This is a genomic window from Rosenbergiella nectarea (assembly GCF_900111105.1).
Lineage (GTDB): Bacteria > Pseudomonadota > Gammaproteobacteria > Enterobacterales > Enterobacteriaceae > Rosenbergiella > Rosenbergiella nectarea.
In genome coordinates, this window is record NZ_FOGC01000010.1 from 113,573 (window position 1) to 159,197 (window position 45,625).

Sequence of the window (45,625 nt, forward strand, 5' to 3'; positions counted from 1 at the left end):
AGAGCGGCGATAACCTTTAAATGCCGTCACTAACACGACGAGTACCACACTGACTGATACGAGTAACCCCAAGACCCCACCGGCGAACCAGCTAGATAAGAAGAAATTATGTGGCCCAACAGGTTCACGGAAAAACCATTGCGGGTATTGCGGTAAGTTATTCGCATAGGCTTTAAGGTAGACTTTGTCACCAATACCCGAACCTTTAACAGGATGCTGCATAATCATATCCCAAGCCGCACCTTGCGTACCATTTCCAAAGCGATGGCTACTAGAGGTCTGTTCCAATTTATACGTTAGCACTGATAAGCGGTCATGGAATTTCATAAAGATCCCTACACTACTCACCGCAACGATAAGCGTAACCAATAGGGGAAGCTTCCATTCTCGATTAAACAGACACCAAAGGAGTGAGAAAACTAATATCGCCAGCCATGCCCCACGTTGTAACAGGCCGAGCATAAGAAAACCGTATAGGCCAGCCACCACGATAAAACAAACTTTGGCTTTTAAACCTTTAGTTTTCCATAGTAATAAAATACAAGGTAAGGAGAATATAAGCGCTTCAGCAATAAACCGATGATTATAATTTGAAAAAGGATAGATCCCTTGGCGATACTCTACATAATAAGAATAAAACTCCTTACCGCCTGAAACTAAAAACATTAGCCCCAAACCGATCAGTAATGACTGACAAATTTGACGATGCGGGAGTTGGCTGATAACGAGTGCGAAGGCAATGGGGGCAAGAACCGTCTTTTCTGCAATAGTATTGAAAAAATACTTAAAGCTCATAGAGTTATCGATTGATATCGATGAAGAATAGACTCCAACGATAAAGAGTAGAACCAAGAATCTGAATATATTATTCTTTATAAGTTCTTTTACTATCTGCTTTTCATTGTAAATGATAAATAGAGACGTAATGATTGCACAATAAAAAACGAGGTGCTTATATCGGGTAATACCATCTACGAAAAAAAGCCCAACGAACATAATAAATAGAAATGAGCACCATTTTTTCATTCCCACATATCGGCTACAACTAGCCTTTAACTCATTAATCATATCGTTACCTAACTCAATCTTAGCCTAATTATCTACTGATTATTATGACTGTTAGCGACCACGCTGACGGATTGCTCTGCGTAAGCTTGTCTTGCTGTTCTGGCCGCTTACTATAGAGCAAAAATTACGGGGATTCAAAAGATGGTAAAGCCACCCATAGATGGCGTTATTTTACCTCTTCACCCGTATGTTCGATGAGGGGAATAATGTCGTAAGGAATCACTGTCGTAGTAGAAAGTGTAAAAATCGGCGGGTTAATTTTCTCTCTCATAAAGCGTAACACCGCGATAATCTTCTGAGTATCCTGGCTTATCTCTGAGGGCATTGCCGCCTCACCTGGACGCTCATAAAAACGTTGCCCACCCGACGTCAAATCGAAACCAGCGCAAATAATTTTACCATAACTCAGAGAGTAAGCTAACTGGATAGCCGCGTAAGCGACAGTCTTACAGTTGCAATAGCCGACCGTGATATCCTTAGAAAACCCCTTCATTCTTTTCTTTCTTGAGAAGGGGACATCCATCATGACACTCGGGTGTCGGGCGCAAAAAAACGCATACTTGAGTTTTTTTAACGGGCCTGACTTCTCTCTTTTGTAGAGCTCTTTTATGATAAAGCAGCGTTCAGCGAGCCAGCGTTGTAAGTCAGCGGGCGCTGCGTCAAAGACTTCTTGATTGATAAACGTAAAGGCACTCTCGGTCACGTGCCGCTGAAATTCTTCAAGACGCTGTCTCGCAAACCGACCATCCGTCACCAAATAGATAAACGGTTTAATGTCCTGATCGAGTAAGTAGCGCGCCGATCCGTTGACCGCGATGATATCCATGGCGCGTAATTGTGAAGTAGAGACCTCTGAGGCCGAAGGCCCGGAGAGGAAAATTAGGCACGCCGAGTGCCTCCGTTGTTCACGTAGATGAACAAGTTGCGCTGGGGAGAAAAATGAGATCATGGCCGCTTACACTGAGCGCCCAATCAAGCGCCCTTTAAAGACCTTGAATTTTTTTCGAAATTGCGACTTACGCTTTACCCATTGGTATGAGAAACCACGATGAAAATTACTGATCCCAAAGTGTCTTTCTAGGTCGATAAAATCCTTGGCGGCACGAAAACGAGAGTAGTTTTTACCTGATAAATCAATGACTCTTACTCGTCCATCCGACAGCATAAAGTTCTGCTTGTGCGCATCATCAAAAATAACGTGATGCTGATGTAAAACTTTGACGCTTTCCAACACTTCCGATTTAATTTTATCGGTCAGTTCGCCTTTCGCCGCCAAAATATCCATTTCTACGCCAGGGATATATTCGATGATCATGATGAATCGACTCGCGAAATTGAAGATTTTGGTCTCCGCAAGAAGATGAAAATCGTTGGGAAAGGTCACATTCCGTTCACGAAGCATCGCTGTCTGTTTGAACAGAGTTAAGTAATAATCGCCACGGAAGAAGGACTTTAAAAAACGCTCATTACGCTTTTCCTTGGGCGTAAACACTTTCAAGACGTAAAGTTTGCCGTCTTTTTCTACCAAGCTCACTTTGGTATCAGGGATACTGCGAAATACTTTCAGCGTCGTTAAACGAGAATGAAGAAAATCATCCAACATATTGATGAAAAATTGATCATCACCGTTCGTATAAACGGTGTAGCCTGCCAGTTTGGATTGAGTAACCATAGCTATCTATTTATCGCCGAGAAAGTAGTTTACGAAGTAAATACCTAAAAAAATATCCGTATCCTTTTAGTGTTTTTTTCTGATGAATCATATGTTTGTAACAATAACGATATTGATACGTTGACCGAGGTAACTGTAATGGCTCCCCCTTCCATGGAGAGTGTGCCTTCGCCAGTTGAAATGCCTGCGCACTCGGATACTGTGCCCACAGATGCCAAGGCTTGGTCGGCCCAATGAAATGCATAAAAATGCAGGTAGAAGTGAAGCTTTTGCGCTTCGCTTCATTGAGCTCATAGTTAAGACTATATTGAGTATTATATACGCTATTCAAAAACATTTTTTTGTCTACTAGCGCTAAATTCAAAAGATCTTGATCATAAAACGTAAGTTTAGCTTGTTGTTGTGGGTCGGCAGCTAAACGTAGGATATGCTCATATACAGCTTCAGACCGCCATGCATCGAGATTGATCAGCATCACTCCAGAATTAAAATACCCCTGTGCGAGCGCATTACACTCCAGTACTTCTGCTTGGTGCGCCCACCATGCCGCATCGCGTTCAGGAACTGCTGCAACCACATTATTAGCGAAATCCACGTCGAGTAATGCGCGGATATCCCCTTGGCAGACTACATCGGCATCAAGATAGAGCATGGTAGACGTAGTCTGAGCCAGTATCTCGGCCATGATAAAACGATAGTAGATCGCCGATGACCATAATCGATTGGTAGGCAGTTGGGCGAAGTAGTCGTTATCCAGAGTATAAAGCGTAATCTTTAAAGCATGCTGCTCAGCAAGCTCGACCATTTTTTTCTGATCGAGATGGAGAATATCATTACTGAACAGATGAAAGTGAAATCGGATAGACGGGTTATTACTGGCGACCGAAGCCATCGAAATCTCACTTCCCAACAAAAAGTCACCGTCTGCCCCCCATCCAATATGAAGCTGAACGTCATCGTCCTTCACTGCACAAGGGTCAATGGTAATTTGTTGTTTGATCGCCTTTTCACATGCCAGTAACGACATGATCGCCAACGTTTTTTCAGCGGTCATAGAGCCCCCTTGTTCCGTTAAAGATTTTTTCTTAGCGTGCGCTGTTTAATTTTTTCCGCTTTTTGCTGGGCCTGCCGTATCAAGCGGCCCTCTCGTCGGAAAACCTCTCGTACCGGACAAGAAAAATACTCGGCCAAAAAGTAGCAGTAGTCTCGTAGAGAAAGCCCTAACGGAAAACTTGAGTAGTAGAGCGCGATAAGGTCTTTGTCACGCCAACGTACGGGCATTTTTTTCCATATTTGCGCGCGATGCAGATCAATCACCGACAGTGTTGGATCTGTTTGCTCGGCATCGTAAGGCAACGCCAAGAGAAAATGGCAGATATAACAATCTCGGTGATTAAGACCCGAGCGGTGCATGGTGGCAACAGTGCGCGCTAATTGCTTAATCAGCGCCCTTTTTACGTGATAGGGTGGTGGTTGAATCGCCCAGTTTGCACAATAGTCTTCAAGACTAATCGCCGGGTTTAAATCCTTTGTGACGATAAAGGATTCACGTTGTAATGGGTTCCAATGACGCTGACCATATCCATAACACGTCATTGTTGGAACCTTAACGCTTTGTAGATGCTGAACAGCCAGCCATTCATTTTTCGCGCCCAGTACAGGCAAGCGTAGCGTAATCAGATTTTTCAGTACCTCTTTTAACGCCGTACCACGGTGATATTTTACAAAGTAGCTTTCTCCAGCGAAGTCAAAACGCATTGTTCTTCTGGCTTCTACTTGCCGAAAGGTTTCACCTTGCAGCGCCAAAATCTCTGCATAAGGGTCGCTGTGCGCCCACGCCTGCTTAAAAGGCTGTTCGAGTTGCAGCATCTTTTACTCTCTTTTCAATAATATCTGCCGCCTGCTCTGGCAAACGATAAACGTCGTGTTGTTCACAGTACTCCAACGCTGCCTGTGACCACAATGCTAACTGTTTAGGATCTTGAAGGGAGGCGGACAGAGCTTGATTCAATGTTTCTTGACGAAAAGGCTCGCTGATCACTCTGCCGTTTCCGGCAGCGGAGAGATAAGGCGCATTCCCACAGACTTCCGTACAGATAACCGGCAGGCCTGAGGCTAAAGCTTCAATAAGGACGATACCCGCAGCTTCCTGATGAGCCGGATGGAGGAGTAGATCAGCAGCGGCCATTAATTGGGGGATATCTTCTCTGCCTTGATGGAAGTGAACTTGAGCAGCTATGCCTAATTTTTCTGCATAATGACGACAACTCGCCGCATTATCTGCACCGACCACCCAAAAGGTTATTTTTTCTTTAATAGATAAAGGTAACGCGGCAATCGCTTCAAGACTCCGTTTTACTCCCTTACGTCGGAAGTCGGATCCTACCTGCAGTAGGAAAAAATCGTCGCCCGTTAGGCCAAGTCGCTGACGCGTTTCCCCTCGATAATTATCCCGTTGCTGCGACGAGTATAATTGCGGATCGATACCCGGTGACAGCAAATGGAAACGTTCACTCGGAGTATGGTAAAACTGAATAAAGTCAGTTTGCTGCTGAGGCGTTAACACTAATATTTCAGTAGCCGAATGAGTGGAAAAAACGGCATTTTCGGCCTGACAATAACTGCGATAGCGGGGGGTAAGTTTATAAAAGAACCCTTTTTCTTTCGCCGTTTTCGCTGCATAACAAACATCTGCGGCGAAATAGATATCCAAGCCCGCCATTTTGTTAAATCCAACTAATGCATCATCAGGGTGTGTCATCCGATAATCCGCAATCCAACGGCTAAAAAATTGATTACGGGCATGGTTAGACGCTCCTTGTTTCGGGACAATAACCACTTCAAATCCTGGACATTTTTCTCCTTGCCATTCAAACGTATACACAACAACTTGATGCCCGCGTTGCTGGCAAGCTAAGGCAATACGCTTAAAATCCCGTTGCTGCCCACCGTAAGGGAAATATTTATGTAAACAAAAGGCTATTTTCACGTAAACGTCCTCACTAAGGGGCTTTGATAGCAGGCGATTTCATACTTGAAGCGCTGACCCTTATTATTAATTTGGATACTAGGCGGCGATACCGTGCAATATCACCTCTCTTTCAATTCTCCTATTGATCATGAGAAAAGAACGATAATCGATAAGAAAGCCCAGTCAATACAGCCGAGTTTACACTAAATAGGGCGATGAGTGAGGGCTATTCGAGCGATGAAACGGTATAAGTACCGGGAGTCAGCTGACTATGCTAAGCAGTAAACAGATAAGTCTGAAGGTGTGGGGATAATGTGAGAACCCTTTTTTTCTGGTAATATCGATACCTTCATTTTATCTTTTCAGGCCAACCGATAACACAATGCTGACTGCCGTTTATACCCTTTTACTCTATCTCATCCAACCATTGATTTGGATTAGACTTTGGCACCGTGGTAAAAAACTGCCAGGGTACCGCTTACGCTGGAAAGAGCGTTATGGCTATTGCAAAGGTAAAGTGGTGCCTGGGGGTATTGTTCTACATTCCGTATCGGTCGGGGAAACACTGGCAGCCATTCCCTTAGTCAGGGCTCTGCAATATCAATACCCAACCATTCCGATTACCGTAACGACGATGACTCCAACAGGCTCAGAGCGAGCGCAATCGGCTTTTGGTAAGAATGTTTCTCATGTTTATCTTCCTTACGATCTCCCGACGGCCATTAATCGCTTCTTAGACACTGCCGCGCCGCGTTTAGTCATCATTATGGAAACTGAGCTTTGGCCAAATATTATCCATACCTTACATCGCCGCCAGATCCCTTTAATCATTGCCAATGCACGTTTGTCCGAACGATCGGCTAAACGTTACCAAAAACTAGGCAGTGAACTCGCAGAACTATTACAAAAAATTAGCTGTATTGCGGCACAAAATAGTGAAGATGGTGAGCGATTCATTGCTTTAGGAGCAAAACCTGAACAAGTCACGGTGACGGGAAGTTTGAAATTTGATATTTCAGTAACTCCTGAACTGGCTGCTAGGGCGGTAGCGCTACGGCGACAATGGGCGCCGTATCGTCCAGTGTGGATTGCCGCGAGTACCCATGAGGGCGAAGAACGTATCATTTTAGAGACACATCGTCAGTTGCTCACTCAATTCCCTACTCTGTTATTGATTTTAGTTCCTCGTCATCCAGAGCGTTTTCAGTCGGTAAAAGAACTCGCAGAAAAGTTAGCATTTGAACCGTTAATGCGCAGTGATAATCAGGTTCCCAACGCCACGACGCATGTATTGATCGGCGATACGATGGGCGAACTGATGTTACTTTATGGAATTGCTGATGTGGCCTTTGTCGGGGGCAGCTTAGTGGAACGCGGCGGTCATAATCCTTTGGAACCTTCCGCCCACGCTATTCCGGTAATTATGGGGCCGCATATCTGGAATTTTAAGGATATTTGCGGGCGACTTGCACAAGCACAAGGGTTAATTACTGTCGCCGATCACGCGGCATTATTCCAAGAGATGACGCAGCTTCTCGCAGACAATGATTTACGTAAATATTATGGCTTGCATGCGGTAGATGTTTTGCATCAAAACCAAGGTGCGCTTCAACAATTACTGCATATTGTCGAGCCCTATCTTAACGCTCAATCCCATTAGGAGTGTGTATGTCAGTTATAGCCATTTATCCCGGAACCTTTGATCCACTCACTCTTGGCCATTTGGATATCATTCAACGCAGCGCAGTGCTCTTTGAACGGCTGATTGTTGCCATTGCTTCAAATCCGAGTAAGAAGCCGTTATTCAGTCTTGAGGAACGCGTGGCAATGGCGAAACAGGCTACGGCTAGCCTACCTAATGTTGACGTTATCGGGTTTAATAGCCTCTTAGCCCAGCTGGCAGAGCAACATCGTGCCACTGTCTTAATTCGCGGCGTTCGCTCGGTATCCGATTTTGATTACGAACGCCAATTAGCCCAGGCTAACCAACAGCTTAACCCACAACTCGATACTATTTTCATGGCGCCAAACGAGCAGTACGCTTTCCTCTCTTCCACTATCGTTAAAGAAGTGGCGCGCCATCAAGGGAACATTGGATGCTTTGTTACCACAGAGATCCAACACGCGGTAGTCGCTAAATTTCCCGCAAGCTAGTGCTGGCAGCTCGGACACCAATAGGTGCTACGTTGAGCATGTCGGCCAGACATAATGGGGGTGCCGCAGTGTAGACACGGCTCGCCCGCACGCCCATAAACATTGAGCTGTTGGGCAAAATAACCCGGTTTACCATCACTCTGTAAAAAGTCACGCAAGGTGGTTCCACCTTGTTCAATCGAACGCTGTAATACCGCCTTAATCGAAGCGACTAACCTTTCACTTTCGAGATGACTTAATCCATTTGCGGGGCGATCAGGATGGATACCGGCCTGGAAGAGCGACTCACTGGCATAGATATTGCCGACCCCCACCACTAATTTGTTATCCATCAACCAAGGCTTAATCGCAATTTTTTTGGTGACCGATTTTTGTATTAACCACTCTGCATTAAACGCCTCGCTAAGCGGTTCCGGTCCGAGATGGCGTAAAACCCGGCTCTGAGTGAGGTCGGTTTCCCATAACCACGCCCCGAAACGACGAGGATCGGTATAACGTAATGTTTTACCATTACTGAACACTAAATCAACATGGTCGTGTTTTTCAGGGGGGGTGTCTTCACTCAGAATACGCAAGCGGCCTGACATGCCGAGATGGATGATAATCCAGCCATGCTTCAGTTCGAGTAGCAGGTATTTCGCCCGCCGCTCTAAGCTTAAGACGGTCTCATCACTTAGCTGATAGATTTCCTCAGACACCGGCCAACGAAGCTGTGGGTGTCTTACGACAGCATGCAACAAGGTTTCACCCACGATATGCGGTGCAATACCCCGTCTACTGGTTTCGACTTCAGGTAATTCAGGCATCAACTTTTTCCCCCTTAAAAACAAAAAACCCGACCATAGGGCCGGGTTTTTATAAGAATACTAAAATTATTTGATTTTAGCTTCTTTATACAGCACGTGCTCGCGAACAACTGGATCAAACTTCTTAAGTTCCAGTTTTTCTGGCTTAGTGCGCTTGTTCTTCGTAGTGGTATAGAAGTGACCTGTACCAGCAGAGGAAACTAGCTTGATCTTCTCACGAATACCTTTAGCCATGATTCAGTTCCTTAGTACTTCTCACCGCGGGTACGCATGTCTGCTAACACAGCATCAATACCCTTTTTATCGATTACACGCATACCTTTAGCAGATACACGCAAAGTAACAAAACGCTTCTCACTCTCAACCCAGAAACGGTGTGAGTGTAAGTTCGGAAGAAAACGGCGTTTCGTCGCGTTCATTGCGTGGGAACGGTTATTACCCGTTACCGGACGCTTGCCAGTTACTTGGCAGACTCGTGACATGTCATATCTCCAAAAATCAAAATCAGCTCGAGCTTTTCACTTAGGTTTTGGCCGCCTCGTCAGGCTTTTAACCTATCCAGGCGAGTTCAATGTGAACCCGCTGAGCAGGCCTAAACGCCAAACCCGAGATTCTCAAAGGTGGCGTAGTATACGCCCTGTCGGCCTAGTGCTCAAGACCCGAACAGATAAAGATCTCCCAGGATCGATGAAAAAGTACACTTTTTCGATTAGTTGTCTTTTTTTTGACCTGTTTTTCAAGGTTATAGCCATCCATGCTGAGCAAATGAAAAAAATTCACCTCGCCCAATGACAAAGTGGTCGAGGACCGAAATATTAAATAGTCGACAGGCTTTTTGGATTTGCTGAGTAATTTTTTTGTCGGCCTCACTCGGTTTCGCCACTCCGGAAGGATGATTATGGGCCAAGATTATTGCCGCTGCGTTATAGCGTAATGCCTCTTTGACCACTTCTCGAGGATGAACCTCAACACTATTAATGGTTCCTTGAAACATAGTCTGAGCCTCAAGAACGCGATGGCGGTTATCCAGAAAAATCACTTGAAACACTTCACGTTCTAAATGAGCGAGCTGGCTCACCAAATAGCAATAAGCCTCGCTGGGATCTGAGATACTGTCTTGGCAGAAAAGCTGCTCTTGGTAAAACCGTTTACCAAGTTCTGCGATGGCATATATCTGACTTAATTTCGACTGTCCTATCCCTTTTATGGCAGCATATTGGTCTTGGCTAGCAGTCATCACGGCTTGTAAGCTGCCAAAATGCGACAATAGGTAATGTGCAAAATCCAGCACAGGCATTCCTGAGCCGCCCGTACGCAAGAATATCGCCAATAACTCACTATTGGTTAACGTTGCTGCGCCGCTTGTTAAGAGTTTTTCCCTCGGTTTCTCGGTCATGATTCGTCCTCCGCTCACCCAATAGTCGATAATTTAGGTAATTACTGTTTATATTCACAGTGGTAGAATCGTGATTTTCGAGCCATACCCCAGTTTTTGATAACGACTGGGGTATTTTATAATAAATTGATTATTATCAATAAGATAAGTTGAAACATTGGGATAGGCTTGCTTTGTGGTACCATACAAACCCTTTCTCTTTAGACCGTTTGACCTTATACGATGGGACACCCTATGAGTAACCTAACGAATAAACGTATCCTTGTTGGTGTAAGTGGAGGGATTGCCGCCTACAAAACACCGGACCTAGTACGTCGGTTACGTGATCAAGGTGCTGAGGTACGGGTGATGATGACCCATGCGGCCGAAGCGTTTATTACCGCGTTAAGCCTACAAGCAGTCAGTGGTTATCCGGTCTCGACTGATTTACTCGACCCTCATGCTGAAGCCGCAATGGGGCATATTGAGCTGGCTAAATGGGCAGATTTAGTCATCATCGCTCCTGCCTCCGCGGACCTTATCGCGCGGATTGCACAAGGGATGGCGAATGATATTGTCACCACAACCTGTTTAGCCACCGCGGCACCCATCGCTATTGTCCCCGCAATGAACCAGCAAATGTATCGCTCAACATTGACCTCCAGTAATTTGGCCAAACTCCACGAACATCATTTTATGGTATGGGGACCTGACCATGGTCATCAAGCCTGTGGCGATGTTGGTCCAGGTCGCATGCTAGATCCCTTGGTCATTGTTGAGCACGCGATTGCATGGCACCACACTCAACATGATCTTGCGCATCTTAATATTATGATTACTGCCGGTCCGACTCGAGAAGCGTTGGACCCCGTCCGATATATCAGTAATAAAAGCTCTGGGAAAATGGGATTTGCTATCGCCCGAGCTGCCGCTTCACGGGGCGCAAAAGTTACCCTTATTAGTGGGCCTGTTGAATTAGCTACCCCTCCGGGCACGGTTCGTCGAGACGTTGTCTCCGCTGAAGAGATGCATAATGCCGTGATGGCAGAGATAACCGAGCAACATATTTTTATCGGATGTGCGGCGGTCGCCGATTACCGTGCGGTGAATATTGCAGTAGAAAAAATAAAAAAAACCGCTGATAACGGTGAAATTACTCTGCAACTTATTAAAAATCCTGACATTGTTGCAGGGGTTGCTGCACTCCCCGCCCCTAAACCTTTTGTAGTGGGATTTGCGGCGGAAACCCAGAATGTGGAAGAATACGCCCAACAAAAAAGAGAACGTAAAAACCTCGACTTGATTTGTGCCAATAATGTCTCAGGCACGACTCAAGGTTTCGATAGTGATAATAATGCCCTTCACCTTTTCTGGCAGGAGGGAGAGAAATCGTTACCGTTGTGTAACAAGCAACTCCTTGGCCAGCAATTATTAGACGAGATAGTCAACCTCTATGAAAAAGATCGACATTAAAATTCTTGACCCACGTGTAGGTAAAGAATTTCCTTTACCTACCTACGCGACCCCTGGCTCAGCCGGCCTCGACTTACGTGCCTGCACTGATGGACCGATAACCCTTGATGCTGGCAGTACCACACTCATCCCTACCGGTCTGGCAATACATGTTGCCGACCCACAGTTGGCGGCCGTCATTCTGCCTCGCTCTGGTTTAGGGCATAAGCACGGTATCGTTTTGGGGAATCTCGTTGGTTTGATCGATTCTGATTACCAAGGTCAATTAATGGTGTCTGTGTGGAATCGTAGTGAACAGCCTTTCGTTATTGAAGCCGGTGATCGCATTGCACAATTAGTTTTTGTGCCAGTGGTTCAAGCAGAATTTACTCTTGTTGAAGAATTCACGCAGACTGAACGTGGTGAAGGCGGATTCGGGCACTCTGGTCGTCAGTAATATCGCCCCTTTAGGTAACTTATCTCTGAGATAACCCCACCCTTGGGGTTAATCATTAGGATTTTTAGGACGGTTAAAGGTATGGCAGAGAAAAAAAGCACGCGGGGCAACCGACGTGAAGAGATCTTACAAGCATTGGCTCATATGTTGGAGTCAGGTGATGGCAGTCAACGCATCACGACCGCGAAATTAGCCGCGAATGTAGGGGTATCAGAAGCTGCACTTTATCGACACTTTCCTAGTAAAACAAAGATGTTCGATAGCTTAATCGAGTTTATTGAAGATAGTCTTATCACCCGAATCAACCTGATTCTTAATGATGAAAAAGAAACGTTGCTTCGACTCAAACTCATCGTGCAGCTTATTTTGGGATTTGGTGAAAAAAATCCTGGCCTGACGCGTATCATGACTGGCCATGCATTGATGTTCGAACAAGACCGTCTACAAGGTAGGATCAATCAGCTTTTTGAACGTATTGAAGTCCAATTGCGCCAAGTAATGAAAGAGAAGAAAATGCGCGATGGCGAAGGTTTTCAGATTGATGAAACGCTACTCGCCAGCCAGCTCATTGCTTTCTGTGAAGGGCTGCTTTCACGTTATGTACGCTCGGAATTTCGCTTTAAACCTACCGCGAACTTCGAACAGCGTTGGCCGTTAGTGGCTGCACAGCTTTACTAGTTCAGCAAGAATAGCGGGGGAGTATCCCCCCGCTATCGCTATTAAATCCCGTACTGCTCGCGATAGGCTTTTACCGCGTCTAAGGCTTCCACCATCGAGGGTTGCTCCTCAAGATAGCTAATCAAATCTTTCAGCGTAATGATTGAAATGACTTGGCACTGGTAATCACGCTCCACTTCTTGAATTGCCGAAATGGCTTCACGCCCGCGTTCTTGGCGATCTAATGAGATCAAGACTCCCGCCAACGTAGCATGGTGTGCCGTGATGATTTCCATCGACTCACGAATCGCCGTCCCTGCCGTAATCACATCGTCCACTAACATGACTCGGCCTTCGAGTGGGCTACCCACCAGTAACCCCCCTTCGCCATGATCTTTCGCTTCCTTACGATTGAAACAATAAGGAAGGTCGCGTTGGTGATGGTCAGCCAGCGCCACCGCGGTGGTCGTGGCAATCGGTATCCCTTTATAGGCCGGTCCGAACAGTAAATCGAAATTAATTCCTGAATCGACTAATGCTTGTGCGTAGAAGCGTCCAAGCTGCGCTAAATCACGCCCCGTATTAAAGAGACCGGCATTAAAAAAGTACGGGCTTTTACGTCCGGATTTTAGAGTAAACTCGCCGAACTTCAGTACTTGCTTACTGATAGCAAACTCGATGAATTCACGTTGCCACGCTTTCATTATCTTTTCCCCATAAAAAAGCGACCTCATGGGTCGCTTGATTGATGTTATTGAGCCAATGCGGCTTTCTGTGCAGTGATTAACTCATTAATGCCTTCTTTGGCCAGCGCTAATAATGCAAGCAGTTCTTCATGACTAAAGGGTTCACCCTCTGCCGTCCCTTGAACTTCGATCATTCGACCGTCTTCAAGCATGACGACATTCATATCCGTATCCGCTGCGGAATCCTCAACATATTCAAGGTCGCAGCGAGCTTCACCGTCTACCACGCCAACAGAAATGGCCGCGACCATCCCTTTCATTGGGTTTTTAGCCAGTTTACCTTTCGCCACTAAGGCATTTAAGGCATCCGCTAAGGCCACACAGGCACCCGTGATAGAAGCGGTACGGGTACCGCCATCCGCTTGGATGACATCACAATCGAGGGTAATGGTATATTCGCCCAACGCTTTTAAATCTACAGCGGCACGAAGCGATCGCGCAATAAGACGTTGAATTTCTAGGGTTCGACCACCTTGTTTACCTTTGGCAGCTTCACGCGGCATACGGCTATGAGTAGAACGCGGTAACATTCCGTACTCCGCTGTTACCCACCCTTGGCCTTGTCCTTTTAAGAAACGCGGTACGCCTTCTTCGACAGTAGCGTTGCAGAGAACTTTCGTTTCTCCGAACTCGACTAATACCGACCCTTCGGCATGTTTAGTGTAATGACGCGTAAGGGTGACGGGACGGACTTGCTGTGCACTACGGCCTGCTGGACGCATAAATTCTCTCCGACTACGGTGGATAACGCTGCACAGTATACGGATTTCGCCATTCAGTGTCTTGTTAGTGGGAAGAATTGCCGAGATTACAGATGAAAAAATTTACTCACTATGGCTAAATATTACTCTTTCGCCAATGAAACCTTGCTATGTCGACCTTATTACATTTTATCCTCGCCCTTGCCGTCATTGGGCTACTAGCGTTTCTCGTCAGCCATGATCGTCAACACATTCGATTACGCTTCCTATTACAACTACTAATTATTGAGGGAGCTATTGGCTGGTTTTGCTTACATTCATCGGCGGGATTAGCATTAGTCAGTGGCGTGAGTGGGTTTTTTGAGGCCTTACTCGGCTTTGCTGCCCAAGGTACGGACTTTGTCTTTGGCGGACTCCATCAACAAGGGCTAGCGTTCGTTTTTCTCGGCGTACTTTGTCCGATTATTTTTATTTCAGCGTTGATAGGTATTTTACAGCATTGGAAGATTTTACCGCTGTTAATTCGGATTGTCGGTACCTTGCTGTCTAAAGTGAATGGGATGGGAAAACTCGAATCCTTTAACGCTGTCAGTACCCTAATTTTGGGGCAGTCTGAGAATTTCATCGCCTATAAAGGTATTCTGGCCGATATTCCTCCGAAACGGCTGTACACCATGGCGGCGACCGCCATGTCGACGGTATCGCTATCAATTGTCGGCGCTTATATGTCGATGATCGATGCACGCTATGTCGTCACCGCATTACTCCTGAATATGTTCAGTACCTTTGTCATCTTGTCGATTATTAACCCGACACGCCACCAAGACGATGCACCGATTTCACTGGATAAGCTTCATGAAAAGCAGAGCTTTTTTGAGATGCTGGGGGAATATATCCTTGCCGGTTTCAAAGTCGCCATGATCATTCTGGCGATGCTCATTGGGTTTATCGCCCTAATTAGTGCCATCAACGCCTTATTCTCCGCGCTATTCGGCTACAGTTTTCAACAGCTACTTGGCTACGTGTTTTCCCCTCTTGCTTGGTTAGTCGGTATTCCCAAACAAGACGCATTAAAAGCGGGAAGCATCATGGCGACCAAACTGGTCTCGAATGAATTTGTGGCGATGATTGATTTACAGAAGATGGCCGGGCAATTCACCGCAAAGGGCCTTGGTATTCTGTCGATCTTCTTAGTCTCGTTTGCCAACTTTGCTTCCATCGGTATCGTTGCAGGAGCGGTAAAAGGGCTTAATGAAAAACAGGGCAATATCGTTTCTCGTTATGGTTGGAAACTGGTGTATGGCTCGACGTTAGTGAGCCTTTTGTCAGCAGCCTTCGCAAGCCTGTTCCTTTAACCTGTAGGGGGCGCACTCGTTGCGCCCACAATCTAGAAAGCGACACAAACCGGTCGATCGATGCGCATGACCGCCTCCTGAGCAAAGAGCTGCCGATAACGGGTTCGGATCAGGTCAATCGCTTGCGACTTTTCTTTGCTTGCCGGATAAATCAGTAACAATCCACGACTATTCTCGCTAAGACGCTCACCATTATTTCCTAGCCACTGCCCTTTCGCTTCCACTATCGATAACCCATTTGGAAAGACCGGTGTGATCACTTGGTCAACAAAGTGTCGCCACTGTTGGGTCGAAATGGACGGTCCATCCGGTCGGCTGAGTCCAAACCAGGGCTGGGTTTGTTGCATTGCGTTGCCCATCTGACAAGAGGCTATATCAGGCTGCCGCGGCTGACAGCCAGTAGTAATCCACTGGTCAATAACAATAAATAGACTGAGACTTTCATCTTTGTTCCTTATCGCGCGCGCGAGCCCCTATCCTAAGGGGGAATAAGCCAGGTAGCTATCGTCTTACAGACTACTCTGTTTTCACAGCGCCTCGAAGGCTATACTCACCGTTAACTTGACCAAAAAGAGTAATCACTATGATCCGCAGTATGACCGCTTTTGCACGCCACGATATGAAAGGAGAATGGGGTAACGCCAGTTGGGAGCTACGCTCTGTTAACCAACGTTATCTTGAAACCTATATCCGTCTTCCTGAGCAATTTCGTAGTTTAGAACCGGTTATTCGCGATCGTATCCGTCAGCGTTTAACCCGGGGTAAGGTCGAATGCCAACTTCGTTTCGAACCGAACCCCGGTGCTCAAGGCGAATTATCGCTGAACAAGACATTAGCGCAGCAAGTGATTAACGCCGCAAACTGGGTGAAGTGTCAAACTGATGAGGGATCGATTGACCCTGTCGATATTCTCCGCTGGCCGGGTGTGATGAGCGCTGGCGAGCAAGATTTAGACGCCATCAATCAACAGCTCATGACAGGACTTGACCAAGCATTGAATGCCTTTGTTGAGGCAAGAGAAACGGAAGGCGCAGCACTAAAGCAATTGATCGAGCAGCGCCTCGCGGCAGTCAGTCAAGAAGTCGCTACCGTCAGAACAGAGATGCCTGCTGTACTCATTTGGCAGCGTGAGCGACTGGTCAGTAAACTGGACGATGCCGCGATTCAGGTCGATACGCAAAGACTTGAACAAGAGCTGATCATGTTGGCACAGCGAATTGATGTGGCCGAGGAGCTGGACCGACTCGATGCGCATATTAAGGAAACCTACAATATTCTGAAGAAAAAAGAAGCCGTAGGCCGCCGCTTGGATTTTATGATGCAAGAGTTTAACCGTGAATCGAATACGCTTGCGTCCAAATCGATCAATGCGACCATTACCACTTCGGCGATTGAGTTAAAAGTGCTGATCGAACAGATGCGTGAGCAGATTCAGAATATCGAGTAGTTTCCACTCCTATCCATTAATATCCATAAGCCCATGTTAAATGGGCTTTTTTATTGAATTTACTTTCCAGAAATGAACATAATCCCCCATCAAAATCCACAATTTTGTGGAGAGTGGATTGGTGAGTAATTTCCGTTTAATAGTCAAAGTGCATGAGTTATAAGTAACCACTCACCACTGCAAATGGTAACTCTTTTTACACTAAGGGCTATCTCAATTAGAAGGTTTCATTCATGGGTTCGCTAACCGTAAAAACGGTCCAGGCTCTCGTTAAAACGAGACAGCCCGGAAGATACAGTGACGGCGAAAGTTTGTATTTTGAGGCCCAGCACATGGGAAAAGACACGCTCAATAGAGCGACAGCAAAGCTATTTGGTATCGAACCTGGTAAGAAGAAGCAATCGCAAAATGTTATGGGTGATATTGAATGTTTTACTGTTCATGACTTGAGAGGAACGAGTAGGAGCTTACTTGCTTCACCTTCAGTTCAACCTCATGTTGCTGGGAGATGCCTGAATCACAAGTTAAAAGGTGTTGAAGGCATTTATGAAAGATATGATTACTATAGTGAAAGGAGTAACGCTCTGGAGAAGCTTTGCAATATGGCAGAAAAAGAAATTATTGTTAATAGGTTAATAAGAAAATGAGTTAATCATAAAATAATCGATACAATTAAAACCACTAAATTTGAAGGAAACAAAATAAAAAACTTCTCTTCAAAACACAACAGCGAATATTCTTGTTAATGCAAGATATTATTCTAATAAAAATACCACATTGTATATTTTATATTACTAGATAAAAACTGTACATTTTCATATAAAAGGATAAAATTAAGGAAATTGTTCTTTTATGGGAAACAAGGATAATGGCGGACTATCGATTTTATTTGCAAAATCCAGCAAGTAAAGAGGGTAATTATTTAGTTGATGAGATACTTTTCCAATCAAAAGGTGCAAAAAAAGGTGGAGCACATTTTGCATTCATGAGTTCAAGTGGTATAGACTTGCTTTTTAAAGACGAAAGATTCATATCTTTCATCAAAGACAATCATTTTTTTCTTACCGTTGGAGTTGATGCAATAACTGATGAAAAAGCTTTAAATGAAATTCTGAAATTCAATGAAAAATATGCAAATTTGGTTATTAAATTTTTCATTACCGAAGCTAAAAATTCAATTTTTCATCCTAAATTTATCTGGTTTCAAAAAGAAAAGCATTATGTGCATATTGTGGGTTCGGGTAATTTAACAGCGGGCGGTCTTCGCTGGAATGTAGAAGCATATAGCACTTATATATGTTCAGTTGAAAAACAAAATGAAATATACAATTGGGAAAAATTCTTAACCGAAAACACAGATTTTTTATTCGACCACGATAATGAAAGAGTTAAATTAGCTTTAAAAAGGAACACAGAAAACAGAAAGATTTTGGCCAAAATTGCCAAAGATAAAAGTATCCTACTGGATGAAGATACAGTCAAAGATGAAATACCTGAGCCACATCCAGATAATACCATTCTAATCGCCGAAATTTCTAAAAACGGTGATAGATTACAACAGGTTAATTTCGATAAAGATAATTTCTTTAATTTTTTTGATGCAACAACCGTTCAAGATGAGGCCACATATAATTTATTTTTCCAAGTTAATAAAGATGGCTTAATGCAGGAAAAAGAGATTAGGCCTGCAGTTGTAGTAAAAAGTCATAACTATCGCTTTGAACTTAATGCTGTTAAAGGCATGAAATATCCTGAAGAAGGCAAGCCTATAGGCGTTTTCCTTAAAATAGCCGCTAAATCATTCTTATACATGGTTGTTTTGCCAACAGAAAATGCACACTCCGTTTTAGATGAATTTCTAACAGAAAAGTTAGGAATATCTTCAAATAGAATGCGCAGAATTCGAATAAAAGCAGAAGAGATCAGAACAAGAACACCTGATCTACCGATATGGGTAAAAACTACTTTGGCCGATCACATTTGATCAATATTTCTGCAGTATGTCTTTTATCAAGTTCAAGTTCTCTTTTATTGAACTTATTATGTGTGATCCCGTCCACAGGAATAACAGTAATATCATTGAAATAAGCTGAAGCTGATTCAATAATGTTTTTTGTTGAAACCACACGAGGATGTGTGCCATCTCCTTCTTCGTGTGGTGAATATGATAAAACTAAAGGTAAACCATTATCACTACATGCACAAAACAAATCCTCAAAAGCAGGTATAGCTTTTGAACGAATACAAAATGGAGACTGATGTCTTATTTCTCTGTATATGCCTCTACTCAATGAAACTTTTCCAGCGCGAGTGGTAACAGAAATTTGAGGTTCGTCTCTTAAAGCCATTGTTTCCAATACATGATAAAACCGGCTATAATGATCTCTTGTATATGGTGGATCAGCATATACTACTGAGAATTGATCCCCGTAATTCTTAATTGCTGAAAGATAATCCATTCTTAAAGCTTTTGAATTGGAATTCATACCACTTAAAGTATATGAACGATATTTATTTAGCCAATTAATTGCAATCTTTATTGGGTCTAAAATACGATCTTTGGATACAAGTGTATGAATATTTTTTTTAACAGACCCATCTTTATTTCTGGGTCTTAAAGGCTGAGCAAACTGTTTCCCAATAGTATTCACTAATGTGCTGGCACTGCATAATGCTAAAGAAACGACAAAATCCTTTTCGTTATCATTAACTTTTTCCGATAGTCCCAGAATCATATCTAGAATCAAAGATTGATAATATGAAAAATATATACCACCGAAATAACGAAGAGTAGTTGTGTGTTTGGCCAGATCAATCCCAGAACTCAATAACCCAAATTGACAATCTGTTTTTAACAAATTATAAACAGTATGGAGATCAGATCCCTCTTCATTGGCAATTAAAGGAACACCTTCAATTATTTTGAGCAAATCTTCGAAATCACCAAATTTAGATTTTTCTATAGCTTTTATTTCATATTGAATAAGAGCATTTAAATATTTATACAAATGGTTGAATAATTCGCTTGATAAAATTGACTCAAGCATAAGCTCAATTTTATCAAAGTCTACAAAGCTCAGATTGAAGTAAGCAGAACTCAATACTCGTGAATATTCTTGTATATCCACTGTTGTAACCGGATTAGTTCTACTTAAATAATGACCGACAACTCCAGACCCTGAAAATAAATCGCAAATACGGCCATTTTTTTTGATAGTAATTTCATCAATAACTTTTTTTATCTCAGAAGTAAAAGCACCTTTACCACCAAGATAATAAATCGATTTTGTTTTTTCTTGCATATTTATTTATCTACACTGAAAAATTCAAAGCCACCACCACCAGTCCAATTCACATCTTTTGAAATCCCACCTTGCTCACCATCGACCACTTTCTTCATGCGGGAAAAGCAATGTGTTCTGATATGATTGCCGATTTCAATACCAATATACTTACGATTCATTTTATGAGCAACAGCACAAGTTGTTCCAGACCCTAAAAAAGCATCTAATACAAGGTCCCCAGGATTTGTGCTTATTTTTAAAATTCTTGCAATTAGTTCTTCTGGCTTAGGTGTGTCGAAAAGAGCTGTATCAGTAAACAACTGAAGAAGATGTTTTTTTGCATCGCTTGTAGTCCCAACAATTTCCGCTTTCCAAATGGTTTCTGGAACAAGTCCTGCCTTTCTATCAGATAAAAATTTTTTTATTCTTGGAACTCCCTCTCCATTCCTTCCAAACCAAATGTTATTTTTTTTAATCTCCTCCATCATTTTTGATTCAGAATACACCCAACATCTTCCTTTAGGTGGGTAATGTGAAACTCCACTTGGTGATACAATAGTGTAGAACTGATTAAGAGTAGCATGTCCAGCCTGAACATTTGCAGAGACTGACTGCCAAGGTCCTCTTGGGTCGTGGTCGGGATTCTTGTATCTATCACTTGCTTCAGCAGTCAACGGTAAAGTATTTCTTATTTTACTCCACTTTAAAGCATTTTTAGCATAAACTAATACATACTCGTGATTTCTGGAGAACGCCTTCCTATTTTCTCTCGTCGTTCTTTTCTCCCATATAATAGTCGAGACAAAATTTTCACGACCAAAAACACTGTCAGCCATGACTTTAAGATAATGCATCTCGGAATCGTCGATTGATAACCACAAGCTACCATCCTCGGAGAGAAGGCTTTTAATTATTCTTAATCTTTCAGATAAATTAGATAGCCATTTCTCATGCTCCATATTATCCAAGTAATGCAAATAACTTTCACCGTTATTATATGGAGGATCCAAATATACGCATTTGAATGCATTAGAAAAATCTTCTTGCAGTAGTTTTAGAACATCGAGGTTTTCACCATGAATAATTTTGTTAGATACAGTGTCATCGCCATAAGATAGAATCTTGTCGTGCAACAAACCATTTTTCTTTAAACTTGACCTGTTGGTTCTCTTTTTATTATCTAATTGAGAAATTTCATATTCTTTTTCATCATTTTCAATATACATAGAAATATCCCGTAGAATCTCAGTTTACCTACCTTTTAAAATACGATCCTTAATTATACCTTTTTCCCATTAATTAATCCATACTTATATGAATTAAACTATCTTGATAATTCTGATTATAAGCAAGAGCTAACTGAGCGATGCTCAGTTGCCTTGCTTTTTCCGCCCTTCGGTTAAAAAATAAATAACAACATCAAAATCAAAACTTAAGTCATTGACACACACCCATATAGTGATAATCACTTATGCATAGCATATGGACTTGCTGTAAACCATATAATCAAAAGGAGTTGAAATGGAAAATTTTAATAATATATCTGATGACGAGTTTCCTTCGTCATTCACCAACAATACTGAATCAAAGAAGCCTCCCCCGAATCGCATTCGCAGACATACAGTTACTGTTCGTTTAAATGACATAGAACTTGCGAGAGTAAATAATTTGAGAAATCAGCTCAGCAGAAGCTGTTGGCTGAGAAGCTCAACTCTTCAGCAACTCCCTCCATCTGTTCCTGAGGTGAACAAAAATGCCTGGCAAGATCTCACTCACTACAGAAACTGAACGGTCTTGGTTCATTCCTGCTTCGTAGAGGCGAAGAAGCTAAGCCACTATCGCAGGAAATGAATGCACTGAAGTTGAAGCTGTCGCATGTAAGAGATGCTCTGCTTACACTCGAAAAATAGTTATCCCAGATGAAAGGTATTAATAAAATCAAAAGGGGTAAGAACTTCCGGGGTGTCGTCTCGTATACTCTTTCCCCTACTCCTCATCACTCAACCGTTCCCCTTGTGATAGGAGGAAACTAGGTAGGCATTTCAGTGGAGGAGTTGACAGCAGAGTTTACCAAAACTCAGCAACTGAGAGAAGATGTTGAGAAACCTGTATGGCATAACTCGCTACAATTAGCAAAGGCGATTCATTGACTAATGAGTACTGGAAGCACATTGCCGACGATTACATGAAGCGGATGGGTTTCTCAGACACTAATCTTCGCTGTTATACTCTTCATGACGACGAAGTAGGACAACACATACACATCATTGCTTCTCGCATAAACGTTTTAGAAAATGGCCAGCTTTACCTAGGTAGGAACGAAAACCTAAAGAGCACTCGTATCATTCAGGAGCTTGAAAAAGATCATCAGCTCACCAGAACGAAAGGGTAATCCATCCAATTAGTTGAAGTTATGTATAATAAGTCTTATGAGGTTTTATCATGGCCAGCGTTACTGTTCATTGTCCTCGATGTCAATCTGCTCAAGTCTACCGTCATGGTCAAAACCCTAAAGGCCAAGACCGATTTCGTTGCCGTGACTGTCATCGGGTATTTCTACTGCACTACACCTATGAAGCTCGTAAGCCAGGCGTCAAAGAGCAGATTACCGAAATAGCATTTGATGGTGCGGGAGCCCGTGATACTGCAAAAACGCTTAAAGTCGGTATTAATACCGTTATCCGCACTTTAAAAAACTCTCACCAAGGCGAATAACTTCCTCTCCGGTTGCGCATGCTGATATTGCTCTTATCTGTGAACTTGATGAGCAATGGGGATTTGTTGGCAGTAAAGCGCGAGCACACTGACTCTGGTATGCTACAACACCAAAAACGGTGGTGTGCTGGCCTATACATTCGGACCAAGAACAGACGAGACCTGTCGTGAATGACTTTCTTTGCTTACACCATTTACTATTGGGATGATAACCAGCGATAACTGGGGGAGCTATGCCAGAGAAGTACCACAAGATAGGCATCTGACGGGAAAACTTTTTACCCAACGTATTGAGCGAAACACCCTCACTCTCAGGACTCGAATTAAGCGCCTAGCTCGGAAAAAAATTTGCTTCTCACGCTCTGTTGAGTTGTATGAAAAAGTCATCAGTGCCTTCATTGAGAAATATATGTTCTACTAATTGGATGCACTACCAAAAAATGGCCAGATAGCTATATTATATGCTCAGCACTATCTCCAAAAATAATCTAGCCAGAAACTCATCATCAAAGAAAAGGACCGGCAAACCCGGAGCTGCCTAAGCCTGTTAGAACCCGCTTATTGGAAAGTGGTCGTCGGCTATTCGATACCGTACTTTTTCTCAGTCACGAAAACCGGAACTTTCCAGTTGGGGCCTTTAAGCGTATGGCCTTTATCATCTTTAGTCAACTTACCTTCTTCAACCAACCGATGATAAGTTGACAGTAATTCGCCATTTTCTATTACCTGGAATTTATAATTAACATACATCCGATCAATTCCGGGATAGGACGTTCTAGGTGCGAAGTGTAGCAGAACGTCTTCAACGCTCTCATTCTTAATGATATTTTCTATTTGTGACATTATTGGCCTCCTTGTAATTTCTTTAACTCTGCTGTTTCATAGGCTTCTTTAGCCTCTGGAGTATATAGTGGCTCTTTTTTTCATTAACTTTATAATCCTCAAGTGTTGCTGTATGCGCATCATTCCAGACTGATTCGTCTTCTACACCATCAGGAACACCCAACGCATGATAGCGCTCTAGCTCACGGAGCTCGTGGCTATAATAGCGTTTATCAATATCTGTAGGCTGCAACTCTCCCTTCAGGATGCTCTCCAGACGGTCTATCATTACCTTATTATCAGGAGAGTCGCCAAAACGGCTGGTATGGAGTTTTACTTTGTCCACTCCTATCTGGTCAATACTGATGCCCTTCCAATCAAGATTTTTAGTTGGTCCACCAGCTTTATCAGGGTTATAAGGACGATTACTGTATTTACCTTTGGCGTTTGTCTCCCCGTAGGGCTTGTTAAACACAGCGTAGACGGGCTTAAGCTCGGAGTCAGCCGGGAACACGATAATGGTATCTCGGATAACCTCCTCCGGTTTCGGGTAGATCGTCACCGTCGTGCGGTCAGGAATCTGCACCGGTCCCCCGGTATGCGCCACAGTGGTACTGGCCCTGTAAGAATGGTCGGGCCTTCAGCACTAGGCGCTTCAGCAGGGCTGGTTAGGATGGTACGCGCTGGCACACCTGCCTCTTCCGGGGTTGTGAAGCCATAATAGCCGGTAGCTGAGTCGAATATCGCATTCACCCCCCTTACTGGGGTGGGTGCCGGTGTTCTGACCAGCTGGGTGACAATAGCTCCATCCTGAATACGCAGCACACCGCGCACTTGAAGAGTAATATTTTTTCCCGTATTTGCTGCATTACGGAGGGTATCTTCATCCGGTAGGGACAGCGTGTCTGCCGGCATTACAGCTGAAAAAATATTATTTACCGTGCGGCCTGGTACGTTGCCACTGCCTTCACCAGCGTTTCAGAATGGAATAGCAAACTGATACCAAGCCCAATTGCACCACCGGCGTTCGACATAAGAAGACGTCCCTGTTCAGATAACGTTTTTTCAATAGTATTACGAACCTGGCCCGCTACTGGTTGATCCAGTGTGATACTGCCTATGCCGGCTACGGAATATCGTACTGGAGCAAGACTGACAACGTATGTTGCCGGGAAACCGCGTATCGGCATAACAGTAGAAGAACGCAGTTTCTGCTCAGCATCTGCGCGCACTTCGGCATGCTTACGAGCCTCTTCTTCCGCTTTCCTGCCTGCTTCTTCCGCCGCTTTTTTCTCCGCATCAGCTCTCTTCTTGGCTTCATCCGCAACCTGTTGTTGCGCTATCAATCCCGCTACCCGCTCAGCCGCACCAGGTACGGACAGAAACTGTTTTGCAGCCTGCTGGCCGGCTTGCTGCTGACGTTCCGGTTCTCCCCGGTTGAAATCCAGCTCAGGGAACATTTCACCGGGTTCTTTATGTTTAGCTTTTGCCACGGCAACCTGAAGGTTCTCTTCCTGTGTATATGACCTGGGAGAGGCCTGCTGTACTTCAATGGATTTACCTGAAGTATCCAAGATAACCCTATACTGGAAGCCATCGATGACGGTGTCAAAAGTACCGTCAGGATTAAAAACCGGTGTTGCGGGTTTAACTACGTTACCGCCGCGGCCTCCCGGTGGAGCTCCGGTATTTCCACCATTGTTCCCTGAAGGTCCCCAGGTTTTACTCCACCCCCCAGTTATATTGATAGCTATGCTACCGTCAGGAAGGGTCGTTGTGACCGGCCCTTTTCCCGGATTATAGCTCCATCCCCAGCCTCCGGTTACCGAATTGCCCGGCCCTCCTGGGGCCGATGTTCCCTTTATGCCTCCGGTTGGTCCGCGGTCACGGCCGCCAAATTGATTGTTATGGGCATTTTCGCCCCCGTTTCCACTCATGGATACCTCCTGTAGCCTCAAAGTTAAACGCTGCACATAAAAATATTTTAATATGTACGGCAGTTAAACTACTCTAGCTAACGGGGAATTCCTTGACTCTTGTCAATTTTAAGAAATATTGCTTGGTGAGTATTAAGGTAGCCATAGTGGTTGAACTAGTTAGAAAATGGCTATTTGAATTGGTCGCCTAACAACACCTATTGTTCCGCTGCTCGATAAACCTCAAATAGGCAGTACAGGGAATATTTAGCTGGCGGCTCTCCATAATATTATCGGTGTGAAATGACACCAGACCATATTCCGTTAGTTCTCGTAGATACACCTCCAGCGCCCTTTGTAAGACGGTAACCGATAACAGTATTCTGATATTTTTTAAAAATATAAGTTTAGAATAGACTATATTTATTCTTGTGTTATCGATACTAATAAAAATTATAAAAAGCCTTTTTTTAAATATTATTCAATGGTTAATTTATTCTTTAAAGAACGGAAAAGGTGAAAGCTTCTTATTTCAATGAATGATTTAATTTAAGGGACTTTCCTTGAAGGAAAGTAAGGAAGCATGACGTGAGGCGTTGAAAATACTTTTCCTTTAAGGAGTATATCTTCTCTGAAAAAGATTAATTAAACTTTTAACCTCTACTTTTAAAAGTACCAATTAAGTAAAAAGGATAAATATTTTTTGAATTAATTTCATAGTGAAAATTTAACAAACCTCTACTTATTTATATCGATCTTCCCCCCGCAGCAAAATACCCCTGCGGGAGGCTATCTTTTATCAGGAATATTTCTTAATAAATGCACTCATTATCGCCACGAGCTTCTCTGTTGCCTCAAGCGGCAGTAAATGGCCGCAGCCGTCAATAATCTGATACTCGTGAGGTGAGAACTGGTGAAGCGTCGAGGACAGCTGCTGCTCCAGCCGTGGAACATTATCGTCTTCTTCCCCTAACAATAATAACGCTGGAAGCGTTATATCTTCAAAGCGTTGAGTAAAATCCTCTTGGCTCGCGGTTTTCGCCCAATAAGGGAAGGCTGCGGGGTTGGCCCTTAATACATCGTCAAGGGTACGTTGCTCAAGTTCTGGTGATAAAGGTTTATGGTGAGAACCTGCCACAAATTGGCTGGCATGTTCGCGTGTTGCCTGCCACTCATATTGCATCGCAAATTGCTGATCGGTCATGGGTTGCGGGCATAGAGGTGAAGGCGCCGTTAAGATAATCCCCGCCACCTCTGTCGGGGCTTCAAGCGCCATCGCGGCAACCAGCTTTCCGGTCATGGAGTGGCCGATGAGCCATGGCTGACTCACCCCTAATTCTTTTAAGGTTGCCCTAACAGCCTCGGCTTGCGTTGCGATGGATGCCGGTGAAAGGTGGGCAGAGTCACCGAAACCCGGCATATCGAGTGAGATACAATAAAAGTGCTGTGAGAGGGCTTCGATGACAGGCAGCCAAGTCTGTGCGGAGCCGCCAAGATAATGCATAAAGACTAAGGGGGGCTGGTGTGGGTCGCCTTTTTGAATTGATGTTAATATCATCCTAACCTCTGAGTAGTGAGTTTTCTTACTCTTAAGCGTAATCCCTCTTTCTGGCTCTACCTGAGGTTTCTACAACAAAATGTGTCGTTTCTTCTCATCTTCCTAGAAATCGTTAAGATTGACATGCTTTGTCATACTCTTTGTAGCAATCCTATCAGTTTTACTAAATCGCCTGACATGACATCCCGTACACTAGGCAGCATCAATTGACGTTCGGCATCATTGACGTTATCAATCCGCTTAGGATTACTTTGGAGTCATTATGAAATTATTCGCTAACTGGAAAACACTTTCTCTGCTATCACTTTCAGCATTAATGGTGAGCCAGTCTGTCTTGGCAGACGGCCCAGGCAGAGGAGGGGATGATCGCCATGACGGAGGCCCTTCTCATGGAGAGTATCGCCGTCACGATGATGGCCCACGTCATTTCTCATATCGTGGCCATGATTTTGATCGGGGTCGCCCAGTACCCAATGATTTTCGCGGCCCCGACTATCGCGTCGATGATTGGCGCGACCGCGGGCTACCCTCCCCGCCACATGGCCAACATTGGGCTTATGTCGACGGGAATTATCTTTTAGTGGCGGCGACCACGGGGATCATTACCTCAATTATCCTTAACGGTATGCATCCGTAATCCCCCGCCCCTCAGGTACTCTGCCTGAGGGGCTTTAGCTAATTTCAGTCTTTCTAAATGCCTAATATGTAGTTTGGCACCTTCCCTTATTCGATTAGATTTCTAAAAAACGAATAAGGAATATCTATGAAACGTCTACTCGTCAGTTTACTTATCGCTGCAACCTTCCCCTTTACCACGATCGCCGCCCCCATCGTTATTGGCTACCAAACTGGTGTAGATCCGTCAAAAGGCGCTCAAGCGGACGGTGTGTTTGATGAAACGATCGGCCAACCACTCGATTGGCGACGCTTCAATAGCGGCCCCGAGGTTGTCGCCGCATTAGCCTCAGGTTCTATTCAGATCGGTAATTTAGGCTCTAGCCCCTTTGCTGCCGCTACTTCGCGGAAACTCCCTATTGTCGCCTTCCTAGTCTCGACTCAAATCCACGGTGCTGAAGCCTTGGTCGTACGCAATGCTAGCCATATCAATAGTTATCAGGATTTGAAAGGTAAGACCTTGGCGACACCTTTTGTCTCGACGTCTCACTACAGTTTACTGGCGGCATTGAAGCACTGGGGCTACAAACCCGGTGACGTGAAAATTGTTAACCTTAATCCTCCTGAGATTGCCGCGGCATGGAAAAGAGGGGATATAGATGGCGCCTTTGTCTGGTCACCCGCCCTTAGCCTAATCGAAAAAGATGGCAAAGTGCTGACTGATGCTAAACAGGTGGGTGAATGGGGAAATCCTACTTTCGAGGTGTGGGTCGCGCGTAAAGACTTTGCTGAACAACACCCAGAAGTCTTAGCAAAGACTGCGCAGGTTGTGCTGGAGAGTTTCGACCATTATGCCCAACATCCTGAGAATTACGGCGCCACCAGCGAAAACGCTAAGAAGATCGCTAAATTAGTGGGGGTATCCGCACCCGACATTCCCGGGCTACTGTCTGGAAGCGTTTATCCGACCTATAGCCAACAACTTAGCCCGACATTTCTGGGAGGAGGCACCGCAACCGCCACCAAAGCGACTGCCGAGTTTTTGGTTGAACAACATCGCATTCCTGCCGTGTTACCTGACTATAGCCCGTTTATCAGCGACAAATTCGTCAAGTTGAGTCGTCAACCATGAGTCAGCTACAGATCATCAAGGGGCAATTAACCTTCACTCATGGCGACGTGCAGCGACCTATCTTCGATAAGATGACGATGTCGATTAACAAAGGGGGAAGCGTGGTACTACTCGGCCCTTCTGGATGCGGTAAATCTACCCTACTGAACGTGTTTGCCGGCTTTCAACCCTTGGATCAAGGGCAGGTTACGCTAAACAATCAATGTCTTAGTGGACCTTCGGGACAGCGTGCGGTGGTTTTTCAAGATGATGCCTTATTACCTTGGTTAAATGCCGAACACAATGTCGAGATCGGCCTTAAAATCCAAGGTGTTCCCAAGGCACAGCGTCAAAAAATTACCAATGACTATCTCGAGTTGGTCGGATTAGCCGCCCATGCTAAGCAGCCGATTCAACGACTCTCCGGGGGGCAACGGCAACGTCTGGGTCTCGCTCGCGCCCTCGCGATTAACCCTGACTTTCTGCTATTGGATGAACCCTTTGGGGCACTGGATGCGCTGACACGGGAAAAAATGCAAGCGCTTCTACTGACTATTTGGAAAGAGACGGGCGTGGGCTTTCTGTTAATCACCCATAGTGTTGATGAAGCCCTATTATTGGCCACTGATTTATATCTGCTACAAGGGCCGCCTACGCAAATTATGACACACCAGCAGCCCCCCTTTGCCCGTCGTTTTCTAGACGGTGAAACGGTCAGATCGCTCAAGTCTGATAGCCGCTTCACTCATGACCGGCAATCCTTACTGGATCAATTACTGGAGGTCGCATGAAGTCGCTACGTAGCGCCTCCTATTCTCGACTTAAGCAAGGTTCATCTAGCCGTTATTTATCGCTGATCGCCAGTTTAACGGTTCTGGTGATGGTGGGGGCATGGTTTACGGCTTCTCACTACGGTTGGATAAATACCCTATTCTTTCCATCACCCGAGGCGTTGTTTCTGGCCTTTAAGCAATTGTGGCAACAAGGTTACCTCGACATTAGCTTAGGCCAGCATGTTACCGCCAGTCTGCTTCGGGTGTTAGTCGCCTTAGCGATCGCCTTAGTGACCGCAATACCTCTGGGTATCCTTATGGGGCTTACTCCGGTGGTGCGGGCTATTTTCACCCCTATCTTGGATTTTTATCGGCCTATCCCGCCACTGGCTTATCTACCCCTAATCGTTATTTGGTTAGGGATCGGGGAAGTTTCCAAAATCCTACTCATCTTCTTGGCGATTTTCGCACCCTTGACTATCAGTACAGCGGAAGCGGTACGACGTATCGACCCCCACCGGGTGCAAGCCGTGCGCTGCTTAGGCGCATCGTCTTGGCAAGTGATGAAGTGGGTGATTCTACCCAGCATCCTCCCTGAATTACTGACTGGAATAAGGATCGCCTTAGGCGTTGGTTGGTCGACCTTGGTGGCCGCAGAGCTGATTGCCGCTAACCGTGGGTTAGGCTTTATGGTGCAATCCGCCGCACAGTTTTTATCAACCGATGTGGTGGTGGCCGGGATCTTACTCATTGCAGCGGTGGCGCTCGTCATCGAACTCCTTCTTAGACAGTTACAGAAAAGATTCGCCCGTTGGAGCCTCTATGACTATTAATGCAACCCCTCTTACTCCTGCGCTTGGCGCTAAAGTCGAGGGCATTGACTTGACCCGACTAACCGCCGAAGACCCGCACACGGTATATTCATTATTACTTCAATACCAAGTGCTATTCTTTCGTGGCCAACATCTTACCCCCGCCGATCAGGCTCACCTTGCCGGACGATTCGGTGATCTTCATATCCACCCTATCTATCCGAAAATTGAGCATCAGCCAGAAATTTTAATTCTCGATACGGCGCTAAATGATTTACGGGATAATGCCCTGTGGCATACCGATGTGACCTTTATCGAGACGCCCCCCTTAGGCTCAATTCTGAATGCTGTACAAGTCCCTGAATATGGTGGCGATACGTTATGGGCCAGTAGCAGTGCAGCCTATGAGGCGCTCTCCCCTCCAATTCAACAGCTGATAGACGGTCTTTATGCCGAACATGATATTCAGCTTTCGTTTCCCGATGAGCGTTTTAGTACGACCGCTGAAGCACAACAGCAAGTCGCTAAGGCGCGTCAAGATCATCCGCCGGTGATACATCCAGTAATTCGAGTACATCCCGATACGGGTAAAAAAGGGCTGTTTGTGACCCCAGGATTTACTCGGCGGATTATTGGGGTAAGTGCTTTGGAAAGTCGCGCATTACTGGACCTGCTCTTTACTCACAGCACTCGTCCCGAGTTTTCTGTACGTTGGCATTGGCAGGCGAATGACGTGGTTTTTTGGGATAATCGTATTACTCAACATTACGCGTGTGATGACTATCCTCCACAACGACGGATAATGCATCGAGCAACGATTTTAGGGGATAAGCCGAAAGGGCCATAAAGAGAAGCCCCTTCATCCTAAGTATGACGGGCTGGCGAGGTATTAGAAGTCGTAGCGTAAGCGTACGAGGTTCAGATCCCCTTCTTTGTCGGTCGTTGACGCAAAGACATGCTCATAGTCGACGCGGAAACCGTATTCAGCAAATAACGTAACCCCTACGCCATTGTCGATACGCTTGTAATTACGGCCATTAACGTATTCAAGACGGTCACCCATAACATAAAGCATCACCGCTTTCACACCCATCTGCTGAATCGGGAACTTATAACCCGCGAAGTATTCCACGCCCCATGCATCACCGGCAAAGTAGTGATTCGCATTTTTAAGCTTGGTCTTCAGGAAGTTTTGGTAGTAACCACCGCCTGCGGCAATCGTCCAGTTACCTGGTGTCCAGCCAAGGGAGGTTCCCACGATATTTTGATTATAATCTTTGCTTTGCCCACGGGCATGATCATAGACGGTCGCTTTGGTATAGTTCCAAGCCGTTCCCCACGAGAGATCTTTGGTAATGTGGTAATCGACACCTACTGAGCCGCCACCCTTACGTTTGTAGCGCATCTTTTCGCTGGTCAATAGAGGATCGTCGCCAAATAGGTATGATGCATAAACATCAAAATCGCCCACTCGACCTTTATACTTCAGCATCTTACGAGAACGGTATGATCCATCATAATCACCGTTAACCCCGTTACCCGGTGCTTGAGCTAACATGTCGTCATCCCAAATATCGGTTTTTGCCCCAACCGCATCGTAATAGACGCTGTTCTGTTGCCCGAAGGTCAGTTGGCCATATTGTTGGCTCTTTAAACCCGTAAACCATTGGCGACGGGTGGTATTCGTCGCGCCGGAGGCATAGTGGTTATCCCAGTTAAACACCTTGGGAATATTAACACCGAGTTCGTAGTAGTTAACCCAGTTGATATCTTGGGTCAGTGCATAATCGACGCTGAAACGAAAACGTGTACCGCCATCGAAACCGTTGCGTTTGAACGATTTATCTTTGCCACCGGTCTGGTGATTAAACTGAGGACGGATACTTCCCCCCACTTTAACATTTAAGCGGCTGAGTGGGTCACTTGCCTGTGGATCTTGTTTTAAAAGAGTAATTTCTGCTTGGCTGACAGCGGGAAGTCCCAGTAAACATAACGCCAAGATCGAGGGCGAAAATAAACGTGTTTTCATTAATATCATTATCCTGTAATTAAACACTGCAATAACCGAGCAAGGTGATTATCCTTACGCTTTATGACAATAATATGAATTTCTTGGAAAAGCCTTAAAATTTAAGCACCAAAATGGTGCGTATTGACCTAATAAGTCTCAAAAAGTAATAAACTGAATCAAAAATTACTTACTGAAAAGTGTTCTTATCCTCGCGATGAGCCTCAACGCCCTGTTTGCCCTTATTCCGCACCAATTTAATAAGTGGAATAGTTTTTGCTGAGATAAGTAAAAAACAGTGGATGCGAGCCAATGCAAAAAACAAATGATGAACCGCTACTTTATGGTCTAAACGATCGTTTACCTTTCATACCTGCAGTGTGTACTGCCGTCCAGCATATGTTGGCGAGTATTGTTGGGATTGTGACGCCGCCCTTAATTATTGGCAGTTCTCTTGGACTAACGCAGTGGCTCCCCTATTTAATCAGCATGTCATTATTTGCTTCGGGTATTGGAACGGTGATCCAAGCAGTACGTTTTCGCAATATCGGGGCGGGGATGATTTGCCTGCAAGGCACTAGCTTTGCCTTCTTGGGCGTTATTATTGCTGGGGGGTTACTGCTAAAGCAGCAGGGGGCTACACCGGAACAGATTCTGGCGATGATTTTTGGCTGTACCTTAGTGTCGGCCATTATTCCGCTGATTGTCAGCCAGTTTATCCATACCTTTTCGCGACTCCTGACGCCACTGGTCACCGGTATCGTTATTGTCTTGATCGGTATCAGTTTAATAAAGGTCAGCATTACCGATTGGGGCGGCGGATTTGGGGCAACAGATTTTGCGGCCCCACATAATCTCGGCTTAGGACTGTTTACTCTCTTAATCATTGTGCTGATGAACTGTAGCCGCCGTCCTTGGTGTAAGCTCTCTAGCATTATTGTCGGGATTGTTGCAGGGTCTGTTCTTGCTGCAGTATTGGGTAAGTTCCATCCGCAGTTTAGTTCAGGCCTCCTTCCGTCTCTCCCTATCCCCTTTCGTTTTGGCTTGAACTTTTCATGGTCGGTCTTTATTCCAATCGCTTTGGTGTCGTTAATCTCAATTATCGAAACAGTGGGCGACCTTACCGCCAACTGTATGCTGTCAAAACAACTACTGGTTGGGCCAGATTTTCAAAACCGAATTCGTGGTGGGATCTTAGGGGATGGCGTAAGCTGCTTAGTCGCCGCAATATTTTCCTCATTCCCCAATACCACTTTTGCCCAAAACAATGGCGTCATTCAGATGACGCAAGTTGCCAGCCGCTATGCAGGGATCTGGATTGGCGCGTTGTTTATTCTATTGGGACTATTCCCTCAATTTAGTCAGTTACTTGAGCAACTGCCTAAACCTGTACTTGGCGGTGCCACCTTAGTGATGTTTGGGAGTGTCGTGGCAGCGGGAATTCGTATCATGACACGAGAAAGCTTAGATAGCCGCAGCATGCTAATTATCGCATTAGCTTTCGGTGTCGGGCTAGGGATTGAATCGCAACCCGATATCCTTAACGCGACGCCACAGTTCTTCCAAACCCTCTTCCAAAATGCCGTAACCAGCGGTGGAACATTGGCCATCTTACTCAATTTACTCTTGCCTGCATCGAAGGAAAAAAGTGATGTCTAAGCGTTTATGGATTAAACAACCCCTAGCCTGCTTTGATGGAACCCAGCAAATTGAGACCAATGGCCTCGTGATTGAAAACGGTAAAATCGTTGAGCTTCTCGCGGTTGGGCAGCAGCCATCCCATCCCTGCGAGACGATTTTCGATGCGCGTCAGCATGTGATCTTACCGGGGCTGATTAATACCCACCACCATTTCTACCAGACGTTAACCCGAGCTTGGGGGCCAGTGATCAATCAGCCGCTATTCCCGTGGTTGAAAACGCTTTACCCGGTCTGGGCCAAATTAACACCACAAGCGTTACGTCTGGGGAGTGAGGTCGCCTTAGCCGAACTGCTGCTCTCTGGGTGCACCACCACCAGCGATCATCACTATCTTTTCCCCGTCGGGATGGAAGAGGCCATTGATATCCAAGTCGCCGCGGTCAACCATCTTGGGATGCGCGCGACGTTAAGCCGCGGCTCGATGAGTTTAGGCGAGAAGTCAGGGGGATTACCCCCCGAACATACTGTGCAAGCGGCCGAGATCATTTTAGAAGATAGTCAGCGGCTGATTGAGCGTTACCACGATACGCGAGACGGGGCGATGATTAATATCGCCCTTGCGCCCTGCTCACCTTTTTCAGTGACGCCTGACATCATGAAGCAGAGCGCCAAACTGGCTGAAGAGAAAAATGTTCGCTTACATACCCATTTGGCAGAAACATTGGATGAAGAAGCATTTTGTCTAAAGCTTTTTGGCTTACGTACCGTTGACTATTTAGATTCGGTGGGATGGCTAAGCTCTCGTACTTGGTTGGCGCATGGAATTCACTTCAATGATGAAGAAATTTACCGTTTAGGGAAAGAAGGCGTTGCCATTAGTCATTGTCCAGTTTCTAATATGCGGCTCGCTTCGGGCATCTGCCGGACGCAGGAGCTACTGCAAGCGGGAGCCACTATTAGTTTAGGGGTGGATGGATCGGCATCGAACGATGCCTCAAATATGATGTATGAAGCACGACAAGCTCTTTACCTGCAACGATTGCGATACGGGACGCAAACGATTACGCCAGAATTGGTATTAGGTTGGGCAACTCGAGGAGGCGCAAAAACGTTAGGCCGGGACGATATAGGCGAAATTAACGTCGGAAAACAGGCCGATTTAGCATTATTTACATTAGAAGATATCCGTTTTAGCGGTAGCCACGATCCGCTTGCTGCTTTGCTACTGTGTGGCGCCGAGCGCGCCGATCGCGTCATGGTCGCAGGAAATTGGCGAGTCATCGACGGGGAAATCGTCGATGTAGACCTCCCGAGACTCCTTAACCATCACCGTAAAGCCGCAAAACATTTGATCGATTTATAACAATAATTTTTATTCAGGTAGGGAATAACATGCAGACACACTCATCATCAGCTCATCGCACACGCGGTCTTACCCGCTATTGGGTATTAACGGCGTTAGTACCCATGTTTAGTTATGCCGCGACCGCTGATACAAACTCAGCGTCGACGCTGGAAGAGGCGATTACCCAAGGTAAAGTCAGCGGTAGTCTACGTTCAATGTACTATTCGACCCATAATGCCTATTTTGCTCAGGGTCTGAACCAAGACACCATTAGTTACGGTGGTTTCCTAAAATATGAGACGGCGCCGCTCGACGGTTTTAACCTTGGTGTCAGTGGCATATTTGTGCGGGGGATTAATCATGGATCAGCCAGTCAAACCGTGAGTGAACTTGGCGATAACCAAACCAATATCGGCGAAGCATGGTTGCAGTGGCGCAATGATGATTTTCGGATCACCGCAGGGAATCAACAACTCGATATTCCCTTCTTAGGGAATTACGACTGGCGTATAACGCCGATGATTTATCAAGCGATTGATGCCGAATATGGACAAGGTGAAGATTTTATCCGGGCGACCAAAGTCTTCCGCTACAAATCTTGGGGGTCGGATCGTCAACAACGTTATACCGCTTATGGTTCTGACGAGAAAACCAATGGTATGTGGTCGTTGGGGGCAGGTCATCATTGGGATATTAATAATGTTCACTTAAACGGCGTCGCGTGGTACGAAAATTACAACGATTACAGTGATATTTTCTATACCGAAGGCCATGCCCAATGGAACCAAGCGCCGTTACAGCCAGATTTTGGCATCCAGTATCTTCGTGGCACCGGCAACGGTAAAGATTTAGCGGGTCCAGTGAATAGCCAAAGCATTGGCTGGCAGCTCTCTGTCAACCTGCTGAGTAATCTAAACTGGAAAGTCGGCTACGACTATCTAGCGAATAATGCCAGCGGCCGCCAATACCCTCTTGTGACCCCTTATGCACATAATGCCTCTTCCGGTCCTTATTTTGCCCAACCGTTCTTCACCAGTACTCAAGACTTAGGCAATGGAAACGCTTGGGCCACCAGCTTGAATTACAGCGCGACAGAGCAAATCACCGTGGGGACCCGCTACTCTTGGATGGATCTTAAACCGTCCAAGAGTAATGGAAGCTTACGTCAGTCTGAGTACCTCGTTTATGGTATTTATAGCTTTGGTGGCGCACTCAAAGGCCTAAGCTTGACCGATTTTGTCGGCGTTCAGACATCACCTCTTTATAAGAAAGATTTCTGGCAAAACCGCGTTGCCTTGCAATACGATTTCTAACCCTTTCGGGTGCCTACTCTGGCACCCGTCTTCGAGCCTTTTGTTAAGGCTGCCTTAATTTTGAACAATTTATTTGAATAGAGAGAACAAAACTATTAACTATCAGTTATGGGGTAAATGGGCCATGCTTAATTAACTCACCTTACACAGGATAGAAAAATAATGAAAAAAATCAGTGCTCTTCTCTTACCTATTATCGCAGCAGGAACGCTATATAGTGCGGCCTCTCAAGCCGCGGCAGTGGACTATCAATTAGACGCTGCCCATACGTCTATCGTCGTCAGCTGGGACCACTTTGGTTTTTCACATCCTACCGCTGATATCCCAGGGGCAACAGGGGTGATTAAATTCGATCCACAACATCCTGCTGCGTCATCGGTACAAGTGTCTATTCCGGTGAGTAATATTGATACTCATGTGCCAGCCTTAACTAAAGAGTTCCAAGGCAGCGATTACTTCGATACCACAAAATATGCTACGGCAACCTTCACCAGTACTAAAGTGATTCCGCGCGGTGAGCACAAGTACGACGTTCAAGGGAATTTAACGCTGAAAGGGGTCACCAAGCCGGTCACATTGCATGCCACACTGAATAAGATTGGTGAGCACGCGATGGTGAAGAAGCAAGCGGTTGGCTTTAATGCCAGCGGCACCTTACAACGTTCAGCATTCGGCGTTGATAAATACGTTCCCGCGGTGAGCGATACCATCAATCTTAGTATTTCGACGGAAGCCTACGCCAAATAATCTTCTTTTCGTTCCCAATAATGCTTTTTATTGGGAACAATTTCCCTCTATCCCTTCTCTGGCTACGAATTTGTATTATCCTTAGAGTCATTCATTGATTAAATTAGTAAGGATAATTTGTGGGGTATTACGAATTTACTTTCCTCAAATTACTGATTGGCTTCTGCGTTCTTATTGCTCACCTCAATCTTACCGGTAAAACCCAACTGTCACAGATGACGCCGATCGATTTTATCGGCAACTTCGTGCTGGGGGGAATTATCGGAGGGGTGATCTACAGCGACACCATTCCTCTGCAACAGTACGTAATTTTACTCCTACTAGGTGTAATTCTTATTAGTGTGTTGAACTTCGCGAGTAAGCATATCTCGGCGATACGCACCATTACGATTGGCGACCCAATTCCCATCATGAAGAACGGTAATTTCATCCTTGAGAACGTACTCAAAAGTCGAAATAAGCTTGATATCGTCAGCCTTACCTCACAACTTCACTCCTTGGGGATTAATTCCTTCGAAGAGGTACGTTACGCACAAGTGGAGCCAGGCGGACAACTGAGCGTGATCACTAAAGAAGCGATAATGTTTTCGGTATTGGTGATTAAGACCGGAGAAATTCGTCAACATGGCTTAGAAATTATCGAAAAAGATGAGGAATGGCTAACGTCGAAGCTCAAGGAGAAATCGTTGGCCGTAGAAGATGTTTTTCTCGGCGAGTTTTGGAAAAGCGAGTTGGTCCTGCATCTTTATAACGGGACTAAAGAGATACTTTAACGACAAGGAAATAAGGCAATAAAGATGAGATATAAACTGCTGTTACCCCTTATCGGCCTGGGTTCTCTCGCATTATTATCGGCCTGTCAAAATTTGACGCCTCCTGCAGGCGTCAAACCCGTTACCCCGTTTAATGTCGAGAAATACCAAGGTAAGTGGTATGAGGTCGCAAGGCTTGAAAATCGGTTTGAAAAAGGCTTAACCCACGTCACGGCGACATACCGTTTGCAAGACGATGGTACTGTCACCGTGATTAACCGTGGATTCAACCCTCAAAAAGGCCAGTGGTCTGAGAGTATCGGAAAGGCACGCTTTACTGGAAGTCATGATCGTGCGGCATTAAAAGTTTCCTTTTTCGGGCCCTTCTATGCCAGCTATAACGTGATTGCTCTGGATGATGATTATCAAACCGCTTTAGTCTGCGGACCCGACAGAAGTTATCTCTGGATACTCTCCCGCCAGCCTCACTTAACCGCTAAATCGCGTCAAACGCTATTAGCGAAAGCTAAGCAGGCGGGGTTCGCTATCGACCAACTACTGTGGACGGATCAAGAATAAGCGAAGAGTGCCGGGGCCCCTCCAGTGTGGATAAATAACAGTGGGCCAGTGCTTGTAAAACGTTGGCTGTTAATACCCGACAACATTCCTGCCATCGCTTTCGCCGTATAAACGGGGTCAAGGAAGATCCCTTCCAGCTGGGCCACTAAGTTCAGTGCATCATTACCGCTGTCATTGGTATATCCATAGCCGGGTGCGTAGAAGTCATCCCACAATTCGAGCGGCTGTTTCACGTTTACCTTCAGTGTTTCGGCCAAAGATTGGCGAAGAGCCTCGACAATCGGCTGTTGCTGCACGCTACTACGCGAAACCGTCACACCCACTAAAGCGACCTGTGGGAGATAATGTTCAAGACCCACCGACAGGCCGGCGTGTGTCCCACCGCTACCCGATGCGACGACAACTGCAGCGAGGTCAGGGATATCAGCCACTTGATGCATAATTTCTTGCGCACAGCCAACATATCCCAGACTTCCCAGTGTATTCGAGCCACCCACCGGGACAACATAGGGACGAAATCCCTGTGCTTGCAGTAATTCTGCTTGCGTAATCAGCTGCTCAGCGAGAGAAGGCCCGACTTGCGCAGGCAAAACATTAACCCCCAACAAGTCGAGTAATAAGCGATTACCATTATGCTGATAACTATCAGTCGCCCCCTCTAGAGGATTCTCTAAAATCGCCATGCACTTCAGGCCAAGCTTCGCCGCTACTGCCGCCGTTTGCCTAACATGATTAGACTGGATAGCCCCTGCGGTGAGGAGAACATCCGCGCCTTCTTGTAAGGCTTGTGCGGCGAGAAACTCGAGTTTACGCAATTTATTTCCCCCCAAACCAAGAGGGGTCAGGTCATCACGTTTAATGTAGATATCACGTTCGGCATAGTCTGATAGACGTGGTAAGTACTCAATGGGTGTCGGCGCGCCAACTAGCTCAATTTTCGGGTAATTATCGATTAACATTATTTCACCTTATCGCTTAATGCGCCTGATCCCAGTTGTCACCCAGACCCGTATCAACTTGTAAAGGAACGGCTAGCGTGACGCAATTTTCCATAATTTCACGCACTTTTTGCGTCGCACTGTCGACTAAGTCTTCATGCACTTCAAACACCAATTCATCGTGTACTTGCATGATCATTTTAATGCGATCCGGATCTTGCGTTGCTAACCAGTGATCAACCCCGATCATCGCACGCTTGATAATATCGGCTGCAGTCCCCTGCATGGGCGCATTGATGGCTGCCCGTTCCGCGGCTTTACGTCGAATCGCGTTACTCGATTTAATATCGGGTAAATAAAGTCGGCGACCTTCGAGGGTTTCAACGTACCCTTTTTCCGCGGCACTTTGGCGTGTGGTCTCCATATAGGTCAATACACCGGGGTAGCGCTCAAAGTAGAGATCCATATACTTCTTCGCTTCACCAGGAGCTATCCCTAATTGACGCGATAGTCCAAATGAGCTCATCCCATAAATCAGTCCAAAGTTAATGGCTTTAGCGCTACGACGTTGCTCGCCCGTCACCTTGTCTAGTGGGACACCGAAGACTTCTGAAGCAGTGGCTCGGTGGATATCTTCGCCTTGCGCAAAGGCTTCTAACAAGCCTTTATCTTGTGAAAGGTGCGCCATAATCCGCAGTTCAATTTGCGAATAGTCGGCCGCTAAAATTTTATGGTCAGGTGCGGCAATAAACGCCTGGCGGATACGACGACCTTCGTCGTTACGTACCGGGATATTCTGTAGGTTTGGATCAGTCGACGAGAGACGTCCTGTCGCGGTAACCGCCTGGTGATAAGAGGTATGCAACCTGCCAGTAACCGGGCTAATCATTAACGGCAGCTTGTCGGTGTAGGTCGACTTTAATTTCGACAGGCCACGATGCTCAAGAATCACTTTAGGTAACGGGTGATCAAGCGCTAACTCTGCCAGGACTTCTTCACTGGTTGATGGCGCACCGCCCGGAGTTTTCTTCGTCGGCTTAATGCCTTGTTTTTCAAACAGGATCGTTTGTAGCTGTTTCGGCGATGAAAGGTTAAAGCTTTCCCCTGCCAGCTCGTGGGCTTTCTTCTCTAACTCTTCGAGGCGTTGTGCCAATTCTTGAGAGTGTGCCGAAAGAATAAGTGGTTCAATCAGTACACCATTGCGTTCGATTTTCGAGATAACGGGGACAAGTGGCATTTCAATCTCGTCGAAGACTTTTTTAGGCCCCGCTTCGTTTTCTAACAAAGGCCAAATCTTTTGATGCAGCTGTAACGTTACATCGGCATCTTCTGCTGCGTACTGCGCAGCTTGCTCGAGTGATATCTGGTTGAAGGTTAACTGTTTTTTGCCTTTTCCGGCAATCTCTTCAAATGTAATAGTCTTATGACCTAACCAACGTTGTGAGAGGCTATCCATATCGTGTTTACCCGCCACGCTGTTATAAAGATAAGACTCCAGCATGGTATCAAAACGGATACCTTTTAACTCTATTCCGTAGTTAAGCAGTACTCCCCGGTCATACTTCAGGTTCTGACCGACTTTTGCCAGATTTTCGTCTTCGAGTAATGGCGTAAACTGAGCGAGCACTTCATCACGGTTCAATTGCTCAGGCGCATCTAAATAGTCATGGGCCAGCGGTAAATAGGCCGCCTCACCTGCAGCCGTAGCGAAAGAGAGGCCCACTATCTCTGCAGAATAGGAATCAAGAGAGGTCGTTTCTAAATCAAATGAAAACAGCTCACTATTTTTTAGCTTTGCGAGCCACTCATCAAGCTGAGTCTGTTCAAAAATTGTTTGGTAGTTTTCAGAAGATAAACTGATTTCTGGTACTGAGGCCACTTCCTCCGGTGCGTTATTTTTTGCACTTGAGGTCGACTTGCCACTTAGCCAGCGGTTATTTTCCACATCCCCTAGCCAACGCTTAAATTCATAGCGGGAAAATAGATCGAGAAGGAGTGCTTGATCTAACGGGCCGACCTTGAGTTGTTCACAGGTAAGATCTAACTCAACATCGGTTTTAATCGTGGCGAGTTGATAAGAGAGCATGGCCATCTCTTGATTTTCAGCCAATTTTTTACCCATCGTTTTCGCCCCGCGAAAACTTAAGCTAGCGACTTTATCCAGATCGGCATAGAGCGTGTTTAAACTTCCCAACCCTTGCAATAACGCCTGAGCGGTTTTTTCACCCACACCGGGTACACCCGGAATATTATCGGACGAATCACCCATTAGCGCTAAGTAATCAATAATCAGTTCAGGGGGAATACCGTATTTCTCTTTAACCTCTTCAGGCCCGAGAACGGTATTATTCATCGTATTGATAAGAGTGATATGGGCACTTACCAGCTGTGCCATGTCTTTATCACCGGTACTAATCAGCACATCACGTCCTTCTTGCTCCGCTTGACGAGCGAGCGTACCGATAACGTCATCGGCTTCAACACCTGATACGGCGAGTAACGGTAAGCCTATCGCTTTAACCATCTGATGCAAGGGTTCTATTTGCGAACGTAGATCATCCGGCATAGGAGGGCGATGCGATTTATATTCAGCGAATAGCTCATCACGAAAGGTTTTTCCTTTAGCATCAAACACGACAGCAACATGGCTGGGCTGATATTGCAGCAATAAGCTGCGCAACATGTTTAGCACGCCATACATCGCCCCTGTCGGTTCTCCAGCAGCATTGGTGAGCGGCGGGAAAGCATGGAACGCTCGGTAGAGATAAGAAGAACCATCTATTAGGATCAGCGGATTTTGTGCGATTTGAGCCATAGGTATTAATTTCTGAGTTGAGCCGTGGGTAAGCGTTAGCATGCCACAGAATAGAATAAATGTTGAACATGTCAGTGACTGGCATGATCACATAGAAGAAAACCAGGTCTAAGATCCTGTGGATAACTCTGTGGATCTATTTATTACGTTAATTACATATTGACCGAAACATACAATTGATCTGTATAAAAATCTTTTAAAACAATATCTTAAATTAGATCCTTGATGATTCCTTACATTATTGCTGCGCTATACCTCTGTGAATAAAAGGATCGCGTTTTTTTATTCCGAATAGGGTAAACCCCTGAACACCTGAGTATTCAGAGGTATTACGCTTATTTATTCAGCAAAAACTTCGTGACGTTGACATAATCCGCTGAGAAATTAGGTAATGAACTCGTATCAAGCCCCGCGTTATTGATCTGGTATTTCCCATTGATGAACAGCGCAGGTACACCATTGATATTAAAATCAGTCGCCGCTTTTTGTTGCTGGCTGACTAGCGCTTTTACTGCAAAACTGTTCCATGCAGAGTCATAGGCTTCAGGAGTAATGCCTGCCGCTTTAATAAAGACATCTTTCAAGCTCTGTTGATCTTTGATGGTTTGAGACTTTTGTAGGCCCTCAAAGATAGGATCCATGACTTTATCTTCAACACCCAAGGCCATCGCGACTGCCCAAGCATGAGTCAGGATTGGACCGTAGTCACCACCTAAGAAATCAACATGATAACGTGTTAATTTCACATTTGCTGGGAGACCTTGTTCAACCGCTTGGTTGATTTTATAAGTGCGTTCGAAATCGTAGCAGTGTGGGCAGAAGAACGAGAAAAATTCGACAACTTTTGGTGCGCCATTAACTGGCTTTTCTATCGCTTGGTACTGCTTACCTTCAGTAAAGGTTGCTGCAGAAGCGCCAAAGGCAAGCATTGCCCCAAAGAGAGCAAATAATACTTTTTTCATTTTTTACTTATCTCCAAATTATCATTCAAAATTGAGGCATCATCAGTGATGGAGGCGATTGTAGCAACACAGTCTGCGCGTTAATTTCAGCAATCTGTCGCATCCAAAAGTCAGCCTCTTCAAACCAAGGAAAAGCTTTAGGAAAAGCAGGATCTCGCCAACGTCTGACTACCCACGCTAGATAATAAACCATGCGCATCGCACGTAAAGGCTCAATCAGTGACAATTCGTTAATGTTAAATTCAGTTAGCTCTGTATAACATTCTAGCAGAATATCCCATTGAACTCGTTGTTCATTCAGGTCACCACTGACTAACATCCAAAGGTCTTGGACGGCGGGGCCGTCACGCGCATCGTCTAAATCGACAAAGAGCGGTCCATCACGCCAGAGAATATTACCGGGATGGCAATCACCGTGTAAGCGTAAAGCTTCCCAGTCTGTATGCCACATACAAGTTAGCTGAGCCCCTAATTTAGTCAGAGCGGTAATGAAATCAACTTTTAATGCCGCAGGAATCAGTGATGTTTCCTGTAATAAGGCAAGAGGTTGATGAAAATATTCATCAAGACCAAACGTCGGTCGGTGATGGAATAGATGTTGCCGTCCAACCTGATGGATACGCGCTAAGGTTTGGGCCGCTTGTTCAAGATGGTCGTAGTTATCAATTTCATATTGCCGCCCTCCCAAACTGGGGAAGATCGCGAATGAAATACCTTCTGCTTGCTGTACCGTCGTACCATGAAAACTCAGTGGAGCGGCGACAGCAATATTAGCCTCGGCGAGTTGTTGCGTGAACTGATGTTCTTCATACAATTGCTCAAGCGACCAACGCTGAGGGCGGTAGAATTTAGCAACGTAACGCTTTCGGTCTTCGTCGCTAAATTGCCAAACACGATTTTCATAGCTGTTGAGTGGGGTTAACCCCGAGTCAACGCGTATTCCCGTATTCCATAATGAGTCTAATACGGTTTCAGGATCGAGAGTTTGGAAATCAAAGCTCGGTTGGATCATAATCTCTGCAATAATATAAAAAACTGAGCTGCAGGATAACATCAACACTGCTCGGCAGCCCGATTATTTGAGCGATTAATTGAGAAGGACTAACTGTGATCAGTGGCATTATCTTGGCGGGCGGTGCGGGAGAACGCATGAATGGGAAAGATAAAGGACTCGTGCAATGGCACGGAAAAGCGCTAATTGACCATGTCATCGTATATTTAGCGCCACAGGTCAGCCACTTAGCCATTAATGCTAATAGAAATATTACTCTTTACCAAGAGAGGGGGCTTCCTGTGATCCAAGATAAGGTTCAGTCCCTGCTTGGACCCTTAGCGGGTATCGAGGTGGGTTTAGAGGCGATAAAAACAGAATGGCTTGCCGTAGCCCCGTGTGACAGTCCATTGTTTCCCAATGATTATGTCCAACGGCTCTACGAATTCACGCAGCACAATACGTTGGCACTCTCTTGGGTACGCCAAAATGGCCAAGATCATCCACTCTTTTGTCTTATTCATCGGGAGTTACGCAATGATCTGCATGATTTTCTTCACCTACAGGGAAGACGAAAAGTATTAGATTTCTTCGAGAGTCACGGAAGCGCTATGGAGTTTAGCGAGGAACTTCCTCTGTTTGCCAACTTTAATGATGAAGAGTCGTTAAAATAAAAATGACACAACGCAAAAAGGCCATCCGTTAGGATGGCCTTTCCGACTTATTGGATGCCTGGCAGTTCCCTACTCTCGCATGGGGAGACCCCACACTACCATCGGCGCTACGGCGTTTCACTTCTGAGTTCGGCATGGGGTCAGGTGGGACCACCGCGCTAGTGCCGCCAGGCAAATTCTTGCTGCTAAAAACGTTCCTTTTTGACGTACTCGGCGTTAACTTCCCTCGTGCTGCTCTGTCACATACCTCTGTATGCTCCTTCACATCCCTTGGTCGTCGCCTTGATTACGATAAAAATTAATCGTTTCTTTACTTCGCAATGCTTTAAATAAACGAACGTGTTCGCTTACCTTTCTATTCGTTAATCTGTCAACGCGCTGATAAATCTCTCA

Annotated in this window: 44 protein-coding genes, 1 rRNA gene and 3 pseudogenes (1 of these 48 only partly in view); 23 read left to right on the top strand and 25 right to left on the bottom strand. The window is 45.3% G+C overall.

Annotation, left to right across the window (positions count from 1 at the left end; all coding sequences use genetic code 11):
• The 6 genes from rfaL to BMX14_RS12630 form a co-directional block, all read right to left on the bottom strand.
• A protein-coding gene (gene rfaL / locus BMX14_RS12605; protein WP_092677324.1) for an O-antigen ligase RfaL crosses the window boundary here: on the bottom strand, positions 1-1,068 show its 5' portion. It extends 168 nt beyond the left edge of the window; only the first 1,068 of its 1,236 coding nucleotides appear in the window; the start codon lies at positions 1,066-1,068; its stop codon lies beyond the left edge, outside the window.
• A 166-nt stretch (positions 1,069-1,234) separates the two neighbouring features.
• Positions 1,235-2,017 carry a 3-deoxy-D-manno-oct-2-ulosonate III transferase WaaZ gene (waaZ, locus tag BMX14_RS12610; protein WP_092677326.1) on the bottom strand — a complete coding sequence of 261 codons (783 nt, stop codon included), beginning with the start codon at positions 2,015-2,017 and terminating at the stop codon, positions 1,235-1,237.
• 6 nt (positions 2,018-2,023) lie between these two features.
• Positions 2,024-2,740 carry a lipopolysaccharide core heptose(II) kinase RfaY gene (locus BMX14_RS12615; RefSeq protein ID WP_092677328.1) on the bottom strand — a complete coding sequence of 239 codons (717 nt, stop codon included), beginning with the start codon at positions 2,738-2,740 and terminating at the stop codon, positions 2,024-2,026.
• 10 nt (positions 2,741-2,750) lie between these two features.
• Positions 2,751-3,794, bottom strand: coding sequence for a glycosyltransferase (locus tag BMX14_RS12620; RefSeq protein ID WP_092677330.1), 1,044 nt, complete (start codon positions 3,792-3,794; stop codon positions 2,751-2,753).
• Between the two features lie 17 nt (positions 3,795-3,811).
• A complete protein-coding gene (gene rfaP, locus BMX14_RS12625; protein WP_092677332.1) occupies positions 3,812-4,609 on the bottom strand; it encodes a lipopolysaccharide core heptose(I) kinase RfaP in 798 nt (265 codons plus the stop codon).
• Positions 4,584-5,729, bottom strand: a complete 1,146-nt coding sequence (locus BMX14_RS12630; protein WP_092677334.1) for a glycosyltransferase family 4 protein — start codon at positions 5,727-5,729, stop codon at positions 4,584-4,586. The genes rfaP and BMX14_RS12630 overlap by 26 nt, the downstream gene beginning before the upstream one ends.
• A gap of 364 nt (positions 5,730-6,093) precedes the next feature.
• On the opposite strand from BMX14_RS12630, the gene waaA reads away from it, so the two are divergent.
• Together waaA and coaD are read left to right on the top strand one after the other, a co-directional pair.
• Positions 6,094-7,371: a lipid IV(A) 3-deoxy-D-manno-octulosonic acid transferase gene (waaA, locus tag BMX14_RS12635; RefSeq protein WP_092677336.1), complete on the top strand. Its 1,278-nt coding sequence runs from the start codon at positions 6,094-6,096 to the stop codon at positions 7,369-7,371.
• Positions 7,372-7,379: 8 nt separating this feature from the next.
• A complete protein-coding gene (coaD, locus tag BMX14_RS12640; RefSeq protein WP_092677338.1) occupies positions 7,380-7,865 on the top strand; it encodes a pantetheine-phosphate adenylyltransferase in 486 nt (161 codons plus the stop codon).
• On the opposite strand, the gene mutM is transcribed toward coaD, so the two are convergent.
• From mutM to radC, 4 genes are all read right to left on the bottom strand, one after another.
• Positions 7,862-8,671, bottom strand: a complete 810-nt coding sequence (gene mutM, locus BMX14_RS12645; protein WP_092677340.1) for a bifunctional DNA-formamidopyrimidine glycosylase/DNA-(apurinic or apyrimidinic site) lyase — start codon at positions 8,669-8,671, stop codon at positions 7,862-7,864. The genes coaD and mutM overlap by 4 nt on opposite strands.
• Positions 8,672-8,737: 66 nt before the next feature.
• Positions 8,738-8,905: a 50S ribosomal protein L33 gene (rpmG, locus tag BMX14_RS12650; RefSeq protein WP_048913020.1), complete on the bottom strand. Its 168-nt coding sequence runs from the start codon at positions 8,903-8,905 to the stop codon at positions 8,738-8,740.
• Positions 8,906-8,916: 11 nt separating this feature from the next.
• Positions 8,917-9,153 carry a 50S ribosomal protein L28 gene (gene rpmB / locus BMX14_RS12655; protein ID WP_048913021.1) on the bottom strand — a complete coding sequence of 79 codons (237 nt, stop codon included), beginning with the start codon at positions 9,151-9,153 and terminating at the stop codon, positions 8,917-8,919.
• Positions 9,154-9,413: 260 nt separating this feature from the next.
• Complete coding sequence (radC, locus tag BMX14_RS12660) at positions 9,414-10,067, bottom strand: RadC family protein (protein ID WP_092677342.1); 654 nt, start codon at positions 10,065-10,067, stop codon at positions 9,414-9,416.
• 234 nt (positions 10,068-10,301) lie between these two features.
• On the opposite strand from radC, the gene coaBC reads away from it, so the two are divergent.
• The 3 genes from coaBC (at position 10,302) to slmA (ending at position 12,633) form a co-directional block, all read left to right on the top strand.
• Entirely contained in the window at positions 10,302-11,519 is a 1,218-nt protein-coding gene (coaBC, locus tag BMX14_RS12665; protein ID WP_092677344.1) for a bifunctional phosphopantothenoylcysteine decarboxylase/phosphopantothenate--cysteine ligase CoaBC, read from the top strand.
• A complete protein-coding gene (dut, locus tag BMX14_RS12670) occupies positions 11,500-11,955 on the top strand; it encodes a dUTP diphosphatase (protein ID WP_092677346.1) in 456 nt (151 codons plus the stop codon). Before coaBC ends, dut begins: the two co-directional genes overlap by 20 nt.
• A gap of 81 nt (positions 11,956-12,036) precedes the next feature.
• Positions 12,037-12,633, top strand: a complete 597-nt coding sequence (gene slmA / locus BMX14_RS12675; RefSeq protein WP_092677348.1) for a nucleoid occlusion factor SlmA — start codon at positions 12,037-12,039, stop codon at positions 12,631-12,633.
• Between the two features lie 41 nt (positions 12,634-12,674).
• On the opposite strand, the gene pyrE is transcribed toward slmA, so the two are convergent.
• Both pyrE and rph read right to left on the bottom strand, forming a co-directional pair.
• Complete coding sequence (gene pyrE / locus BMX14_RS12680) at positions 12,675-13,316, bottom strand: orotate phosphoribosyltransferase (RefSeq protein ID WP_092677350.1); 642 nt, start codon at positions 13,314-13,316, stop codon at positions 12,675-12,677.
• A gap of 47 nt (positions 13,317-13,363) precedes the next feature.
• Positions 13,364-14,080 carry a ribonuclease PH gene (rph, locus tag BMX14_RS12685; protein WP_092677352.1) on the bottom strand — a complete coding sequence of 239 codons (717 nt, stop codon included), beginning with the start codon at positions 14,078-14,080 and terminating at the stop codon, positions 13,364-13,366.
• Between the two features lie 149 nt (positions 14,081-14,229).
• Between rph and BMX14_RS12690 the strand changes: the two genes are divergently transcribed.
• A complete protein-coding gene (locus BMX14_RS12690) occupies positions 14,230-15,414 on the top strand; it encodes a NupC/NupG family nucleoside CNT transporter (RefSeq protein ID WP_092677354.1) in 1,185 nt (394 codons plus the stop codon).
• Positions 15,415-15,446: 32 nt separating this feature from the next.
• Here BMX14_RS12690 and BMX14_RS12695 read toward each other — a convergent pair whose 3' ends face one another.
• Positions 15,447-15,761 (bottom strand): DUF3574 domain-containing protein, encoded by a 315-nt coding sequence (locus BMX14_RS12695; protein WP_177173147.1) that lies wholly within the window; start codon positions 15,759-15,761, stop codon positions 15,447-15,449.
• Positions 15,762-15,997: 236 nt separating this feature from the next.
• Here BMX14_RS12695 and BMX14_RS12700 point away from each other — a divergent pair, with 236 nt between their 5' ends.
• From BMX14_RS12700 to BMX14_RS12710, 3 genes are all read left to right on the top strand, one after another.
• Positions 15,998-16,861, top strand: coding sequence for a YicC/YloC family endoribonuclease (locus tag BMX14_RS12700; RefSeq protein ID WP_092677358.1), 864 nt, complete (start codon positions 15,998-16,000; stop codon positions 16,859-16,861).
• Between the two features lie 332 nt (positions 16,862-17,193).
• Complete coding sequence (locus tag BMX14_RS12705) at positions 17,194-17,508, top strand: hypothetical protein (RefSeq protein ID WP_456238914.1); 315 nt, start codon at positions 17,194-17,196, stop codon at positions 17,506-17,508.
• Between the two features lie 221 nt (positions 17,509-17,729).
• The gene (locus tag BMX14_RS12710; protein ID WP_092677360.1) at positions 17,730-18,845 is read left to right on the top strand and encodes a phospholipase D family protein; all 1,116 of its coding nucleotides are present in this window, start codon (positions 17,730-17,732) and stop codon (positions 18,843-18,845) included.
• Here BMX14_RS12710 and BMX14_RS12715 read toward each other — a convergent pair.
• On the bottom strand, positions 18,823-20,163 hold the full coding sequence (locus BMX14_RS12715) for a DNA adenine methylase (RefSeq protein ID WP_092677362.1): 1,341 nt from the start codon (positions 20,161-20,163) through the stop codon (positions 18,823-18,825). The two genes, BMX14_RS12710 and BMX14_RS12715, sit on opposite strands and share 23 nt — an antisense overlap.
• A 2-nt stretch (positions 20,164-20,165) precedes the next feature.
• On the bottom strand, positions 20,166-21,371 hold the full coding sequence (locus tag BMX14_RS12720) for a site-specific DNA-methyltransferase (RefSeq protein ID WP_092677363.1): 1,206 nt from the start codon (positions 21,369-21,371) through the stop codon (positions 20,166-20,168).
• An 813-nt stretch (positions 21,372-22,184) separates the two neighbouring features.
• On the opposite strand from BMX14_RS12720, the pseudogene BMX14_RS12730 reads away from it, so the two are divergent.
• Positions 22,185-22,534, top strand: a pseudogene (locus BMX14_RS12730) (relaxase/mobilization nuclease domain-containing protein); the annotation flags it as partial.
• A 53-nt stretch (positions 22,535-22,587) separates the two neighbouring features.
• Positions 22,588-23,281 (top strand): annotated as a pseudogene (locus BMX14_RS12735) (IS1 family transposase).
• 158 nt (positions 23,282-23,439) lie between these two features.
• Here BMX14_RS12735 and BMX14_RS12740 read toward each other — a convergent pair.
• From BMX14_RS12740 to BMX14_RS12755, 4 genes and pseudogenes are all read right to left on the bottom strand, one after another.
• Complete coding sequence (locus BMX14_RS12740; protein ID WP_092677365.1) at positions 23,440-23,703, bottom strand: immunity protein; 264 nt, start codon at positions 23,701-23,703, stop codon at positions 23,440-23,442.
• Positions 23,704-23,725: 22 nt separating this feature from the next.
• A pseudogene (locus BMX14_RS12745) lies at positions 23,726-24,597 on the bottom strand (S-type pyocin domain-containing protein).
• 20 nt (positions 24,598-24,617) lie between these two features.
• A complete protein-coding gene (locus tag BMX14_RS12750) occupies positions 24,618-25,619 on the bottom strand; it encodes an ATP synthase subunit B family protein (RefSeq protein ID WP_092677367.1) in 1,002 nt (333 codons plus the stop codon).
• A 778-nt stretch (positions 25,620-26,397) separates the two neighbouring features.
• Positions 26,398-27,156, bottom strand: a complete 759-nt coding sequence (locus BMX14_RS12755) for an alpha/beta fold hydrolase (protein ID WP_092677369.1) — start codon at positions 27,154-27,156, stop codon at positions 26,398-26,400.
• A 262-nt stretch (positions 27,157-27,418) separates the two neighbouring features.
• Between BMX14_RS12755 and BMX14_RS12760 the strand changes: the two genes are divergently transcribed.
• The 5 genes from BMX14_RS12760 (at position 27,419) to tauD (ending at position 31,314) form a co-directional block, all read left to right on the top strand.
• A complete protein-coding gene (locus BMX14_RS12760; RefSeq protein WP_092677371.1) occupies positions 27,419-27,793 on the top strand; it encodes an RcnB family protein in 375 nt (124 codons plus the stop codon).
• A gap of 126 nt (positions 27,794-27,919) precedes the next feature.
• The gene (gene tauA, locus BMX14_RS12765; RefSeq protein WP_092677373.1) at positions 27,920-28,903 is read left to right on the top strand and encodes a taurine ABC transporter substrate-binding protein; all 984 of its coding nucleotides are present in this window, start codon (positions 27,920-27,922) and stop codon (positions 28,901-28,903) included.
• Entirely contained in the window at positions 28,900-29,673 is a 774-nt protein-coding gene (locus tag BMX14_RS12770; RefSeq protein WP_092677375.1) for an ATP-binding cassette domain-containing protein, read from the top strand. The genes tauA and BMX14_RS12770 overlap by 4 nt, the downstream gene beginning before the upstream one ends.
• On the top strand, positions 29,670-30,488 hold the full coding sequence (locus BMX14_RS12775) for an ABC transporter permease subunit (RefSeq protein WP_092677377.1): 819 nt from the start codon (positions 29,670-29,672) through the stop codon (positions 30,486-30,488). The genes BMX14_RS12770 and BMX14_RS12775 overlap by 4 nt, the downstream gene beginning before the upstream one ends.
• Positions 30,478-31,314, top strand: a complete 837-nt coding sequence (tauD, locus tag BMX14_RS12780) for a taurine dioxygenase (RefSeq protein ID WP_092677379.1) — start codon at positions 30,478-30,480, stop codon at positions 31,312-31,314. Before BMX14_RS12775 ends, tauD begins: the two co-directional genes overlap by 11 nt.
• A 42-nt stretch (positions 31,315-31,356) precedes the next feature.
• On the opposite strand, the gene BMX14_RS12785 is transcribed toward tauD, so the two are convergent.
• Positions 31,357-32,496: a porin gene (locus BMX14_RS12785; RefSeq protein WP_092677381.1), complete on the bottom strand. Its 1,140-nt coding sequence runs from the start codon at positions 32,494-32,496 to the stop codon at positions 31,357-31,359.
• A 291-nt stretch (positions 32,497-32,787) separates the two neighbouring features.
• Between BMX14_RS12785 and BMX14_RS12790 the strand changes: the two genes are divergently transcribed.
• The 6 genes from BMX14_RS12790 to BMX14_RS12815 all read left to right on the top strand — a co-directional run bounded on the left by BMX14_RS12790 (position 32,788) and on the right by BMX14_RS12815 (position 38,852).
• Positions 32,788-34,134 (top strand): nucleobase:cation symporter-2 family protein, encoded by a 1,347-nt coding sequence (locus BMX14_RS12790; RefSeq protein ID WP_092677383.1) that lies wholly within the window; start codon positions 32,788-32,790, stop codon positions 34,132-34,134.
• Positions 34,127-35,479 (top strand): 8-oxoguanine deaminase, encoded by a 1,353-nt coding sequence (locus BMX14_RS12795; RefSeq protein WP_230527486.1) that lies wholly within the window; start codon positions 34,127-34,129, stop codon positions 35,477-35,479. Before BMX14_RS12790 ends, BMX14_RS12795 begins: the two co-directional genes overlap by 8 nt.
• A 29-nt stretch (positions 35,480-35,508) precedes the next feature.
• Positions 35,509-36,774 carry an outer membrane receptor protein gene (locus tag BMX14_RS12800; RefSeq protein ID WP_092677387.1) on the top strand — a complete coding sequence of 422 codons (1,266 nt, stop codon included), beginning with the start codon at positions 35,509-35,511 and terminating at the stop codon, positions 36,772-36,774.
• A gap of 162 nt (positions 36,775-36,936) precedes the next feature.
• Positions 36,937-37,521 carry a YceI family protein gene (locus BMX14_RS12805; RefSeq protein WP_092677389.1) on the top strand — a complete coding sequence of 195 codons (585 nt, stop codon included), beginning with the start codon at positions 36,937-36,939 and terminating at the stop codon, positions 37,519-37,521.
• 119 nt (positions 37,522-37,640) lie between these two features.
• Complete coding sequence (locus BMX14_RS12810) at positions 37,641-38,294, top strand: DUF421 domain-containing protein (protein ID WP_092677391.1); 654 nt, start codon at positions 37,641-37,643, stop codon at positions 38,292-38,294.
• Positions 38,295-38,318: 24 nt separating this feature from the next.
• Positions 38,319-38,852: a lipocalin family protein gene (locus BMX14_RS12815; protein ID WP_177173148.1), complete on the top strand. Its 534-nt coding sequence runs from the start codon at positions 38,319-38,321 to the stop codon at positions 38,850-38,852.
• On the opposite strand, the gene BMX14_RS12820 is transcribed toward BMX14_RS12815, so the two are convergent.
• From BMX14_RS12820 to BMX14_RS12835, 4 genes are all read right to left on the bottom strand, one after another.
• Positions 38,843-39,811, bottom strand: a complete 969-nt coding sequence (locus BMX14_RS12820) for a D-cysteine desulfhydrase (protein WP_092677395.1) — start codon at positions 39,809-39,811, stop codon at positions 38,843-38,845. The two genes, BMX14_RS12815 and BMX14_RS12820, sit on opposite strands and share 10 nt — an antisense overlap.
• A gap of 16 nt (positions 39,812-39,827) precedes the next feature.
• Complete coding sequence (polA, locus tag BMX14_RS12825; RefSeq protein ID WP_092677397.1) at positions 39,828-42,605, bottom strand: DNA polymerase I; 2,778 nt, start codon at positions 42,603-42,605, stop codon at positions 39,828-39,830.
• A 335-nt stretch (positions 42,606-42,940) separates the two neighbouring features.
• Positions 42,941-43,567, bottom strand: coding sequence for a thiol:disulfide interchange protein DsbA (gene dsbA / locus BMX14_RS12830; protein ID WP_092677400.1), 627 nt, complete (start codon positions 43,565-43,567; stop codon positions 42,941-42,943).
• Positions 43,568-43,592: 25 nt separating this feature from the next.
• Positions 43,593-44,579, bottom strand: a complete 987-nt coding sequence (locus tag BMX14_RS12835; protein ID WP_092677410.1) for a serine/threonine protein kinase — start codon at positions 44,577-44,579, stop codon at positions 43,593-43,595.
• A gap of 95 nt (positions 44,580-44,674) precedes the next feature.
• Here BMX14_RS12835 and mobA point away from each other — a divergent pair, with 95 nt between their 5' ends.
• The gene (mobA, locus tag BMX14_RS12840; protein WP_092677402.1) at positions 44,675-45,232 is read left to right on the top strand and encodes a molybdenum cofactor guanylyltransferase MobA; all 558 of its coding nucleotides are present in this window, start codon (positions 44,675-44,677) and stop codon (positions 45,230-45,232) included.
• A gap of 56 nt (positions 45,233-45,288) precedes the next feature.
• Here the strand turns inward: mobA and rrf are convergent.
• Positions 45,289-45,404: ribosomal RNA gene (gene rrf / locus BMX14_RS12845) — 5S ribosomal RNA — on the bottom strand.
• Positions 45,405-45,625 lie beyond the last annotated feature (221 nt).

Excerpts from the sequence above, each read along its gene's own strand:
- tauA (WP_092677373.1), top strand. The coding sequence starts at position 27,920 with ATGAAACGTCTACTCGTCAGTTTACTTATCGCTGCAACCTTCCCCTTT.
- BMX14_RS12705 (WP_456238914.1), top strand. The coding sequence starts at position 17,194 with ATGGGAAAAGACACGCTCAATAGAGCGACAGCAAAGCTATTTGGTATC.
- mutM (WP_092677340.1), bottom strand. The coding sequence starts at position 8,671 with ATGCCTGAATTACCTGAAGTCGAAACCAGTAGACGGGGTATTGCACCG.
- BMX14_RS12775 (WP_092677377.1), top strand. The coding sequence starts at position 29,670 with ATGAAGTCGCTACGTAGCGCCTCCTATTCTCGACTTAAGCAAGGTTCA.
- BMX14_RS12835 (WP_092677410.1), bottom strand. The coding sequence starts at position 44,579 with ATGATCCAACCGAGCTTTGATTTCCAAACTCTCGATCCTGAAACCGTA.
- pyrE (WP_092677350.1), bottom strand. The coding sequence starts at position 13,316 with ATGAAAGCGTGGCAACGTGAATTCATCGAGTTTGCTATCAGTAAGCAA.
- slmA (WP_092677348.1), top strand. The coding sequence starts at position 12,037 with ATGGCAGAGAAAAAAAGCACGCGGGGCAACCGACGTGAAGAGATCTTA.
- BMX14_RS12800 (WP_092677387.1), top strand. The coding sequence starts at position 35,509 with ATGCAGACACACTCATCATCAGCTCATCGCACACGCGGTCTTACCCGC.
- BMX14_RS12820 (WP_092677395.1), bottom strand. The coding sequence starts at position 39,811 with ATGTTAATCGATAATTACCCGAAAATTGAGCTAGTTGGCGCGCCGACA.
- dut (WP_092677346.1), top strand. The coding sequence starts at position 11,500 with ATGAAAAAGATCGACATTAAAATTCTTGACCCACGTGTAGGTAAAGAA.
- BMX14_RS12790 (WP_092677383.1), top strand. The coding sequence starts at position 32,788 with ATGCAAAAAACAAATGATGAACCGCTACTTTATGGTCTAAACGATCGT.
- BMX14_RS12755 (WP_092677369.1), bottom strand. The coding sequence starts at position 27,156 with ATGATATTAACATCAATTCAAAAAGGCGACCCACACCAGCCCCCCTTA.
- BMX14_RS12690 (WP_092677354.1), top strand. The coding sequence starts at position 14,230 with ATGTCGACCTTATTACATTTTATCCTCGCCCTTGCCGTCATTGGGCTA.
- rfaP (WP_092677332.1), bottom strand. The coding sequence starts at position 4,609 with ATGCTGCAACTCGAACAGCCTTTTAAGCAGGCGTGGGCGCACAGCGAC.
- dsbA (WP_092677400.1), bottom strand. The coding sequence starts at position 43,567 with ATGAAAAAAGTATTATTTGCTCTCTTTGGGGCAATGCTTGCCTTTGGC.
- BMX14_RS12615 (WP_092677328.1), bottom strand. The coding sequence starts at position 2,740 with ATGGTTACTCAATCCAAACTGGCAGGCTACACCGTTTATACGAACGGT.
- waaZ (WP_092677326.1), bottom strand. The coding sequence starts at position 2,017 with ATGATCTCATTTTTCTCCCCAGCGCAACTTGTTCATCTACGTGAACAA.
- BMX14_RS12805 (WP_092677389.1), top strand. The coding sequence starts at position 36,937 with ATGAAAAAAATCAGTGCTCTTCTCTTACCTATTATCGCAGCAGGAACG.
- radC (WP_092677342.1), bottom strand. The coding sequence starts at position 10,067 with ATGACCGAGAAACCGAGGGAAAAACTCTTAACAAGCGGCGCAGCAACG.
- rpmG (WP_048913020.1), bottom strand. The coding sequence starts at position 8,905 with ATGGCTAAAGGTATTCGTGAGAAGATCAAGCTAGTTTCCTCTGCTGGT.
- BMX14_RS12720 (WP_092677363.1), bottom strand. The coding sequence starts at position 21,371 with ATGTATATTGAAAATGATGAAAAAGAATATGAAATTTCTCAATTAGAT.
- coaD (WP_092677338.1), top strand. The coding sequence starts at position 7,380 with ATGTCAGTTATAGCCATTTATCCCGGAACCTTTGATCCACTCACTCTT.
- BMX14_RS12695 (WP_177173147.1), bottom strand. The coding sequence starts at position 15,761 with ATGCAACAAACCCAGCCCTGGTTTGGACTCAGCCGACCGGATGGACCG.
- BMX14_RS12770 (WP_092677375.1), top strand. The coding sequence starts at position 28,900 with ATGAGTCAGCTACAGATCATCAAGGGGCAATTAACCTTCACTCATGGC.
- polA (WP_092677397.1), bottom strand. The coding sequence starts at position 42,605 with ATGGCTCAAATCGCACAAAATCCGCTGATCCTAATAGATGGTTCTTCT.
- rph (WP_092677352.1), bottom strand. The coding sequence starts at position 14,080 with ATGCGTCCAGCAGGCCGTAGTGCACAGCAAGTCCGTCCCGTCACCCTT.
- BMX14_RS12715 (WP_092677362.1), bottom strand. The coding sequence starts at position 20,163 with ATGCAAGAAAAAACAAAATCGATTTATTATCTTGGTGGTAAAGGTGCT.
- BMX14_RS12785 (WP_092677381.1), bottom strand. The coding sequence starts at position 32,496 with ATGAAAACACGTTTATTTTCGCCCTCGATCTTGGCGTTATGTTTACTG.
- BMX14_RS12620 (WP_092677330.1), bottom strand. The coding sequence starts at position 3,794 with ATGACCGCTGAAAAAACGTTGGCGATCATGTCGTTACTGGCATGTGAA.
- BMX14_RS12700 (WP_092677358.1), top strand. The coding sequence starts at position 15,998 with ATGATCCGCAGTATGACCGCTTTTGCACGCCACGATATGAAAGGAGAA.
- BMX14_RS12750 (WP_092677367.1), bottom strand. The coding sequence starts at position 25,619 with ATGAGTGGAAACGGGGGCGAAAATGCCCATAACAATCAATTTGGCGGC.
- coaBC (WP_092677344.1), top strand. The coding sequence starts at position 10,302 with ATGAGTAACCTAACGAATAAACGTATCCTTGTTGGTGTAAGTGGAGGG.
- BMX14_RS12795 (WP_230527486.1), top strand. The coding sequence starts at position 34,127 with ATGTCTAAGCGTTTATGGATTAAACAACCCCTAGCCTGCTTTGATGGA.
- BMX14_RS12760 (WP_092677371.1), top strand. The coding sequence starts at position 27,419 with ATGAAATTATTCGCTAACTGGAAAACACTTTCTCTGCTATCACTTTCA.
- rpmB (WP_048913021.1), bottom strand. The coding sequence starts at position 9,153 with ATGTCACGAGTCTGCCAAGTAACTGGCAAGCGTCCGGTAACGGGTAAT.
- waaA (WP_092677336.1), top strand. The coding sequence starts at position 6,094 with ATGCTGACTGCCGTTTATACCCTTTTACTCTATCTCATCCAACCATTG.
- BMX14_RS12815 (WP_177173148.1), top strand. The coding sequence starts at position 38,319 with ATGAGATATAAACTGCTGTTACCCCTTATCGGCCTGGGTTCTCTCGCA.
- BMX14_RS12710 (WP_092677360.1), top strand. The coding sequence starts at position 17,730 with ATGGCGGACTATCGATTTTATTTGCAAAATCCAGCAAGTAAAGAGGGT.
- tauD (WP_092677379.1), top strand. The coding sequence starts at position 30,478 with ATGACTATTAATGCAACCCCTCTTACTCCTGCGCTTGGCGCTAAAGTC.
- BMX14_RS12740 (WP_092677365.1), bottom strand. The coding sequence starts at position 23,703 with ATGTCACAAATAGAAAATATCATTAAGAATGAGAGCGTTGAAGACGTT.